The sequence below is a fragment of the Sphingomonas sp. genome (genome assembly GCF_019749955.1).
GTDB lineage: Bacteria > Pseudomonadota > Alphaproteobacteria > Sphingomonadales > Sphingomonadaceae > Sphingomonas.
In genome coordinates this window covers 1-56,351 of record NZ_JAIEPC010000023.1, presented here as the reverse complement: position 1 = coordinate 56,351, position 56,351 = coordinate 1, and the positions used below count along the sequence as shown (strand labels likewise).

The following is a 56,351-nucleotide window of genomic DNA, read 5'->3' as shown; positions in this document are numbered from 1 at the left end:
GCACAGAAGTGCGTCCATTCTGACTCGTGATCCGCGCTTTTACGTCACCTATTTCCCCGAACTCACCCTCATCACGCCCGAGACCGAAGCATGACCGAAGCCTCCACCTACACTCTCCGCGGCGAAACCGGCGATTGGGAGGTCGTTGTCGGCCTCGAAGTCCATGCGCAGGTGACCTCCAACGCCAAGCTCTTTTCGGGTGCTGCCACCGCCTTCGGGGCCGAGCCGAACACGCAAGTGTCGCTGGTCGATGCCGCTATGCCCGGCATGCTGCCGGTGCCCAACCGCGAGTGCATCCGCCAAGCGGTGCGCACCGGCATGGCGATCGAGGCGCAGATCAACAAATGGTCGCGGTTCGACCGCAAGAATTATTTCTACGCCGATCTGCCGCAGGGCTATCAGATCAGCCAGCTCTATCATCCGATCGTGGGCGAGGGCGCGATCATGATCAGCCTCGATGACAAGAACCCCGATGCCGCGACCAAGCGGATCGGCGTCGAGCGCATCCATGTCGAGCAGGATGCCGGCAAGCTGATGCACGATCAGCATCCGACGCGCTCGTACGTCGATCTCAACCGATCGGGCGTCGCGCTGATGGAGATCGTGTCAAAGCCGGACATGGCTTCACCCGCTGAAGCAGGCGCTTATCTGTCGAAGCTGCGATCGATCCTGCGCTATGTCGGCTCGTGCGACGGCAACATGGATCAGGGATCGATGCGCGCCGATGTCAATGTCAGCGTGCGCAAGCCCGGCGATCCGCTCGGCACGCGGACGGAGACCAAGAACGTCAATTCGGTCCGCTTCGTGATGGCGGTGGTCGAGCAGGAAGCCAAGCGCCAGATCGCGGTGCTGGAGGCCGGCGGGCGGATCGTCCAGGAAACGCGGCTCTACGATCCCGATCGCGGCGAAACGCGGTCGATGCGGTCGAAGGAAGACGCGCACGACTATCGCTACTTCCCCGATCCCGATCTGCTGCCGCTGGTGCTTGACGACGCGTTTCTAGAGGAATGCCGCGCGAGCTTGCCCGAGATGCCTGACACGAAGCGGGCGCGCTACGAAGCACTTGGCATCACGCCGTATAACGCCGCCGTGCTGACCGCCGATGTCGACGCGGCGCGCTGGTTCGACGCGCTGCTTGAAACGGGCGCCAAGCCGGTTGCGGCGGCCAATTGGGTGACGTCGGAGCTGTTCGGCGCGCTCAACCGGCTCAACAAGGATATTGCCGCTTCGCCCGTGACACCGGCACAGGCAGGCGAGCTGCTCGGCCTCGTCGCCGACGGCACGCTGTCGGGCAGCCTCGCCAAGCAGGTGTTCGAGATCATGCTCGAAACCGGGCAGGGCGCCCCCGCGATCGTCGAAGAGCGCGGGCTCAAGCAGACCAGCGACACTGGCGCGATCGAAGCGGTGATCGCCAAGGTGCTTACCGACAACGCCGACAAGGTTGCGCAGTATAAGGGCGGCAAGGAAGCGCTTTACGGCTTCTTCGTCGGCCAGACGATGAAGGCCATGGGCGGCAAGGCCAATCCGGGCGTGGTCAACGATCTGCTGAAGAAGGCGCTGGCCTAGGCGCCCGCGTCGCACGCCCCTTTGATCCCGGCAATCCATGCCTTGATCAGCGCCACGCCCTCGGCATGCGTCAGGCTGCGGCCGGTTTCGGGCATCATCTCGCCGGGGTCGTTGGTTTCGAGGCGATAGGCGAGGATCGAGCTTTCGGGGTGGCCGGGCACGATCCCATAGCGCCGGTCGCCAGTACCGCGCCCCGCCGCGATCGGCGGCTTGCACGCGCCGAGCTTGCGCAGGTCCATCGTCGGCGAATCGAGCCACAGGCCGGAGACGCGCGCGGGGCCGGTGGCGCTGTGGCAATGCGCGCAATTGGTGTCGAGATAGGCGCGCGCGCGGGCGTCGATCGGCGCACTTGCATCGTCGAAGCGGGCATCGCGTGGCGCGGCATTGGCGGCGGGCGCGCCGGTGAGATAGCCGATCTGCGTCAGCCGGGTGAGCTGGTTGATCGCGCCACCCTCGCCCGGAAAATCGCGGTTTAGGTGGCGTGCCTTCAGCCCGATCGGAAATAACTTCTTCGTCCGGTCGGTCGCGTGGCATCCGGCGCATTGGTTCACATTGGGGACGGTGTAGGTGAAGTGCCTCCGCCTGCCGCCGTCGTCGAAATCGAGCGGGATTTCGGCGCCCGTTCGTTGCAATGTCGCCTCGGTCTGCGCGGCATTCCAGACATAGGGCAGCGCGTCCCAGCCGTTTGCGCGCCGGACCAGCAGCCGGGTCTCGATCAGCCGCGTTTGGCCAAGGTCGAGCCCGGTCACGCCGGTCTGGTAGCTGGCGGGCGTCGCTTTCAGCACGTGCGCGCTGGTGCCGGGGGCAGCGCCCGCAGGCGTGGTGTAATAGAAGGTCTTGGCGATGATCGTGCCGACCGGAAAGTCGAAGGTCTTCGCCGGATCATAAATCGCGCTCATGCCCTTGGGCACGAACACCGCGCGCCATTTCTGCGCATAATCGCTGAACAAGGGCGCCGCGAGTTCATAGCTGACGAGTCCGGCGCGCGGGGCGATGCGACCATCCTTCACGTCGAACAGCCCCCAATCAGCGAGCGATTGCGGATTCTCGTCGGCGTGGAAGGTGACGACGGCAGGCGCGCGCGCGCAGCCCGCCAGCAGCAGCGCAGCGAGCAGCCCAAGCAGCAACCGGATCACGCAGGCGCCGTCACTTCGTCATCATGGCGGGCAGGCTGATCGCGGGCAGGCGCGTCGCGGGCGCGCAATTCAGCCCGGTATCGATATGCGGGCTCGCCGATTTGTTCGGGCCATCGACGTTGAGCACCTTGGCATCGCCGTTCTGGACGCAGATGCCGGGCTTGGCGATCTTGGGATTGGTGAACCCGTCCCACAGCACTGCCGGCAAAGCGCCGCCGCCCAGCGCCTTCAGTGGCGCATATTTCTCGCCGGGATCGGTACCACCGCCCGAAATACGGTTGCCGGTGACGAAGACATTTTCGGGGAAGGGATCATAGGCCGCCGCAACCCCCTTCGTCGCGGCAAAGCCCAGCGAATAGAAGCTCGAGATGATGACGTTGGCGGTCTTGTTATCCTTCAGGTCGTTATCGAAAATCTCGACCTCATCGTTCGAATTGACGATCACACCCGATCCTGACGGGACCGAGGCGACCGCAGTACCCTTCGCGCCGAAATTGACGTGGTTGTTGGCGGTCACCTGATTGCGGAACACGCGGGTCTTGCTGCCGGGGACGGGCAGGTCGGGCATGTTGAATACGAGGATGCCGCCCGCATTGCCGGTCGCGACATTGTCGTGGACGTCAGCACCGGTCGAATTCTCGATCTCGATGCCCGCGACGTTGTTTTCGGCGCGGTTGCGGCGGACGATGATGTTTTTGGACTGGCCGACATAGATGCCAGCATCCGACGCGCCCTTCACGACGCAATCCTCGATCAGGACGTTGGTGACCTGCACCGGGTAGAGGCCGTAAGCGCCGTTCGACGTCTTGGGCGCGCCCGACCAGCCGACCCGCACGCGGCGCATCACTGCATTGGTGGTGCCGTTGATCTTGAGCGCATCGCCCTTGCTGTCTTCGATCGCGACATCTTCGAGCGTGAAATCGTCGCCAGTCACCAGCAGTCCTTCGGCCCCCGAATTCTGCCGCGCGAACGAGAGCACCGATTTGTCCATGCCCGCGCCCTTGATCGTCACGCCATTCGCGGCAAGGCTGAGGCTCCGGGTCAGCGCATATTTGCCCGCCGGGATGGTGATGACACTCCCCGGCTTGGCATCGAGCAGCTGCGTCTGCAGCCGCTTTTCGAATTCGGGGTCGATGGTGAAGCCTTGCGCGTCGGTTTTTGGTGCGCCGGTACAGCCTGAAACAATCAGAATGGCGCCACAGATCGGGGCCCAGAACGGGGGGGTAAGGCGCATGGCGCATCCTCTTCGCTTGGCCAATCCAGATGTCGGCCCGTTCCGCGCAGTCTAGGGCGGCGGCAGGGCGTCTGGCAACGGCTAGCTAAAGGCTGGCTCCCTGAGTAGGATTCGAACCTACGGCCGCTCGATTAACAGTCGAGTGCTCTACCGCTGAGCTATCAGGGAATGCGGTGCGAAGGGCGCTCTATAACCGGCGATTGCGGCATTGCAATAGCTTTGGGGGCGCCGACGCGTCTCGGGTGCTCAAGCGATGAATTGCTCCATCGTGATCCGGTCGTCGAGCGCATGTTCGGGATCGAACAGCAGCGTGAGTTCGCGCGTGCGGTCGATCGCGATTTCGACACTGGCGACATCGCGGACTTCGCGTTGATCGGCGACGGCGCTGACCGGGCGCTTGTGCGGTTCGAGCACGCGCAATCTGATTCGCGCCTTGTCAGGCAGGATCGCCCCGCGCCAGCGTCGAGGGCGAAACGGGCTGATCGGGGTGAGCGCGATGAGCGCCGAGCCGAGCGGCAGGATCGGGCCTTGTGCGGAGAAATTATAGGCCGTCGAGCCGGCTGGCGTCGCCGCGAGAATACCGTCGCACGCCAGTTCGGGGATGACGACACGGTCGTTGAGCGTCACTTCGAGCTTGGCGGTCTCGCGGGTTTCACGCAGCAGCGACACTTCATTGATCGCGGGCAGCGACACCGTCTCGCCCGACATAGTGGTCGCCACCATCCGCAGCGGCGTCACCTTGAATGCCTTGCTTCCCGCGAGCCGCGCGTCGAGGCCATAGACCTGCCAGTCGTTCATCAGGAAGCCGACCGTGCCGAGGTTCATCCCGAAAACCGGCAGCGGATTAGCCGGGCGCTCGAGCTGGCGGTGGAGCGTTTGCAGCATGAAGCCATCGCCGCCGAGCGCGACGATCAGCTCGGCCTGATCCTCGCTCACCCACTCATAGCCGTCGGCGAGTGCCTGAGCGGCTTCCTGCGCTTGCGGCGTCGGCGAGACGGCGAGCGCGCGCCGGGGCTGGCCGGTCATCCGCCGGTGACGCTCATGTGGCGCGCAACCGCTGGCGCGCTGCCGGGGGCGATGGCGAAGTCGTGCCGTTCGGGCTTCCGGATCATCGCGCTGTCGAGCGCCGCGTCGAGCGCGAACAGGCCGCCCTCGCGGATCGCCGCCTTCAGATCGACCTGATCGTCATGGCCTAGGCACATGAACAGCTTGCCCTCGGTCGTCAGCCGCACGCGGTTGCAGGTCGCGCAGAAATTATTGGTCAGCGGCGAAATCAGCCCGAGCTTGGTGCCCCAGGGGCTGACGCGCCAGTAACGCGCCGGGCCGCCGCTATTGTGGTCGCTCGGGTCGAGTGTGAAGCGCGTGGCGAGATCGGCGAATACCGCCGTCAACGGCACGAAGCGATCGGCGCGGTCTTCATCGATCGCGCCGAGCGGCATTGTCTCGATCAGCGACAGGTCGAAGCCATTGGCGCCGCACCATGCCAGCATCTCGGGGATTTCATGGTCGTTGAGCCCTTTCAGCGCGACCAGATTGATCTTGACCTTCAGCCCCGCGTCGCGCGCGGCAAAAATGCCGCCGAGCACTTGGGTAACGTCGCCGTGGCGGGTGATGTGGCGAAAGGTCGCGGGATCGCGGCTGTCGAGGCTGACGTTGATCCGCCGCATGCCCGCTGCATAGAGCGCCTCGGCATGGTCAGCGAGCCGGGTGGCATTGGTCGTCATTGTCAGCTCGTCGAGCCCATGTCCCAGCGAGCGACCGAGCCGCGACACCAGCTCGGTGACATCGCGCCGCACCAGCGGCTCGCCGCCCGACAGCCGGATCTTGGTGACGCCGCGCGCGATGAACCGCTCGGCGATCAGTGCAATTTCTTCAAGGCTCAGCAACTGCGCCTTGGGCAGAAAGGTCATTTCCTCAGCCATGCAGTATCGGCAGCGCAAGTCGCAGCGATCGGTGACCGAGATCCGCAGATAGCTGATCGTGCGACCGTGGCGGTCGATAAGGGCGGGGCCGCAGGACATGGCCCAAGAGCTAGGGCTTCGTGCGAGTGGCGGCAAGGGTATCATCGTGTCACACCGGGGACAACGACTCGCGACGGGAGAGGCCGATGAGCGCGGCAATCGAAGCATTATTGGCGCAGGCGCGCGCCTTGCGCACCGCAGGACAGGCCGATGCCGCAGCCACGGCCTATCGCAATGCGGCCACGCTGGCGCGAACGGAAGACGCGCCGCTCGGGCTGGCGCACGCCTTGCGGCACGTCTCCGATCTGGCCCGCGAGGCCGGGCGCGACGACGAAGCGCTGGCGACCGGCAGCGAGGCGCTCGCGCTTTACCGCGCACAGGCGACACCGCTGCCGCTCGACCTCGCCAATGCGCTCCGCGTGACGGCGCTCGCGCTTGACCTCAATGATCAGCACGACGCTGCGGTGTCCTTGTGGCGCGAAGCGCGCGGCCTCTATGCTGGACTCGGCATTTCCGCCGGGGTTGCCGAATGCGAGCAACACCTGCCGCGACGCGCGACCTGACGGCAGTCAAACCGAAAGCACGAAAAAGCTGATCGACGCGGCCGCCATGACGGCCGTGGCGAGCCAGCCCGCGACGATCATCGGTACAGATAGCGTCAGCCGACCCATCGCGCGCTTGTTGGTCGCGATCAGCATCATCGCCGCCATCAGCGGCGCGGCAAGTACGCCATTGACGACCGCGCTCCAGTAAAGCGCCTTGATCGGATCGATCGGCGTGAAGTTAAGCGCGACCCCGGCCAGCGTCGTCAGCGCGATCACCGCGTAAAAGGCGCGCGCCTCCTTCAGCCCGCGGGCCAGGCCGGTCGTCCAGCCGAACATCTCGCTAACGCCGTAAGCTGCCGACCCCGCCAGCACCGGCACCGCGAGCATGCCCGTGGCGATGATGCCACTCGCGAACAGCGCAAAGGCGAAATCGCCGGCTATCGGGCGGAGCGCCTGCGCGGCCTGCGCCGATGTCTGGATGTCGGTGATGCCTTGCGCGTGGAGCGTCGCTGCGGTTGCGACAATGATCGACAGCGCGATCAGGTTGGAAAAGCCCATGCCGATGATCGTGTCGGTACGAATCCGTCCCAGTTCCGGTCCGGCCGTATCGGGCGCGATGCACAAAGGCTTGACGTGGCGGCGGTGTCCTTCCTCGACTTCCTGGCCGCTCTGCCAGAAGAACAGATAGGGCGAAATCGTCGTGCCCAGCACTGCTACCAGCGCCATCGCATGCGGCGCGTCGAACACCAGCGTCGGGATCAACGTACCGCTCATCGCCCGGTCGACCGGCACTCGCGCGGCAAAGGCGACGGCGACATAGGCAAAGAGCGACAGCGTCGCCCATTTGAGCGCGGCGGCATAGCGCGGATAGGCGACAAACACTTCGAGCGCGATGCAGACCACGCCGAACCCGATCGTGTAGAGATGCACCGACCCGCCCAGCAATTGATCGAGCGCCGCCCCCATCGCGCCGAGATCGGCGCCCAGATTGATGACATTGGCGATTACCAGCAGCCCGACGACGATCCGCACCACGATATGCGGATAATGGCGACGCAGATTTTGCGCGATGCCGGCGCCCGTGACGCTGCCGATGCGCGCGGCGATTTCCTGAATGACGACCATCAGCGGAAAGCTAAACAGCATCGTCCACGCAAGGCTAAAGCCGAACGCCGCGCCGACCTGGCTGTAGGTCGCGATGCCGCTGGGGTCGTCATCGGCGGCACCGGTGACCAGCCCGGGACCGAGCTTGCGCAGCAGCCCGACCGCCGGGCGCGACGGTGCGGGGTCGACGCCCGCTGGAATATCCGCCGCCATGGCCGAATGCCTAGGCTTTGCGACAGGGCTTACCAAGCGCGATATCGCTGTCCGAACGGGCTGGGGTCAGGCGGTAGCGAAGCCCGGCGGGCGCTGCTACGCTGGCGGCTGATGACGCAACCGCCGCTGCCCGATCCGAATTATGATACCGCCCCCGACCCGGCGCCCTTGTTCATCCTGTCGTTTCGCCAGCGCGATGAAATCGCCGCGCTCGCCGGGCGCAGCGGATGGCAGGCCATCGCCGCACGCCGCAGCGATGGCGCGGTCGAACGCTATAACGCCAGCGGCGCCGCCCTTGCGGTGGTCGATGCGCGCGGGGCGCTGAGCGAGGGGCTGGCGGCGACCGCGGCGCTGGGGGCTGCGGTGGCGCAGCGCGGCGGGGCACTGCTGGTGCTGGTGTCGCGCGGCGATGTCGGCGCCCTGGCATCGCTTTACGAAGCGGGCGCGACGCATTTCCTGTCGAGCCCACACAGCGAAGGCGAATTCGTCGAAGCGTTGCGCTTTGCCGCGCGTCATGTCGGGCGGCGTGGTGGCGAGCCGGTGGCGCCGCTCGGCTGGCGGATCGACGCCAGCGGCGCGGTGCGGCTGACGCCCGCGCTGGCCGATCTGCTCGATGCCCCTGCCGCGCCGACGCCGCGCTGGCTGCTTGGCCATGTCCACCCCGATGATCGCGCCACCGCGCTCGCGGCGTGGCGGCGGCTCCGCGCGAGCGGCACGCCGACGGCCTTTGCGCATGATCTGGCCGCGCTGGGGCGGGTGGTCGAACATCTCCAGCATGATCCCGCCACCGGCACCACCGAAGCGGTGGTCGAGCGGCTGGGCGCTGCACCCGAAGCCGCTGTCATCCTGCGCGATGCGCTGTCGGGGGTGCGCGATGCCGCCGGCGCGCGGCGCTGGCTCGACCGGCAATTGGGCGAGGGGCGGGGGATCCAGGCCGCGCTGATTGCGCTCAATCGCTTCGACATTGTGAACACGGCTTATGGCCGCACGGCGGGCGACGGCCTGCTCCGCGCGGCCCAGCGCCGGATCGAGGAAGTCGCCGCCGATCTGTTCGGTCGCGGCGCGGTGGTCGCGCGCATGGGCGGCTCGGAATTTCTGCTCGCGGTCGAAGACAGTCCGGCGCGGATAGAGCTTGCCGCCGGGCGTTGCGCCGAGGGGCTTGCGCGGCCCTTCGTCGCGGGCGGGGCGGTGGCGGTGCTGGGCTGCCGGATCGGCATCGCGCCCGCGCGCCTGCCCGACGAAACCGCTGCAAGCCTGCTGCGTCGCGCGGGCGAGGCACTGGCGATTGCGCGCGCGTCCGATAGCCTGACGATCCATGTCGCGCGCGAGGGTGAGGCGGGGCCGTCGCTCGATACGCTGGCGGTCGATCTGCGCAACGCCATCGATCGCGGCGAAATCGATATCGTTTTCCAGCCGCAAGTCGCGATCGGCAGTGGCGCGATTGTCGGCGTTGAAGCGCTGGCGCGTTGGGAGCATCCGGTGCTCGGGCCGCTCGGCGCCGAAACTTTGTTCGCTGCTGCCGACCGCGCCGATCTGTCGATTGGCCTGTCGGACCATATCCAGCGCACCGCGCTCGCCCGCGCGGCGGCTTGGCCCGCCGCGCTCGCCAAGCTCCGGCTGGCGATCAACCTGACGGCTGCCGATATCGCGCGGCCGGGGTTTGCGGATATCTTCCTCGACCGCGTCGACGCGAGCGGCTTTGCGCGCGGGCGGTTGACGGTCGAGATCACCGAGAGCGGGCTGATCGAGGATCTCGGGATTGCCGCTGCACTGCTGTCCGAGTTGCGCAGCGCTGGGTGCCGCGTGGCGATCGACGATTTCGGCACGGGTTATTCGAGTCTCGCTTATCTCAAAGCGCTGCCGCTCGATTACCTCAAAATCGACAAGAAGCTGGCGCAGGATATCGCCGGATCGACCCGCGACCGCATCGTCGTGCGCGGGGTGATCGATATGGCGCGCTCGCTGGGGCTGGCGGTGATCGCCGAGGGTGTGGAAACGCCCGAACAGCTCGATTTGCTCGCCAAGGAAGGCTGCCAATATTATCAGGGTTATCTCTGCGCCGAGCCGCTCGATGTGGCCGCGCTGGCCGCGCTGATCACCACGCGAAAGGAATGACGATGTCGAAACTGGCCTGGATCGGCTTGCCCGCTGCGATTGCGTTGGTCGCGCCTGCCGTCGCGCATCCGCCCGAAAAACATGCGGTCGAAGCGGCGATGACCGCGAGCGCTGCCGGGTGGAACAAGGGCGATGTGAATGCCTTCATGGCAGTCTATTCGGACGGTCCCCAGACGAGTTTCGTCACCAAAGAGGGGCTGCTGCGCGGCAAGGCCGCGATGATCACGCGGTACAAGGCGCGCTACAGCTTCGACGATCCGGCCAAGCGCGGGGTCCTGACCTTCAAGACGCTCGATTTTCGCCTGCTCGATGCGACCCATGCGCTTTACATCGGCCAGTATCTGCTGACCTATCCGAACGGCAAAACCGCGACCGGGCCGACCTCGCTCATCTTCGCGAAGGAAGCGGGCGGCTGGAAGATCATTGCCGACCACAGCAGCTAAGGGCAGCTAGGCTTTCGTGCTGTTGCGCGCGGCGAGATCGAGAATTTCGACCAGCGCGAAGGCCGCGCCCATGCCGCGCGCCAGCGCTTCGAACAGCACGAGCGCATCGGGGTCGATTGGCCGCGTTTCCTTCCAATAGGCGCAGATCGCATAGCTTGGCGGGTGGTCGCCGATCGGCACGGCGACGAGGCTGCGGATGAAGGTCGCGAGATAGACATTGAGCGGAATGTTCTCGACATGGGTGATGTCAGGCACGTTGATCGTCCGCTCTTCGGTCATCGCGCGACCGGCAAGGCATTTGTCGATCGGAAATTGCAGACCGGTCCAAAGCGGTTCGTCTGTGTCCTCGGCGAGATAGTCGGTCTCCTCGCCGATGCGCTTGACGATCGTGATACCGTCGGCGCGCGCAATCCGGCGGGCAGTGGCATGGGCGAGCGTCACTACGTCAGCCGCCGAACGCGCCTGCGCCATTTGCCGCACCGTTTCGGCGAGCAGCGTCCAGCGCGCGGTGATGTCCAAGTCGGCCATGCCGTCCTCCCCAGCGGGTGCGACATAGCATGAGGCGATATCAATGCGCCACTGGCGGGAACAGCGCGACGGGATTGGCTATTCGGTCGCCATTGCTTCGTTGCTCATTGTCTCGCTGGCATCCGAAATGCGCTTATGCTCGGTCAACGCGAGCGGGGCTTCAGGCGCGGGCTTGGCCCATGGTTGCATCTTTACGCAAAAGCCGCTGCGATTGCCGCATTCGCGCACTTCGCCGGTTTTGGTATCGGTGACGAAGACAACATAATCGTCGTCGTCCAGCGTTGCCGCTTTGTCGGACGTTGGCTTGGGCGCATCGGCAAGCTTGCGCCATTGATCGCCCGGCGTTGCGATGCCGACCCCTTCATAGCGCCCACTGTGGCGCTCTGACGAGGATCCGCCGACAGTTTCAATCTTGTGGCAGCCCGCAAACACGGGGACGACGACGAACAGCAACAAGGCGTGACGTTCCATCGACCGACTCCCTATATTCCTACTGTTCGAGTAGACTATTAACTGACCGCTTTTGCAAGCGACATTGGCCATCTGACTGCGCCCCGCTCCATGCGGTGACCAAAGTCGCACGAGTATCACTGACCTTTTGCCGCGAGCCTATTGCCGCTGGTCGTCGAGCCAGTGCTTGAACGGCCGCTCTGCCAGCGCGGCGTTCGCGCGCGCGACGGCATCGACCAGCATGCCGCCAACGGCGGTATCGAGCGCTTCGGTTGCGGCGCGGGCCGTTGCCCAATGGCATTCGAGGCGCGGCATTAGGGCAAGCGTGGCATCGCTCAAGTCAACGATCCGCTCGCGCGCATCGCGGCCTTTGGTCACGGTAACGAGCTGGCGCGCAGCCATTTGCGCGATCGTCTGGCTGACCGCCGAGTGCGAGACGCCAAGCTGATCGGCGAGGCCGCGCAGCGTGAGCGGGCCGTGGGCGAGGATGGCGCGCAGGATCGGCGTGTAGCGCGGTCGGAAATCGAGCCCGTCAGCGACATAAGCCGCTTCGAGCGCGCCATCGAGCTGATCGATCAAACGGCGAAGCGCGGCACCGAAACTGGCAGCGCCGGAGGTGTGGTTGTTCGACATCCCCGCATTTTAGCACTTCACAAGGCCGAGACAAGTTATATAAGCGCTTACAGTTACAACTGTAGTCATGAGGTGGATGATGGACTTGGCAGTGGAGCGGCGCGCATTTTTGGGGCTTTCAGCGGCGGGTATTGCAGCACTTGGTAGCGGTGCGGCGTTCGCGCAGGCGGGGTCGAACGAGCTTGCGGCAGCGGTGGCGAAGCTCGCCGACCTGCTCGAATCGGGCTATGTGATGCCTGACATCGGCAAGCGCTACGCCCAGATGCTGCGTACCAAGCTCGCAAGCGGGGGGTATGCGGCGATCACCGATCCGGCCCAATTGGGCGATCAACTGACCGCCGATCTGCAGGCGGTATCCGCCGACAATCATTTGCGCATCGCGCCTGCTGCGGCGTTGCCCGGCGGACCGCCACGCGCGCCAACCGGTGCGCCTCCATCCGCGCGCGTGCGCCGCCGGGCGTCGGTCGAGGACGCTGGCTGGCTGGCGAAGGGCGTCGCCTATATCCGCTTCATCGGGTTTACCGGAGAGCCGACTGCCCTCGCGACGGTCCGCGACTTCATGGCGGCGCATGCGAGCGCGAACGCCCTCATCATCGACTGCCGCTACAATGGCGGCGGCGGTATCGACGAAATGGGCGTGATGCTGCCCTATCTCTATCCGCGCGAAACGGTGCTCGCGCAGATGGAAATGGTCGAAGCGATTGCCAAGACGCGCGGCTCGCCGTTCGAGGGCGAGGTGGGGATCAGGGACGTTGCTGGGCCAGCAGGCATTGCCCGCAAAGAGCATTTTGTCCTGCCCCACGCGACGGAGAAGCGGCTGTTCGGCGCCAAGGCCTTTTACCTGGTTTCCAAGGGGACCGCGTCGGCGGGCGAGCATCTTGCGCTCGCGTTCAAGCATACGGGCCGCGCGAAGCTGATCGGCGAAACCACGGCGGGCGCCAATCATTTCGGCGGATTCGAGCCGCTCGGGGCCGGGCTCGCGGTGTTCCTGCCGGTGGGGCGGGCAATCGATCCGACGACAGGGAAGGATTGGGAAGGGACCGGCTTTGCGCCCGACATCGCCTGCGCGCCGACCGCTGCGGTCGAGGAAGCGTTGAAGCAGTGCGGCGTGGCGATCTGACGCGTCAGCCCACTGCCTTGGCAAGCCCCCGCGCGAGTTGCAGCGCACCGTTGAGCCGCGCTTTGGGATCGCCCCAGGCGCGGGTCAGCACGAGCTTCGAATCGGGCCGCAGCTTGGCAATGCCGCCGAGTCGCTCGACATAGGCCAGCAGCCCCGGAATGTTCGGCGGATTGTCGTCATGGAACGCGACCAGCGCCCCGCGCGGACCGACGTCGATCTTGGCGACGCACGCCTTTTTCGCATGCAGCTTGATCTCAATGAGGCGGATCAGATTCTCGGTCGCGTCGGGCAGCGGGCCGAAGCGGTCGATCAGTTCAGCGGCGAAGGATTCGATGCCCTGGGGCTCGTCAATGTCGTTGAGGCGGCGGTAGAGCCCCATGCGCAGATCGAGATCGGGGACATAATCGTCGGGGATCAAGATCGGCGCGTCGATCGTGATCTGGGGTGAGAAGTCGCGTGGACGCTTCGCCATGCCGCCGGCCTTGGCGTCCATGATCGCTTCCTCAAGCATCGACTGGTAGAGTTCATAGCCGACTTCGCGGATATGCCCCGATTGCTCGTCGCCAAGCAGATTGCCCGCACCCCGAATGTCGAGATCGTGGCTCGCGAGCTGGAACCCCGCGCCGAGTGATTCGAGATCGGAAAGGACTTTGAGCCGCTTCTCGGCGGTTTCGGTGACGATCCGGTCGGCTGGCGTCGTGAGGTAAGCGTAGGCTCGCGTCTTGGCGCGCCCGACGCGCCCGCGCAGTTGATAGAGCTGGGCGAGGCCGAAGCGATCGGCGCGGTGGATGATCATCGTGTTCGCGCTTGGGATGTCGAGGCCCGATTCGACAATCGTCGTCGACACGAGCACTTCGAATTTCTTGTCGTAGAAGGCGCTCATCCGCTCTTCGACTTGCGTCGGCGCCATCTGGCCGTGCGCGACGACGTAGCGGACTTCGGGGACGTGCTCGCGCAGAAATTCCTCGATCTCGGGCAGGTCGGCGATGCGCGGGGTGACGAAGAAGCTTTGCCCGCCGCGGTAATGCTCGCGCAGCAGCGCCTCGCGCAGCACCACCGGGTCCCACGGCATCACATAGGTGCGCACCGCGAGCCGGTCGACCGGCGGGGTCTGGATCACCGACAGTTCGCGCAGGCCGCTCATCGCCATCTGGAGCGTGCGCGGGATTGGCGTCGCGGTGAGGGTGAGGACATGGACATCGCTCTTGAGCGCCTTCAGCCGCTCCTTGTGCGTGACCCCGAACCGCTGTTCCTCATCCACCACGACAAGGCCTAGCCGCTTGAAGCCGACGCTCTTGGCGAGGATGGCATGAGTGCCGATGACGATGTCGATCGTGCCGGCCTCGAGCCCCTCGCGCGTCGTCTTGGCCTCGGCGGCGGTGACGAGGCGCGACAGGCGCCCGATCCTGAGCGGGAAGCCTTCGAAACGCGCGACGAAGTTGTTGTAATGCTGGCGCGCGAGCAACGTCGTCGGGCAGACCACTGCGACTTGCAGCCCCGCCATCGCCGCCACGAAGGCGGCGCGCAGCGCGATCTCGGTCTTGCCGAAGCCGACATCGCCGACGATCAGCCGGTCCATCGGCTTGCCCGCCGCCAGATCGTCGAGCACTTCGCCGATCGCGCGGTCCTGATCGTCGGTTTCCTGGTACGGAAAGCGATCGACAAAGCTCGGATAGCCACTCGCATCGGGTTCGGCGATTTCGCCGGGGCGCAGCGCGCGTTCGGCTGCGATCGCAATCAGTTCACCCGCAATCTCGCGGATGCGATCCTTCATCTTCGACTTGCGCCGCTGCCATGCCTCGCCGCCCAGCCGGTCGAGCGTCCCCGCCTCGTCGCTGCCATAGCGGCTGAGCACGTCGATGTTCTCAACGGGCACGTAGAGCTTGTCGCCGCCGGCATATTCGAGCGCGACGCAATCATGCGGACTCTGGCCGACCGGGATTTGCGTCAGCCCGATATAGCGGCCGATGCCGTGATCGACATGGACGACGAGATCGCCAGGAGTGAGCGTCGCCAGTTCGGCGAGGAAGGCGTCGGCCGACTTGCGGCGCTTGGTCCGGCGCACCAGCCGGTCGCCGAGCATGTCCTGCTCGGTCAGCACCGCGACATCGGGCGCGGTAAAGCCGTGGTCGAGCGGCAGGACGATCAGCGCGACATTGCCGCTGGCAGCAAGCCCCAGCGCGTCCTGCCAGCTATCCGCCTTCATCAGCCGCTTCAGGCCATGATCGGCGAGCAACCCCGACAGCCGGTCGCGCGCGCCGATCGAATAGCTGGCGAGCACGAGTTTGCGCTTTTTCATCACCTTGGCGGCGTGATCGGTCACGGCTTCGTAGATATTGGCGCCCGATGCGCGCTCGGGCGCGAAGTCGCGCGGGCCGTCGACGTCGAATTCGAGCACGCGCTCGCTTGCGGGTTCGTGGAACGGGGTGACGAGGTGGGCCTTCGCGCTCTCAAGCCGCGCCTGCCATTCGGTGGGGGCGAGATAGAGCTGGTCGGCGGGGAGCGGGCGATAGCTGCCGGGATCGTTCGACTGAGCGCGAACGCGGTTGGCGTGATAATCGCTGATCGCCTCGAACCGGCTTTCGACCGCGCTCGCGACCCCCGAATCGCACACGATCACGGTGTCGTCGCCAAGATGGTCGAACAGGGTTGCGAGCTTTTCCTCGAACAGCGGCAGCCAATGCTCCATCCCCGCCAGCCGCCGCCCCTCGCTGATCGCCTGATAAAGCGGATCGCCGGTCGCGGTCGCGCCGAAGCGGTCGCGGTAGCGGGTGCGGAAGCGCTTGACGCTGTCCTCGTCGAGCAACGCTTCGGACGCGGGCAACAGCGTGAAGCCATCGAGCCGCCCGGTCGTGCGCTGGTCGGCGGGGTCGAAAGTGCGGACCGATTCGATCTCGTCGCCGAAAAAATCGAGCCGCAGACTTGCCTCGGCTCCGCTGGGGAACAGATCGACCAGCCCGCCGCGCACCGCATATTCGCCCGAATCGGTCACCGTCTCTACGCGCATATAGCCATTGGCCTGGAGTAGCCCTGCAACTCGGTCGCGCCCGATCCGCTCGCCCGGCGCGAGTGTCGCGACGAGCTGGCGGATGCGGAATGGGGTGAGCGTGCGTTGCGCGGCGGCGTTGGCGGTCGTCAGGATCAACTGCGGGCGGGTGCGCTTGGCTTGCAGCTTGTGGAGCGCCGCCACCCGCTCGGCCATCACTCGCAGCGTGGGCGAGGCGCGGTCATAGGGCAGGCAATCCCACGCCGGATAGGCGATCGTCTCGATCTCGGGCGCGAAAAAGGGCGCCGCCGCCTCGATCGCGCGCATCGCCGCTTCGTCGGGGGCGATGAACACGGTGCGCCCAGCCGCGCGCGCGAGATCGGCGAGCAGCCAGGGCAGGAAGCCGTTCGGCACCCCCGCAAGGGTGAGCGGTGCGGGGGCGGTGAGGAGAGTGGCGAGGTTGGGCATTGGCGACTTAGTCGGCCACCGGCACGTAATTTAGCACCTTCAGCGCCGCGAGGATCGATCCCTCATAGCGCGCGGGCGCCACCTGCGTCGCCATCGCCCAGGCCATGATGTCGACGTCCTGCTCCTCGATCAGTTCCTCGAACAGCGCCATCTCGGCCTCCGACCAGCCGGCGCCATGCGCGTCGAAGAAGCCGCCGATCAGCAGATCGGCTTCCTTGGTGCCGCGGTGGTGCGCGCGGAAGTGCAGGCGTTTCAGGCGAGTCTCGCGGTCCATCAAACACTCCAACGGCGATTGGCCGGGTCACCGCTTGGAAGCAGGTGCCGGCTCGGGTTACAGAGGCGACATAGTCATGCGCCCGCAAATCCTCAATCCACTGTTCGCCGAGATCACCGCGCTGAAGGGCGTGGGGCCAGCACTCGCCAAACCGCTCGACCGGCTGGGGATCGCGCGCGTGATCGACGTGGCCTTTCATCTGCCGACCGGGTGGATCGACCGCGTCGCGCGCGACGAGCTCGACATGGCGGATGCCGGGCAGACGGTCGTGATCACGCTGACGGCGGTCGATTACAAGCAAGGCGGGCGCGGGCCGATGCGGGTGCATGCCACCGATGCCAAGGGCAATTACGTCAGCCTCGTCTATTTCGGCGGCAATGGCGGCTGGGTGAAGAAGCTGCTGCCCTTGGGCGAAGCGCGGCGCGTGTCGGGGCGGCTCGAAATGTACGGGCAGGAATTGCGGATCATCCACCCCGATCACGTCGTCCCGCTCGACGAGGCCGATGGGATTGGCGGGCGCGAGGCGATCTATCCGCTGTCCGATGGCATGACGTCAAAGCGGTTGGGCCTGCTCGCGGGCCAGGCGATCGAGCGCGCGCCCGATCTGCCCGAATGGGTCGAGCCGGGGCTGCTCGCGCAGCGCGGCTGGCCGGGATGGCGCGAAGCCCTCGTCCGCGTTCACGCCGATCCGCAGGACGGGCCTGCGCGGGCGAGGCTCGCCTATGACGAAGCGTTCGCCAACCAACTCGCGTTGACTTTGGTGCGCGCCTCCACCCGCGCACGCAAGGGTAGGGCGCTGGTCGGCGACGGACGGCTGCGCGCGATGCTTCAGCTACCCTACCAGCCGACCGGCGCGCAGACCCGGTCAGTGGCGGAGATCGAGGGCGATCTGCGCCAGACCCAGCCGATGCTGCGGCTGCTGCAAGGCGATGTCGGATCGGGCAAGACGCTGGTCGCGGCGATGGCGCTGCTGATCGCGGTGGAAGCGGGGACGCAAGGCGCGTTCCTTGCTCCCACCGAAATCCTCGCGCGCCAGCATTTCGACAGTCTCCAGCGGTTGCTCGCGGGGCTACCGGTCAACATCGCGGTGCTCACCGGGCGCGACAAGGGGCGCGTGCGCGAGGCGACCTTGATGGGCCTCGCCGATGGGTCGATCGATATCCTGATCGGCACCCACGCGATCTTCCAGGAGGCGGTCGGCTATAAAGACCTCGGCCTGATCGTGGTCGACGAGCAGCACCGCTTCGGCGTCGCCGAGCGGATGATGCTCACCGCCAAGGGCCAGCACCCGCATTTGCTCGCAATGACCGCAACGCCGATTCCGCGCACCCTGACGCTGGCCGTTTACGGCGAGATGGACGTCAGCAAGCTCGACGAAATGCCGCCGGGCCGCACGCCGATCGAGACGCGCGTGATCTCGGAGGACCGGCTCGCCGATGTCGTCGAGGGGCTGGGGCGGCATTTGGCGGCGGGGGGGCAGGCCTATTGGGTGTGCCCGCTGGTCGAGGAGTCCGAGAAGAGCGATCTCGCTGCTGCCGAGGCCCGCGCCGAAACACTGCGCGCGCGCTTCGGCGACAAGGTCGCGCTGGTGCATGGGCGGATGAAGGGGCCGGAAAAGGACGCGGTGATGGCCGCCTTCTCGGCGGGGCGCACCGGGGTGCTGGTCGCGACGACGGTGATCGAGGTCGGTGTCGATGTGCCGAATGCGACCCTCATCGTAATCGAAGCCGCCGATCGCTTTGGCCTCGCCCAGCTGCACCAGTTGCGCGGGCGGGTGGGGCGCGGGAGCGGGGCATCGAACTGTCTGCTGATCCGTGGGAGCCACCTCAGCGAAACAGCGCGCGCGCGGCTCGCGTTGATGCGCGAGACCAACGACGGCTTCCGCATCGCCGAGGAGGATTTGCGGTTGCGCGGCGCGGGTGAATTGCTCGGCACGCGCCAATCGGGCGAAGCGCAATTCCGGCTCGCCAGCCCGGAGATGCTGAGCGAGTTGCTGCCGATCGCGCACGACGACACAAGGCTGCTGATCGACCGCGACGGCGGGCTGGCGGGCGGGCGGGGCCAAGCGGCGCGGCTGGCGCTCTACCTGTTCGAACGCGACGCGGGGGTGGCGCTGCTCCGGTCGGGGTAGCCGACGCTCCCCCTAAATCGCTGGATCAGAGTTTGATGTCTCCCCATTCAACCGTTTGTTTCGAGCGAAGTCGAGAAACCGGCCACAAGCGACACCCCAGCGCGTCTCGACTATGCTCGACACGAACGGATTGAGGGTTCTCCGATTAGACCACAACCTCAGCGCGGCTTGAGCATGGCCGCGAGCAGATCATAATAATCCGCCAGCTCGATCATCCGGTCGAGCTCGCAGCCGATCCGTCCACCGAGCGACCAGCGGATCTGCGCAACCACAACCCCGATGACGGGCAAGGTGATGTGCAGCCGGTCGCCTTCGCGGAACTCGCCTTCGCACCGCGCCATCAGCCCCAGCGCCGAGATGTTGACGATCACCAGCGCCAGCGGGCGCGCATCGGGGCCGATGGCGCGGGCGCGATAATGCACTTCGTCGCGGCCGACGATCCGATCATCCCGATATGCGGCGGCCATGCTGCCTGCCATATTCGCCATCCTTGTTTGCTGCCCGTCTGGAAGCTCGCAGTTGCAGGTAAATGGCGCCGGTAGAAAAAGGCCTAACGCGGGATTGATTACAACTTATTGTGTAGAGGTCAGCAGGCCGTGGTTCTTCTTGCCGGCCGACAGCCGGACGGGTTCGGCACCGATCGCGATCACCAGCGCTTCGTCGGCCACCTTCTCGCCGTCGACCCGGGCGCCGCCGCCCTTGATCAGCCGCCGCGCTTCGCCCTTGGATGCCGCAAAGCCCAGCGCAACGAGGGCGTCGACCAACGCGATGCTGCCGCCCGCAACGGCAAAGGTCGGCAGCGCGCCGCCCGCGTCGCCTTCCTCGAACAGCCGCCGTGCGGTGTCGGCGGCTTCGCTGGCGGCTGCCTCGCCCCGGCACATCACCGTCGCGGCATTGGCGAGCGCGATCTTGGCGGCGTTGATCTCGGCGCCTTCGAGCGCCTCGAGCCGCGCGATCTCATCCAGCGGCACATCGGTGAACAAGCGCAGCCAGCGCCCGACATCGCGATCGTCAGTGTTGCGCCAGAATTGCCAGTAATCATAATGTGATAGCTGGTCTTCGTGCAGCCAAACCGCGCCCGACACCGATTTGCCCATCTTGCTGCCATCGGCCTTGGTCACCAGCGGTGCGGTGACGCCGAACACTTCGGTACCGTCGATCCGCCGCGCCAGTTCGATCCCGTTGACGATATTGCCCCATTGATCCGATCCACCCAGTTGCAGGCGGCAGCCGACGCGCCTCGAAAGCTCAAGAAAATCATAGGCCTGGAGGATCATGTAGTTGAATTCCAGGAAGGTCAGCGGCTGCTCGCGATCCAGCCGCAGCTTGACCGAATCAAACGCCAGCATCCGGTTGATCGTGAAATGGCGGCCGATGTCGCGCAGGAACGGGATATATTCAAGCGAGTCCAGCCAATCGGCATTGTTGACCATGATCGCGTCGGTCGGGCCGTCGCCAAAGGTCAAAAATCGTTCGAAAATCCGCTTGATCGAGGCGATATTGGCGTTGATGCCGTCATCGTCGAGCAGCTTGCGGACTTCATCCTTGCCCGATGGATCGCCGACCTTGGTCGTCCCGCCGCCCATCACGACGATCGGCTTGTGCCCCGCCTGTTGCAGGCGGCGCAGCAGCATGATCACCATCAGATTGCCGACGTGCAGCGACGGCGCGGTCGCATCGAAACCGATATAGCCCGGTACGATCTGCTTCGCCGCCAGCGCGTCGAGTCCTGCTGCGTCGGTCAGCTGGTGGATATAGCCGCGGCTGTCGAGCAGGCGGAGCAGATCGGAAGCATAGGTCATGCCGACCGCTTAGAGGAAAGTGCCGCGCTCGTGCAATCTCAGCGCGCAGGCAACTGCGTCAGCGGATCGACCGGGGTGCGGCCCTTGCGCAGTTCGAAATGGAGTTCGGGCCGGTCGGCCGTACCGCTTGCGCCTGAAAGCGCGATCGTCTGGCCCCGTTTGATCACTTGCCCGCGCTGGACGAGCAACTGGCTGTTGTGGCCGTACACACTGACCCAGCCGTCGCTGTGCTTGACCATCACCAGACTGCCGAGGCCCGGCACGCCATCGCCGACATAGAGGACCACGCCATCGGCTGTGGCGAGCACCGGTGTTCCAGCGCGCGCGGCAATCTTGATCCCGTCCATCCGCTCGCCGGTGCCGCCGGGGCCGAAGCGTCGCACGACATTGCCCGTGATCGGCCAGCCAAACCCGCCGGTGCGGCGCGGTGGCGCGGCGATGGCGGCTTCGGGCGGCAGGATGCGCGTCGGCGAGCTGGTCGGCGGGGCGGGGCGTGTGTTCGCGGCGAGCGCGGGCTCGCTGCCGGTGACGATATCGTCAATGTCGAGGTGGAAAGCGGCGGCACGTTCGGCGGCGCTCGGCGGGGTGCTGCTGCTGCGGGGGATGATAATCCGCCGCCCGGCACGGAGCACATAGGGTTCGAACAGATCATTGGCGGCGACGATCTGCGCCCAGGGCACGCCATAGGCGCGGGCAATGGCGATGCCGGTCTCGCCGGGTCGGACGAGGTGATAGCGCCCCGCCGGGATGTGCAACCGCTGGCCGACATAGACGGTATAGGGCGGGATCAAGCCATTGGCGTTGCCGATCGCTTCGGTCCCGGCGCCGGTGCGGTTGGCGATGGCGCGCAGCGTGTCGCCCGCCACCACGACATAGTCGCTCGCGGTGACATCGACCGCATCGGGGGTGACGGGGCGCGCTTCCCACGCCGGGCGCGGCGGCGGGCCGGGCAAGCGCGTGTCGGCCTCAACCTGCGGCGGCGGCAGCGTCGGGCGACGTTCGGGCGGGTAATCACCTGCGCGCTCGATCGGCGGCGGCACACAGCCAGCGACCAGCGCCAGCGCCGCCAGAGCCAGCATTTTCCCCCACCGCCGCATCTTCAAGCCACCTTCGTTAACGATACGCCGCCGCCAGCATATCGAGCGATTCGCGATGTGTCAGGTCGAGATGGAGCGGCGTCACCGAAATGTAACCATCGGCGACCGCTTCGACATCGGTCGACTGCGCGGGCGTCTCGATCGACGGCCCCAGACCGAACCAGTGATATTCATATCCGCGCGGATCGCGATTGGTGACGATCTGCAACCGGCCATAGTCGCGCAGGCCCTGACCGACGACACGCACGCCAAGCACGTCGGCGGCGGGCAGCGCGGGGAAATTGATGTTGACCAGCGTGCGTGGCGCGAGCGGCGCATCGAGCAGCGGGCGCAGCACGCGCTCACCCCAAGTGCTGGCCGCTTCGAACGGGACGACATCGCCCATGCCTTCGCGAGCATAGGCTTGGCTCAGCGCAATCGATCGGACCCCGGCAAGCGCCCCTTCCATCGCCGCCGAAACCGTGCCGGAGTAGGTGACATCCTCAGCGAGATTGGCGCCGCGATTGACGCCCGACAGGATCAGGTCGGGCGGCGTGTCCTTCATGATCTTGGCGAGCGCCATCATCACCGCATCGGTCGGCGTGCCCGCGACGGCGTAGCGCTTGTCGCCATGGTTGCGCACGCGGATCGGGCGGGAGAGGGTGAGCGAATGGCCTGCGCCTGACTGTTCATCGGCGGGGGCGACGATCCACACATCGTCAGAAATGGTCGCAGCAATTGCCTCCAACACCTTGAGACCAGGCGCATGATAACCGTCGTCATTGGTGAGCAGGATGCGCATCAGGCTTTGGGCTCCAGCCGGGTGACGCCGCCCATGTACGGCAGCAGGGCGTCGGGTACGGTAACGCTGCCGTCCGCATTCTGATAATTCTCGATCACCGCCACCAAGGTGCGCCCGACCGCAAGGCCCGAGCCGTTGAGCGTGTGGACGAACTCGGTCTTCTTCTGCTCGCCCCCACTGTCTTTGGCGACGCGGTACCGCGTGTTCATCCGCCGCGCCTGAAACTCGCCGGTGTTCGAGCAGGAGCTGATCTCGCGATACGCGTTCTGACCCGGCAGCCAGACTTCGAGGTCATAGGTCTTGCGCGCGCCGAAGCCCATGTCGCCGGTGCACAGCAACAGCTTGCGATAAGGCAGATTGAGCCGTTCGAGGATCGTCTCCGCGGCGCGTGTCATCCGCTCATGCTCGGCCTCGCTGTCTTCGGGGCGCACGATGCTGACCAGTTCGCACTTTTCGAACTGGTGCTGGCGAATGAACCCGCGCGTGTCGCGCCCCGCCGCCCCCGCTTCGGAGCGAAAGCACAGGGTGAGCGCAGTGAGGCGCATCGGGAGCACGCTTTCGTCGAGCAACTCGCCCATAACACTGGCGGTGAGGGAGACTTCGCTGGTGGGGATGAGCCAGCGATCGTCAGTAGTGCGAAAACTATCCTCGGCAAACTTCGGCAACTTATCAGTGCCATACATCGCCTCGTCCTTCACCAGAACGGGCGGGTTGCATTCCTCATAGCCGTGCTCGCGCGTCTGTATGTCGAGCATGAACTGGCCGAGCGCGCGGTGGAGGCGGGCCATGTCGCCGCGCAGAAATGTGAAGCGCGCGCCCGATAGCCGCGTGCCGGTTTCGAAATCCATCCCCAGCGCAGGCGCCAGGTCGGCATGTTCCTTCGGCGCAAAGTCGAACGCGCGCGGCGTGCCCCAGGTGGCGACCTCGACATTGCCTTCTTCGCCGGTGCCAAATGGCACATCATCGGCGGGCAAATTGGGGATGATCTCGAGCGCGGCCTTGAGCTGGGCCGCGACATCCTTTTCCTCCGCCTCCAGCGCAGGCAGGCGTTCCTTCAGGGCGGCGACCTCGGCCTTCAGCGCCTCGGCACTGTCCTTGTCACCCTTGGCCATGGCCGCGCCGATGAGCTTCGATGCATCGTTACGCCGCGCCTGAACGGCCTGCATTTCGGTCGCAAGCGCGCGGCGGCGTTCGTCGAGCGCGGCGAGGGCGGCCGCTTGTGACGCCAAGCCGCGCCGCGCGAGTTGCGCGTCGAAAGCGGCCTTGTTTTCGCGGATCAGTCTGATGTCGTGCATGGCCCCCGCGCTATGGCGAGGGCCTTGCCGGGACGCAAGCTTATGCGGCGGCGACCTCGACGTTGCGCTTGGCGAGCCGCTTGCGCGCGACCAGCGCCGCGGCGGCGGCGCCGAAGAGCAGCACCATCGGCGGGGCCGGGACCGGAGTCGGCGTGCCGCTCGATCCCGAGCTGCCGCTGCTGCCCGACGACGCGCTCGATGCCGACGAAGCCGAAGATGCCGAACCCGACGACCCCGAGCTGCCGCTGGCCGAGGTCGAGCCCGACGCGCTGGTGCTGAAGCCGACGCTCGACGAACCCATTGACGACGAGCCGCTGCTGCTCGCGCTCGATGCGCTGCTGGCGCTCGATGCGCTCGACGACGAGGTCGAGCTCGAAACATCGCCCGACGAAGCCGACGAGACATTGCCCGATGAGGACGATCCACCCGTCGAGGTGGACGAGCCACCGGTTGAAGTCGACGAACCGCCGGTCGAGGTCGACGAACCACCCGTCGATGAACCGCCCGTCGAGGTCGACGAACCGCCCGTCGATGAACCGCCGGTCGATGACGTGCTCGACACTTCGCCGCTCGACGACGTGCTGGAGACGCCGCCCGACGAGGTCGACGACGACGATCCGCCGGTCGACGAACCGCCAGTCGAAGAGCCGCCGGTTGACGACGTGCTCGAAACGTTACCCGACGACGTCGATGACCCGCCGCTGCCGCCCGATGAGGTCGACGACGAAGAGCCGCCCGAACCGCCCGTGCTCGACGTCGACGAAATGTTGATGACGATGCCGCTCGACGCGCCACTCGACGTCCCGCTGGATGTACCCGAACTTGTGCCGCTCGACGCGCCCGAGCTGGTGCTCGACGAGGTCGCGCCGCTGCTGGTGCTGCTCGACGTGCCACCACCGTTCGATGAGATCACGACGCCGCTGCTGCCACCACCGCCGCCAAAGAAGCCGCCTGCGAAAAAGCCACCAAAGCCGCCGCCAAAGCCGCCACTGCCGCCGATGATCACCGGCGCGACGCCGCCGCCACCGCCCGAAACCGGGAAGTCGCCGCTCGATGCGGCATAGGGCGGGGGCAGCGGGATCGGCTGGCTCGCGATCTGAACGGTCGCGGGCGGGCAGGTCGCCGTCGTCCGCGTCACCACCCGGCGAACGCGCGTGCCTTGCCGCGCAACCGTGGTCCGCACGATCTTCTTGCTATGCTTGACATAGGCCGGGCGCGGCTTGGCCGATTCGGTCACATGGACCGCACCACCGCCGACAACGGCGCCACCGCACGCGCAAGCACATAGTTTCGCCAGGGCCATCCGCACAGACATTGCGTCACTCTCTCAAAATTTGCCGGTCAGCCACATGATGGATCACATGGTCGACGGACTTGTCGCTCTTGTCCCAAAGTGCAGAACAAAGCGTTAAGTTCAACAACGTTAACCATGATTTGGCGTCCGATGGCGCTGATCAGCGCACGGTCGGGCAGCATTAATCGGTTAACGTATCTTATTGGTACGGAATTGGCGGGGGCGGGCGCCCGGACGCATCGGAATTGTTAATCAATGATGCGTTCTGCCTGCGATCTGCCGCGCTGTCGGCGCGCGACGCAGGCTGATCGCGCGCAAAGGGCCGAAAGGCCGTGCTTTTCGTCCATTGGCTCGCTTGTCGACCGGCAATGGTGTGGCTATAGGCGCGCTCAAGGGGCTTGGGGCTTAATGCCCGTGTATGCGTCAGGAGAGTGGGGATGGCATCGCTGGTGAACCGCGTCGACGAAACGGAAAAGCTCGGGCCGATTCCGGCCAATGACGGCGACGGCGGCTATCGGCCGAGTGCGTCCGAACCCTTTATGAACCCGCGCCAGCTCGAGTATTTTCGCGGCAAGCTGTTGCAATGGAAGGATGCGATCCTGCTCGAAGCGCAGGGCACGCTGTCGCAATTGCAGACCGAAAGCCTGCGCGAGGCTGATCTCACCGATCGCGCGTCTAGCGAGACTGACTGGTCGATTGAGCTGCGCACCCGCGACCGCCAGCGCAAGCTTATTTCGAAGATCGACGCCGCGCTGCGCCGGATCGAGGACGGCGAATATGGCTATTGCGAAGTGACCGGCGAGCCGATCTCGCTCGCCCGGCTCGAAGCGCGGCCAATCGCGACGATGACGGTCGAGGCGCAGGAACGCCACGAACGCCACGAAAAAGTTTCCCGCGAAGACTAATCACCGGGCGCCGCGCCGCCGATCTTAAGTAAATTGCTAAGCATTGCCTGCTAGCCCTTTTGCCAGACCCTCATAGGAAGTCAGGCAAGCAGGCATGGATCACGTCGGGCGCAATCCGGTGCAGGACTCATCGGCTGAAGACGGCGCGCACAAGCGAAACCAGAGCCGTGACAGCCTGTTTCTGGTCGCGCAATTCCGTCAGAGCGCGCAGCGCGACGTCGCGCGCCAGGTGCGGATCCGCAATCTTTCCTCAGGCGGGTTGATGGCTGAGATCACCGACCCGATTGCTCAAGGGGCTGCCGTCGAATTCGACGTGCGCGGCATTGGCTGGATTCCGGGCCGCGTCGCGTGGAGCGTGGCGGGGCGGATCGGCGTCGCCTTCGATCACCCGATCGATCCGGTGCTCGCGCGCAAGCCCGTCACCGGCGGTGCCAAGGCGCCGCTCATCGTCAAGCCGATTCTGCCAATCTTCTAGCGTGATGATGTGCCATCGTGCGGTCGCGCAACCCTTTGCGGGTTGCGCGCCCTCATTTCTGTCCGACCTGGGCCGTCCGATTTGGGTCGTCCGATTTGGGTCGCCCGGTGATCGCCGCGCTTATTGCGCCGCGAGTTCTTCCTTGATCTTCAGCTTCAGTTTCTTCAGGTGCGCAATCGTCATGGCATCGGGCAAGGGACGCTGCGATTCGCGCGCGATCCGTTGATCGAGCGTAGCGTGCTTGGCCGCGAGAGTTGCTTGATGACCGCTGTGCATGGAGAGGATTTCCTTTCCTGAATAGCCCGCCCGACAACAGGCGGGTTGATAAATACAGCATAGTTTTGCCGCCTTGTCGCGAGTCGAATCGCGACGCGCGCGGCAGACCCGATGATTTGTGCGATGAGCGGTTAAGGCTGCGTTTCTGCCCGTTTGGGGCTCGCCTCGGCGCGCAGTTTTGCTATGGCTCGTGGGGGACGGCATCGGCCAGTCGACAGAGGCAGGACCATGGACGATCGCCAGATCGCAAAGCGGATCGAGATTCTGAAGATCGAGCACCGCGATCTCGATGCGGCGATTGCCGCGCTGTTCGAACAGAATTCGACCGATCAGCTCCAGCTCGCTCGCCTCAAAAAGCGCAAGCTGCGGCTGCGTGACGAGATCAGCCTGCTCGAAGACCAACTTATCCCCGATATAATCGCCTGATCGCTTCGCTTTGGGACGATTGCGTTGAGTCGGCACATTCCCCCGGCGCCCGGTTTCTGGCAGCACGGAGTGATGGGGACGGAACAGGTCAGTTCACGGCTGCACCGAAGGTTGGTCGACGCGCTTTACGTCGAGGCGATGGTGCTCGCCGACGAGGCACGGGCCTATTTTGACGAAGGCGGGCGCGAAGATCGCGAAGCGCTCGAGCCAATGACGCGCGTCGCTTATTCGTGCGAATCGCTCAAGGTGACGACGCGGCTGATGCATGTGATTGCCTGGCTGCTCACCCAGCGCGCGGTCGATGCCGGCGAGATGAGCCGCTCCGACGCGCTCGATCCCTCGCGGCGATTGGGGACACCGCCGCATTCGGACCCCGAAGTGATCGCCACGATGCCGCCGCAGACGCGCGCGCTGGTGGCTGCGAGCATCGACCTGTTCCGCCGCACCGCGCGGCTCGATGCCGACCAGCTCGGCACGCCCATCGACAGCCCCGCGCGCGCGATTTTGGAGCGGCTGGCGGTGTCGATATAGGGTTTGGCGGATCTCCGCGCGGCTTTTGCCAAAATGGGGCAGCGCGACGTAGACACCTCGTTCCAGAAGCATTTGCAAAGGTTGCGAGAAAGGCGTCCGCGCTCTAGCTTGCTTATTCACGATGTCGAGGAAACGTCCCGGATGCTCACCATCCTCACTGCCTGCGCAAATATCCTGATCTACGGCCTCGCGGGATGGGGTGTCGTCGCGTCAACAGCGCATCGAAGCCATGCTCGTGCCGCAGGGCTATTTCTGGCAATCGGGTTTGCCCTCGGAAGCTTTGGAGGTCATGCGGGTGCCGAAGCGGAGAGTCTTTTGCTCCTTCGTGGCCTCGGTTCGGCGGTGGGCCTAGGTGCCCTCTCAATACTGATGCTCTTCCGGCTTCGTCGGGTCGCTCAATAGCTCACAGTGAACGGCAGCGCGGGGCAGGCGGCTATTCGAGCGCCGTTAGCCCACCGACCACCAGACTTAGATGCTTCGCCGATCCAGCAGAGCCTAAGCCGCAACCGCCTCCGCCACGCCAAGCCGTGCCTGCGCAGCCCGATACTCGCCTTCGATCCGCTCGACCATTTCGGCTACCGTCCCGACATGGTCGACCACGCCGATGCCCTGGCCCGATCCCCAGATGTCGCGCCACGCCTTGGCGCCCGCGTTGCCGCCGAAGTTCATCGTGCTCAGATCGCCTTCGGGCAGATTCTCCGGGTCGAGCCCGGCGGCTTCGATCGAGCTCTTCAGATAATTGCCGTGCACGCCGGTGAACAGGTTCGAATAGACGATGTCGGCGGCCTTCGACGCGACGATCGATTCCTTGTACGCGGGCTGGGCGTTCGCTTCTTCGGTCGCGATGAAGGCCGAGCCGATATAGGCGAGGTCGGCACCCATCGCTTGCGCCGCGAGGACCGCGCCGCCGTTAGCGATCGACCCCGACAGCGCGAGCGGGCCGTCGAACCACTGGCGGATTTCCTGGATCAGCGCGAAGGGTGAGAGCCGCCCGGCGTGGCCACCGGCACCCGCCGCGACCGCGATGAGCCCGTCGGCGCCCTTTTCAATCGCTTTGCGCGCAAACCGGTCGTCGATGATGTCGTGCAGCGTGATGCCGCCCCAGCCATGCACGGCGGTGTTCAGATCCTCACGCGCGCCGAGCGAGGTGATGATGATCGGTACCTGCCACTTGGCGCAGGTGGCCAGATCAGCCTCGAGCCGGTCGTTCGAGCGATGAACGATCTGGTTGACGGCGAAGGGCGCTGCCGGGCGACCGGGGTGTTCGCGGTTCCACGCCGACAGCTCTTCGGTGATCCGGTGAAGCCATTCGTCGAGCAGTGCTTGCGGCCGCGCATTGAGCGCCGGGAAGGAACCGACGATCCCCGCCTTGCACTGGGCAATGACGAGCTCCGGGCCCGAAATGATGAACAGCGGCGACCCGATCACGGGCAGGCGCAGGCGGTCGAACAAAGGTGGCAGGCTCATGTTGGTTTCATAGCGCAACCGAATCTTCTGTCCAGCGGGCGCCAATTGCATTGGCGCGTAAATCGCTTAAGGAACGGCGGAAATTAAATTGCGGAGTATTGCAAATGGGTTCGTTCCTGCAGCGCTTGGCTTTGACGGGTCTGATGGCGACGGTGTCCGCCCCCGCGCTGGCGGTGGGGCAATTGCCCGGCAATGTCACCCCGACCCGTTACGACATCACGATCGATCCCAATGCGCAGGCCAAGACCTTCACCGGGCGCGAAACGATCACGGTTTTGGTGAAACCCAAGACCAAGACGATCACGCTCAACGCCGCCGATCTGAAAATCACCCGCGCGACGATCGACGGCAAGCCCGCGCGCATCGCGTTCGATACCGCCAAGCAGCAGGTAACGCTGACCCCGGCGACGGCGCTCAAGCCCGGTGCACACACGCTCGGTTTCGTCTGGTCGGGCAAGATCAATGATACCGCCGCGGGATTCTTCGCGATCGATTACAAGAATCCAGACGGCACGGCGGAGCGGATGCTGGCGACGCAGTTTGAGGCGCCCGATGCGCGCCGCTTTGCGCCGATGTTCGATGAACCGGCGTTCAAGGCGAAGTTCAAGCTGTCGGCGGTGGCGCCGGCCAAGCAGCTTGCCTATTCCAACATGCCCGCGACTGTGTCGCGCCTCACCGATGGGCGCCAGCTCTTCAGCTTTGCCGAGACCCCCGTGATGTCGTCCTACCTGCTGTTCTTCGGCATGGGCGATGTCGAGCGCAAGACGGTGATGGCGGGCAAGACCGAGATCGGCATCATCACCCGGCGCGGTGTGGTCGATCAGGGCGATTATGCGCTCGCCTCGGCCAAGCGGTTGCTGACCTATTACAACGACTATTTCGGCCAGCCTTATCCATTGCCCAAGCTCGACATGATCGCCGGACCGGGCTCGTCGCAATTCTTCGGCGCGATGGAGAATTGGGGCGCGATTTTCTACTTCGAGCCGACCGTGCTCTATGACCCCAAGCGCGCGACGGTGAGCGGCAAGCAGGGCATTTTCATCACGGTTGCGCACGAAATGGCGCACCAATGGTTCGGCGATCTGGTGACGATGCGCTGGTGGGACGATCTCTGGCTCAACGAGGGCTTTGCCTCGTGGATGGAGAATAAGGCGAGCGGCGACCTGAACCCCGAATGGTTCGCGCGCGAAACTGCCATATCGCAGGACCGCGAAGGCGCGATGGGCGCCGATTCGACCGCCGCGACCCACCCGATCATCCGCAAGGTCGAGACGGTTGACCAGATCGGCGAAGCGTTCGATGGCATCACCTATCAAAAGGGTCAGGCGGTCATCGGCATGATCGAATCGACGCTCGGCGCCGACGCCTTTCGCGCGGGTATCCGCCGCTACATGGCGAAGTATAAGTACGGGAATACTGAGACCGACCAGCTCTGGACCGAGCTCGAAGCCACGTCGAGCATGCCGGTGAAGGGCTTCGCGCACGACTTCACCTTGCAGGGCGGCGTGCCGCTGATCGCGGTGTCGGGCGCGCAGTGCAGCGGTGGCAGCACGAGCGTGACGCTTACCCAATCACGCTTCGGCCTCGATGCGGCGTCGAAAGTCCCGCAGCGCTGGCAAGTGCCGCTGACGATCGCGACCTTGGGCGGCGCGCCGACCAAGACCTTGGTCAAGCAGGACGCGCCCTACACGGTCTCGATCGCGGGCTGCGGCCCGGTGATCGCCAATCTGGGCAAGGGCAGCTACGTGCGCGTGCAATATGATGACGCGGCGCATGCCGTGTTGGTGCGTGATTACGCCAAGCTGTCGGTCGCCGACCGGCTCGGCACGCTGGGCGACGACTTCGCGCTCGCGGCATCGGGCGATCAGAGCCTGGCGCGCTATTTCGATTTGGTCGGTGCGGTGACGCCCGACGCCAATCCGCTCGAATGGGACAGCGTCGCCGATGATATTGGCGGTCTGTCAGGCCTCTACGCGCAAACCGACCTTGAAGCGCCGCTCCGCGCGCGGACCATCAAGCTGCTCGCGCCGGTGATGGCGCGCGTCGGCTTTGCCGCCCAAGCCGATGAAGCGCCGATCGTCACCAATTTGCGCGAAACACTTGTGACCCGACTCGGCCTGGCAGGTGATCCTGACGTTGCGGCGCAGGCGCGGCGCTATGTCACCGCGCTCGCGACCGATCCGAACGCGATTCCGCCCGCGATCCGCCAGCCGATTCTGACAACCTATGCCGTCAATGCGACCCCTGCCGAATGGGATGCGCTTTTGTCGATCACCAAGGCGACCAACAATCCGGTCGCCAAGAACGGCTATATCCGCCTGCTCGGCACCGCGCGCGACGATGCACTCGCGACGCGCGCGCTCGATCTGGTCAAGGCGAGCGACTTCACCGCGCCGCAAAAGGCCGAACTGCTCGGCGCGATTTCCGGGCGGCATCCCGACATGGCGTTCGATTTTGCCGTCGCCAATCTCGACCTCGTCAACGGCCTGCTCGAAACCAGCACGCGCGCCGGCTTCATCGTCGCGCTCGGGAGCCGGTCGAACAATCCAGCGATGCCGGGCAAGATCCAGGCCTTTGCGGAAAAGAACTTGCCCGAAGCATCACGCGGCGGCGCCAAGCGCGCGCTGACGGCAATTGCGGTGCGCAAGGCGGCGGCGGACCGGCTGCGCGCGGCGACGGCGGCGTGGCTCGCGGGGAGCTAGGGGAGAGGTTGCGCTGAAGGGACTTACCCGTGAACCGGTCGTGCTGAGCTTGTCGAAGCACCGTCCTTCTTCTACCGGCGGCAGGAGAAAGAAGGACGGCCCTTCGACAAGCTCAGGGCAAGCGGTAGGGAGGGGGCGGCATGGTCCCGAGCCGCACTAGTCGATCCGTGTCAGCCCCACCGCACCGGCACGGCTCTTCTCGACATAATGCTGCGCCGACACGCGCAGCATCGCCGCCGACGCGTCGTCGAGCGTGCGGACAACCCGCGCCGGGCTGCCGATGATCAGGCTGTTGGGCGGAAAGCTCTTGCCCTCGGTCACCAGCGCGCCCGCGCCGACGATCGATCCTTCGCCAATCACCGCGCGATTGAGCACGATCGCGCCCATGCCGATCAGCACAAGATCGCCGATCGTGCAGCCGTGCAGGATGGCGTGGTGGCCGATCGTGCAATCGCTGCCGATCGTCAGCGGCGCGCCGGGGTCCGAATGGAGCATTGCGCCTTCCTGCACATTGCTGCGTGGCCCGACGATGATCGGCGTGTTGTCGCCGCGAATCACGGCGCCGAACCACACGCTCGCATCGGCCCCGAGCCGCACGTCGCCGATCAGATCGGCACTCGGTGCGACCCAGGCACCCGCAGGGTCGAGCACCGGGCGTTGCCCGTCGAGTTCGTAGAGCGGCATGACATCTCCCCCATCTGGCGCGCGCATCTTGCGTCGTGCCTGTTGCTGCGCCTAGCCTGCACCATGCGCGTCGGACCACTCAAATTGAAGGCCCAGATTTTCTGTGGCGACGAACCCGCGATGGGGCCGGGCAAGGCCGATCTGCTTGAGGCGATCGATCGCACGGGGTCGATCTCGGCGGCGGGCCGCGTGCTCGGGATGAGCTATCGCCGCACCTGGTTGCTGGTCGACAGCATGAACCGATGCTTCGTCGACAAGCTGGTGGAGGCACAGGCGGGGGGCGGGGCAGGGCGCGGTGCCCGCGTCTCGGCGACGGGCCATGCCGTGCTCGCGCGCTACCGGGCGATGGAAGCGCGGCTTGCGGCCGCTGCCACCGATGATCTGGCGGCGATGGCGGCACTATTGCGCGAGGCGCCGCGCGACTAGGCCCGCGCGGCTCGATTGGCCGTTTTCGGCGGGCGCGAGCGCATATCTGTCATCTTGAGCTGCTAGGGCACCGCTGCTTATCCGGGCAGGGGGTCGATCGTGGTGCAAGTGATCAAGTGCCTTTTCGGACAACATCGAATCAATCGTCGGCGCGTCTGGAACGATTCGGTCAGCATGCGCGGCGCCTGTCGCGGGTGCAGCAAGCCGTTGATCCGCGACCTCAATGGCTGGCGGCCGTTCGACCCCAGCGATCACAGCGATAAGCGCCTGCCGCATCCGAACGTCGACCTGGCACCGCGCACCACAGCGTGACCCAAGATGATAGTTTTTCTTTGTTACAGGCATTGATCTGTTTCTAGACCGAACGTTCGGACCACTCTATCTGCTGTCCGTCCGCACTGATGCGGCCCTCACGAAGGAATGTCTCATGGCACGTATCTCAATTCCCGCTACCGCCGCTGATGCCCCCGCCGCTGCCCAGCCGTTGCTCGCCACGGTTCAGGCCGCACTCGGCACCGTTCCCAATCTCCACCGTCTGGTCGCCAACAGCCCGGCGACACTCGACGGCCTTCTCTCGCTGGGCGGCGCGCTCGGCAAGGGCGCGTTGAAGCCCAAGACGCGCGAAGCAATTGCGCTCGCGGTCGCCAATGTGAACCACTGCACCTATTGCAACTCGGCGCACGGCTATATCGCCAAGAACCTGCTGAAGGTCGGCGACGATGAAATCGCTGCCAACCGCCAGGGCGGCTCGACCGACGCCTTCACCAATGCCGCGATCGTGTTCGCCAAGTCGATCACCGAAAAGCGCGGCGCTGTCGACGCGGCCGAAGTCGAAGCGGTGCGCGCCGCTGGTTACACCGACGCCCAGATCCTCGAGATCGTCGGCCATGTCGCGCTCAACACGCTGACCAACTATGTCAACGAAGTGTTCAAGACCGACCTCGACTTCCCCGTCGCCGAAATCGTCGGCTGAGTAGACATGCCGGGAGGGTGATCCGCGCCTTCCCGGCTTGCCGCCGTCCATATTCACCGTAAAACAGCCGCATGACCACGTCGCCCCGATCCGAAAACACCCGCGATGCCTTGATGGATGCGCTCTATGATCTGTTTCGGACGCGCGGATTTGAAGGCGTTTCGATCGGCGACATAACCCAGCGTACCGGGCTTGGCCGGTCGAGCCTTTATCATCACTTTCCCGGCGGCAAGGACGAAATGGCGCTCGCCGTTGCGCGCAGTGCGCGCGCGTGGCTGCAAGCCAATGTCGTCGCGCCGACGCTTGCCGAGGGCGACCGCGAGGCCCGCGTCGACCGGATGATTGCGGGCGTCGACCAGTTGTTCAGCGGGGGTGGCGCGCCTTGCCTGATTGCCGCCATGACGATGCCGGGCGCGCCCGATTCGGTTCGCACCGAACTGGGTTCCGCGCTGAGCGAATGGATCGATGCCGTCTGCGATGCCTTGATCGCGACCGGCGCGGAGCCAGCAACCGCCCACGCTGCCGCCTTGGCCGCCGTGAGCCGGATAGAAGGTGCGCTGATCATTGCGCGGGCAACTGGCGACGACGCGGCCTTTGCCGCCGGCTTAGCGGAAGCGCGTGCCGCCTTGGTCGCAGTGCCGATAACGGCCTGAGCATTGGCGGCGCCCCCCGCGCCGCCGCTGCATCAGATAAAATCGGCCACGGTGAGCGAGGCAGGCGGCGTCGACAGCAGGAACACATAATCGCTGTTCGCCTGATAGCCTGCAACGCCGTCCCCGTCGACGATCAGGAAGGTGCTGCCGGCAAAGGTGCCGCCGGTCGCCGTGAACAACACGGCCTGGCCAACGGCGAGCTGACCCGCACCGATCACGGCTGCCAGATCGGTATTGAAGCTTGCCGTCGACAGGTTACCAGCGCCCACCGTGGCGCCGATGCTGGTGATCGTGCTGGTGACATCGAAACGGTCTTGTCCGGACACAAAGCCGACGATCCGGTCGAACGTCGCGCCGGTTGATTCGCTGACGCCATTATAAAGGAACGTATCGGCACCTGCGCCACCGGTAAGCACATCGGCGCCGAGGCCGCCGAAAATGCGGTCATTGCCCGCGCCCGTGGTGATGGTGTCGTTCGCTTGGCCGCCCGTGATGATGTAATTGCCGTCCGTTTCGGCCGACGCATTGAGCGTGAGATTGGTCTCAACGGGCAGCGCGAACACGGTGAAGGTCTGGCCCGCGCCGACCACGGCATCGACAAAGGTCAGATTATAGTTGGCCAGATCGCCGGTAACACCGCGCAGCAGTGCGAGCACTTCGACGTTCTGGAAATTCACGCCAAATATCGTCGTGGTATAATTGCCGTCGAGCGCGACTTGGTCGTTGGTGCCAGCACCGCCGTTCACCGTATCGGTATTCGGATCGAAAGCGGCCGGGCCGAAATAGATGCCGTCATTGCCGGCGCCCGTGGCGATCGTGTCAGCGCCCCGGCCAGCATAGACTCGGTAGCTGCCGTCGGTTTCGGACGAGGCGTTGAGCTGAAAATTCTCGCCGACCGCGAGGCCGCCTGCAAAAACCACCAGCTCCTGACCGGCCGCGACGTTTCCGTCGTTCATGACAAGGCTGTAGTTGTACGGTGTGCCGCTGCCGCCGCCATAAGTGTTCACGGTGCTCGACAGCAGCGCGATCACTTCGACATTGGTCAGCTGATTGGCAGCAAAGTTGTAGCTATAATTGCCTTGCAGCCCGACTTGATCATTGGTGCCGGTGCCGCCATCGACGATGTCGCCCGCCGCAAAGGCAGCGCCGAAATAAAAGGCGTCGTTGCTCGCGCCGCCCGATACCGTATCGTTGCCGCCCTGCGACAGGTTGAAGAAGTCGACGCCGTTGGTGCCGGTCAGCGTGTTGTTGCCGGCATTGCCGCGCAGTTGATCCCCGGGACCGTCGACGCCATTCACAGTGACACTCACGGTCGCGCTGCCGCCACCGACGAGCGTATAGCCGAAGGTGTCGACCACGCTGCCATTCACCGCGCCCGTCGCGGCTGCTGTTGCCGCCGAGACGAGATAGTTGAACTGGCCGTTCGGATTATAGGTCAGCGTATTGTCGGCATTGCGCGTTACAATCGCGCCCGACGCGAGCGTGGTGCTCTGGCCTGCCGTCAACGTCACGCCGTTGATCTGGTTGATAGACGGCGCGCCCAACACTGGATCGGTGTCGTTGATGAGGATAGAGATAGCCGTTGTGGTGTTTTCCGAAACCGTGCCGAGATCTGGCCCGGCGACGCTCGGCGTAATGAAGCCAAAACCTAGCGTATTGTTGGTATCATTGCCGGTGCCGGCGGTCGGCTCGGTATTGTAAGCAAGCGTAATCGCTTGGCTCGTCACGGTATTCAGGGTGACCAGGCCGCCATTACTGTCATTTGCAATATTATTGTCGGGGTCGCCGCCGCTGATCGTTGACGCCCGGCCAACGAGCGCACCGCCAGCCGTCAGCGCGGAGCTCTCGACGCGCACGATGTAGTTGCCTGGTGCGAGTGAGCCGAAGCTATACACACCATTTGCGCCCGTTGCTGAGGTGGTGATAGAAGTGTCGATCCCCAAATCAAACACGTTATTGCCATTGGTATCGGCAAACAATGCTAGCGCGACGCCGCTCGGGCCGACTTCGCCATTATTCTGGATGCCATCGCGGTTGGTATCGATGAACACCGATCCGCCCAACGTCAGCGTATCGAGCGTCAGCGTCTGGGTGTTTGAATTGACCGTCGCGAAGTTTGTCCCGGAGATAACCGACGCTGAAGTCGGGTTGGTGATCACCTGGTTCGTCAGCGCATTGATCGTTGAGTCGAAAATGATCTCTACCGCACGCCCCGCTGCGAGCGTCCCGATCGCGGTCGCGCCGAGCGCAAAGGCTTCGCCCGTTACGCTGCCGGGTACCGCGCCATTGGCCTGGCCTGCGGCGGGCAGGCGGCGTTCGCCGGGGTTGATATAGCCATAGAGCAGATTGCTGCTGTTGGTCGACAGATAGGTGTCTTCGAGGCCGATCGCGTGGCCGAGTTCGTGCAGCACCACCGTCAGCAAATCGATCCGCGTCGCAGCGATGCCGTTCAGCCCGGTCAATGCGGTGCCGGTGCCGCCGAATTCGACATCGTCGCCCGGCGTCCCGTCGATGAACCAGCCAAAGCCTGCGCCATCGCTATCGAGTTGAATGCCATTGGCCGAAGATGAGCCCAGATAGATACCGGGCAGGTCGGCGATGTCGAACCGCACGGCTTGAAGTGCCGCAAGCTGCGCGTCGGTCACGCCAGCGGCGACCCAGCGTTCGATCGCGGCGGCGACGACTGCATCGAGCGCTGCCTGCGTCAGAATGCCGGTTTCGGTCGCAACGATCGGCGTCAGGTCGAACGAGGTCGGTGCGCTCGGCGCGGCCGCCTCGGGCGCCGCGACGGCGGCCGGATCGGCTGGCACGTCAAAGGCATTGGGGTCGAGCGTCTGGCCGATAATGTTGCCATTACCGTCGATCTGGACGCTGATATGATTATTGGTCGGCCCATCGCCGAACAGCCCGAAGCGATCGGCGATCGAGCCGCTCGCGATCTGGATCGGCCCAAAGGGCAGGGGGCTCGACGTGCTGCTAATACCAAAGTCACCCGCGCCCGGTTGCGGTAGCTGGACGACCGCCAGCAGCGGCGAGGCGGGCGTGCCCGGCAGCGTCGGCGCGGCACCGCCGGGGGTGTTGTTGAAGGACGCGGTGTTATTGGCGAGCGTCGCCGCCGATGCGGTTGTCCCGCCATTCTGGCCGCTGACATATGTGCCGACGGCGGCGGTATCGGTCGCGCCGCCGGTGTAGCCGCGCAGATTGAAGGTCGCGAGGCCACCCGCAGTCGTATTCGACAGCGCGCGCACGCGGATGTTGGTGCTCAACCCGGCGTTGATCGTGTTGCCAGAAATCTGCGCGTTCAGCGTCTCGCGGTCGCCGCCAGTCGAAACACCGGCCGTCACGTTGATGCCGTTGATCAGGCCTGCGGTCGCCGTCGCCGTGACGGTGTTGTTGGTGATCGTCGCGTTCAGCGTGCCGCCGGTGCCGGTCCCGGCGCGGGCGGTCGCGGCGATGCCGAAGTTGCCGCTGACTTCGCGCACGATGTTGTTGTTGATCAGCGTGGTGACGATGCCGTTGCCATTGACTTCGGCATTGATGCCAAAGGCGCCGCCCGAGGTGCCCGAATTGGCGACACCGGCGGTGCCGATCGTGTTGCCCTGGATCGTCGCCTGGATGTTGCCGCCGCTGACGGTCGACACGCCGACAAGGTTGATCGCTGCGCCCGATACCGTGCCGGTGATCGTGTTGTTGTTGATCGCCGCGACCAGATCGTCGCCGCCCGACGGACTGATCGTGACGCCACCGCCGAGGATGTTCGCCGCATTGCTGGTCGTCAGCGTGTTGCCGCTGAAGGTCAGGTTGTTCTGCGATCCGCCCGCGCCGCCGGTGCCGTTGGTTGCGAACTGGAAGTGATCGCCGCGGTTGTTGTCGAAGGTCGATCCGGTGATGCTCGCGGTCGTCGTGGCGGTACCGTTCGATTCGAGCAGCAGGCCGTCATTGCCGGTGGTCGCATTGTTCGAATTGCTGAAGGTCGAAGTCGTGACCGTCAGGTTCAGCGTGCCTGCGTTGTTGATCAGATTGACGTTATGATCGGCATTGCCGCTGAAGGTCGATCCGGTGATCGTCGCGGTGCCGTTCAGACCGTTGATGTAAACGCCGCGCTCACCTGCCGCGTTGCCATTGTTGAGAACGCGCACGCCAGAGAGCGTCAGGCCGTTGACGGTCGTGCCGTTGATCCCGTCGGCGCCGCTGCCGGTTACCACCATATTGGTCAGACTTACCGGGCCCGTATTGTTCAGCGAGATTCCGTTGCTCGTTGAATTCAGGATAGTTCCACCGCTAGCGACCGATCCCGTTCCGCTCACGGTAAAGACACCAGAGCCAGTATTGTTCAGGATTATCCCGCTCGATGCCCCGGTAGTGGCTACTGAGTCGAAACGAACGCCGCTGCCGCCAATTGTGGTATTCGCCAAATTCACGCCGGTACCGGACAAACTTGCGACTGTGTTACCCGCACCGGTAACATTGACGGTGCCTCCGCCGGTGGCGACGAATCCCTGGCCGCCACTCGTCACGATATCCAGGCCGTTACCCGATGTGTTGAAGTTTATGGTCGCGCCGGTGTTGTTCGTCAGGTTTACCGCTGCTGCCGATGTCGTCTGAAGGTTAAGCGAGTTGCTAAAGGTCACCGACCCGCCGGTGTTGCCATTGACGATGATCTGACTGGTGGTGCCACCGGCGCTGTCAATGATGCTGCCGGAAAAAGTGATCGCATTGGCCGTATGGTTCTGCACCTCGACTGCCGCGCCCGTCGCATTGGCGATCGTACCGCCATAAGTCACCGCGACGCTGCCACCTGAGCCAGCTGCCCCGGATGTCCCGATCTGGAAGCCGCTTCCGGTCGCATTGCCGATCGTGCCGCCGGTCGCGCTCAGCGTGCCGGTTGCGCCTCCGGTGATGATCACGCCCTGAGTGCTCGATCCGTTTGAACTAAGCGCATCGAATGCCGCGTTGAGCGCGCCGCCATTCTGGATCGCCAGCGCGCGGCCGGTGCCCGAAATGGTCGTGCCGCTGATGTTCAAAGTGCCGACGCTCGCGCCGCTGTCGGTAATGCCGGTGCCGCCTGCTGCCGTACCGTTCAGACTGATGCCGCTGATCGTGTTGTTGCTGGCGAGCGTAATGCCATTGCCGCTGAAATTGATCGTCGAATTGCTTCCGCTCACCCCGAGTGCGGTCCCGTTCGCGCTCACCGATGCACCGTCGCCGAACAGCCGCTGCCCGGCTTCGAGCGTGATCCCGGCCGCGTAATTGGTGCCGCGATTGTTGATGAAGATCGCTTCGTTCGCCGCATCAACGTCGTCGTTGGTGGTGCCGTCGCCGGTGACGCCGTTGAGTTCGGTCAGCGAGGTGAACGGCCGCAAGAACGACCCGTCCGAAACGCCATTGGCACCCGCATAGGCACTGTCGACATGCCAGACGACGTCGGTGATGTTGAGCGTGACGACACCGTTGAAGCCGGTGACGTTGGTCAGCCCTTCGGCATCGGTGATCGTATACTGGAAGCTCGCGCTCTGACCGACGTCGAGCCCGGTCGTGGGCGTGAAGGTGAACGTGCCGTTGCCGTTGTTGACGATCGACCCGTTGGTCGCCCCGCTGACTGCCGTCACCTGAAGCGTGGCGGTATTGCCCAGTGGATCGAGATCATTGCCGAGCAATTGCGCGGCGGTGAACGTGATCGGCACGTTGCCGGTGATGTTGAAGGCGTCGTTTACCGCGATCGGGGTGATCCGCACCGTGCCCGGGTTCAGCACCGTGCCGTTGAAGGGGTCGCTCGCGCTGACGCCGGTCGCATCGGTCGTGCCGCTGTTGACGATGCGCAGGATAACGCGGACGAGTTCGCCGGGATCGAAGACGCCATCGCCATCGGTATCGCCACCCGGTGCAAACTGCTGCGTGCGCGTGCCGGTGATCGTGACTGCCATGGCGAAGCTTCCCCCTCGATTTCATCCTGCTTGGTCGGTCGCTGGACTCAAGCGTTAATTAATGATGATAATCGCATATTTGGCGAAGACAACCTAGTCTGAAAAGCTGCCACGATCGGCGCGAGGCGGGTGCCAACCATCCCGAGTTGAAACGATTTTGTTGGTCAGGCGTAGCGCGCCTTCAGCACCTGCCACACCGCGCGCAGCCCCAGCGCCTCGCCACCCTTGGGCCGCGCGGGCTTGGCGACGGGGCGCCACGCAAAGGTGTCAAGATGCGCCCAGGGTACGCCTGCGGGCACGAAGCGGCGCAGGAAAAGCGCCGCCGTGATCGCGCCGGCAAAGCCGCCATCGGGGGCATTCACCATGTCGGCAATGTCGGACTTGAGCATCTCGTCATAGCCATCCCATAGCGGCAGCCGCCACATGGGGTCGTGGACCGCCGTGCCGGCCGCGAGCAAATCGGCGGCGAGCGCTTCGTCATTGGCAAAGGTCGCGGGCAAATCGGCCCCAAGCGCCACCCGCGCGGCACCCGTCAGCGTTGCGAAATCGAGGATCAGGCTCGGGTTGCCCTCGGCCGCCTTGGTCAGCGCATCGCCGAGGATCAGCCGCCCCTCGGCATCGGTATTGGTGTTCTCGACCGTCATGCCGTGCCGGGTGCGCAGCACGTCGCCGGGGCGAAAGGCATTGCCCGCAATCGCATTCTCCACCGCCGGGATCAGCAGGTGGAGCCGCAGCTTCAGCCCCGCCGCCATCACCAGCCCGGCCAGCGCCAGCGCATGCGCTGCCCCGCCCATGTCCTTTTTCATCAGCCGCATGCCCGATGACGGCTTGATGTCGAGCCCGCCCGAATCAAAGCACACGCCCTTGCCGATGATCGCGACGCGCGGGTGATCAGGGCTCCCCCATTCGAGCTCGATCAAACGCGGCGCGCGCTCACGGCTCGCGGCCTGGCCGACGGTATGGATCATCGGATAGCCGGTCGCGAGTGCATCGCCGCGCGTAACGGTGAGCGTCGCTGCGAAACGATCTGCGAGCATCGCCGCTTCGGCTTCCAGTTCAGCGGGGCCAAGGTCCGACGCGCCGATATTGACGAGATCGCGCACCTTGGCGGTGGCTTCGGCCAGTCGCACTGTTTCGTCGATCCGCGCAGGGTCGCTCGACAGCAACACGCGCGCCCCCGCAGGTTCGCTGGCCCGGTAGCGGTCGAAGCGGTGCTGGGCGAGCAGCCAGCCGAGGCCCGCCGCCCCAACGTTGCCGTCGCGCAACCGATAGGTCCCCTCGGGCAGAATCTCCCCCTGCGACGCGATCCGCCACGGTGAGCTTTCGGGTTCGTCGCATACCAGCAATGCCGACCAGTCATCGGGCGCGTCGCCGGGCAGGATTGCGCGATTGCCCGCCTTGCCGTTGATTTTCTGCGCCGCGAGCAGCGTGCGGACGCGCGGCGGCTGGGCGCTCAGCCAGTCGGCAAAGCGATCGGGATGGACGACATCGATCGCGCGTGCAGGCTGGCCGCGATCGGGCTGGAGGAGGGCGGCAAAGTCGGTCATTCGGCGGGCATCACCAGAAATTGCTCGAACCGCTCCGGTGCGTCGGGCTCGCTATAAGTGATGATGTCGAGCGTCCGGGTCGCATAGGTGACCTTGTAATTGCGATTGACGAAGCCACCGCGCAGCCGGGGTTTGCGCACCAATTCGAACGATTTGGGCGCACCGAGTGGGGCGAGGCTGGCTTTGTAATCGCCGAGCGCGGTGGCCGTGAAATAATAATTGGCATTGTCAGTCAATAACTTGCGGTCGAGCGCGCCGGTGCGGAGCTGGTCGTACAGCTTGCGCGCCGCCACCGTCGTCGCGGCATCAACGCTCGGGGCCTGTGGGGGCACCACGAGCTTGGTGATCTGTTGCGCGATGTTGGTGAAGGCATCGGAGAAGTCAGCGTTGACGAACACGACCACCGCTGCCTTCTGATCGGGGAAGACGATGTTTTCGGACAGGAAACCGACCGCTTCGCCCGAATGCTCGACATAGCGCAGGCCGTTGGCATTGCCGGTGCCGACGCCCAGGCCATAGCCGTTGGTGCTGCCGTCGGTGAGCTTGACCGGCGTTTCCTGCGCCGCCCAATCATCGGCGGGCAGCAGGCTGCGGTTCATCCGCGCAATATCCCATTTCGCCAGATCGCGCGCAGTCATCGACAATTCGCCCGCCGCATAAAGCCAGCCGGGTGCGGCTGGCTTCTCGACGCGCACCGGGCCAAGCGCGAACCGCTGATAGCCTTGTGGATAATTCGGCCCGATCGCCTTGTCCTGATCGATTGCTTTCATCCCCAGCGGCTTGAAAATGCGTGCATCGAGGAAGTCGATCAGCGGCATGCCCGCGACTTTTTCGATGATCATGCCTGCCACGACATAGCCGGTGTTCGAATATTGCCACTGCGTGCCGGGTTCGAAATCGAGCGGCTTTTTCGCCCAGCGATCGACAATGCCCTGCGGTGTCGTCGGCTTGGCCATGTCGGCGAAGCTGTAATCCTGCGGCCAATAATCCTGCAGTCCTGACGTGTGGCTCAGCAACTGGCGCAGCGCGATCTTGTCGCCGCCCGAAATGCCGGGGAGATATTTCGACACCTTGTCGTCAAGACTGAGCTTGCCGTCATCCTCGAGCAGCAACAGCGCCGCCGCCGTGAATTGCTTCGAAACCGACGCGATCTGATAGGGCAGGTCGGCACTGGCGACCTTGCGCGTCTCCGATTGCTTGCCCCACGCCTTGGTGAACACGATCTCCCCGCCGCGCACGATCGCGACCGACGCGGAAGGCACGCCGGTGCGCGCAAGGCTGGTGGTGACGATCTTGTCGATCTGCGCGGCTTCGTCCGGCGTGATCGCTTGCGCGTGGAGCGCGGCTGGGGCGAGCATGAGAGCAAGGGTCGAGACGATGGTCAGGAGGCGCTTCATCAATATCCTCGAAAATCGGAGACCAGGCGGCGAGCATAGCCGCTCGCGCGGCGCGCGCCAGTGGGGCGTGAATTTGCTTTACCCGCCGGGTCGGCCTTGCCCATAAACCGCACGAGGCAAGGGGATGGCATGACCGATACGACAAGCGTTACCGCACCGATGATCGGTCCCGCCGCGCCGCGCGACCTGTGCACCGATTGCGGCATTTCGCGCAGCAGCGAGCCCAAGCGCTGCGGCACCGCCTGCCAGTTCATCAAGCCGGACTATCCGGCAATGGAAGCACGCGTCCATGGCCGCGCGCGCGATCCGGACAAGGGCGACGAGCTGTTCTTCGGACCCTTCCGCCGAATGGTGAAAGCTCGGCTCCCGAGCCCACGCAAAGGCGCGCAATGGACCGGCATCACCAGTCGCCTCGGCGAGCGGCTGCTGGAGACGGGTGCGGTCGATGCGGTGCTGACGATGGCGCCCGACCCTGAGGACAAGTGGCGCCCCATGCCGGTGCTGGTTACCAAGGCCGAGGGGATGGCGGGCGTGCGCGGCATGCGGATGGGCTATGCGCCGCTGCTCGCGCTGCTCGAACCCGCGCGCGCGGCGGGGCACAAGCGGATCGCGGTGATCGGCATTCCTTGCCAAGTCTACGCGCTGCGCCGGATCGAAGCCGAGCTGGGGTTCGATCGGCTCTACGTCATCGGCACGCCCTGCTCGGACAACACGACAACCGCGCATTTCCACGAATTCCTCGCGCTGCTGTCCGACGCGCCCGAGACGATCACGTACCTCGAATTCCGTGCCGATTATCATGTCGAGCTGCGCTTCGCCGATGGACGGCAAAAGGCGATTCCGTTCCTGCAATTGCCGCTTGCTGATCTCCGCCCCGATTTCTTCCCGATGACGTGCAAGACCTGCGTCGATTACACCAATGTCCTCGCCGATGTGACGGTCGGTTATATGGCGGGACAGGGGCAGCAATGGTTGGTCGTCCGCAATGAGCGCGGCGAGGAGCTGGTCGGCTTGCTCGGCGATGAGCTTGAGACCGCGCCGCTCGAAAGCCATGGCAAGCGGGCCGGACCGGTCAAGGGATTCATCACCAATACCGAACTCGCGGCAGGCGGTCTGCCACTGCGGCGGATGCCCAAGCCGATGCGCCGCATCTTCGGCTGGCTAATGCCGCGCGTCGGCCCCCGCGGCCTCGAATTCGCGCGCGCGCGGCTGGAGATGAAAGCGGTCGAAACCGTACTTCACTTGCGCCGCAGCCATCCACGCCGGATGAAGTCGATGATCCCCGACCATGTGTGGAAGCTGGTCGAACGCTATGGGATCAAGCCAGAGCCGGGGGAACGAGGGCCTCAGGAATAATCGCGCACCGATTGCGGATCGAGTCTAGGCGACAAAAAAGGGGGCGGATCAGTGCCGGAAGTTTCTGTGCGGCATATGCTGACCGCCGCAATGCTGACGATCATCGCGGGTGCCGTGGTGCTGGCCGCGCTCGCGCTGCTCGGTCCTGACTGGCAAGCGTATCCGCAGGCGACCTGCACGGCAACGCATTGTTTTTGCGAACTTCCCCGCGTCGGTGCGCTGGTCGTCCAGCCAGCGAACAGCTGGTCGTCGATGGGCTTTGCGCTGGTCGGCTTCCTGATCATTGCGATGGCGCGCGATCGGCGCTGGCAATCGGCAATGCCCGGCGTCGCGGCGCAGGCGTTTGGCGTAACCGCGATCCTTGTCGGGCTGGGATCGCTCTTGCTGCACGCGACGCTGACGTTGTGGGGCCAGTTTTTCGACGTGATGGGGATGTACCTCATCGGCACTTTCATGTTGGTCAGCGCGATCGCGCGCTGGCAGCGGCTGGCCGATCGGCCCGCGATCACGCTGTATCTTTTGCTCTGCGCAGGCTTGATCAGCGTCTTGGTCGCGCTGCCTGAGGTTCGTCGTTGGCTGTTCGCGGTCGTGTTGCTCGCTGCGATCATCGTCGAACTTGGCTTCGCCCGGCGCCAGCGCCCGGGCGTCGTGCTTGGCTATTACGTGATGGGGATGATCGTTCAGGCGGCTGGCTTTGGGCTGTGGGTCCTCGATCAGACCGGCACGCTTTGCGCGCCGCAAAGCCTGATTCAGGGCCATGCGGCCTGGCACCTGCTGGGTGCTGTCGCGCTGGGGATGAGCTTTCTTTACTACCGGAGCGAACGGCGCGCCTGATCGCACCTGCACGTCAGTCTGCGACCGGCACCCCGAACAGATCGTGCTCATCGGCATCCTCGACGACCACATCGACAATGTCGCCCTGCGCGAGGTGCCCCGCGTCGCGCAGATGGACTTCGCCGTCGATCTCGGGCGCGTCGGCCTCGCTGCGCCCCGTCGCGCCGCCGGTCTCTTCATCGACCAGATCGATGATCACCGGCAGCGTCCGCCCGATCTTGGCGGCGAGCTTATCGGCCGAGATGCGCGCGGTGAGCGCCATCAGCCGGGCGTAGCGTTCTTCCTTCACTTCCTCGGGCACCGGATCGGGCAGCGCATTCGCCGCCGCGCCTTCGACCGGCTCGAAGCGGAACGCGCCGACGCGGTCGAGCTGGGCTTCCTCCAGCCAGTCCATCAGATAGGCGAAATCATCCTCGGTCTCGCCGGGGAAGCCGACGACGAAGGTCGACCGGATCGTGATGTCGGGGGCAATGCTGCGCCAGTTGCGGATACGCTCGAGCACCTTGGCCTCGTTCGCCGGGCGCTTCATCAGCTTCAGCACCTTGGCGCTCGCATGCTGGAACGGAATGTCGAGATAGGGCGTGATCAACCCCTCGGCCATCAGCGGGATCACCTGATCGACATGCGGATAGGGATAGACATAGTGCAGCCGCACCCACGCGCCGAGCGACCCCAGTTCGCGCGCCAGATCGGTCATGTGCGCGCGTACTTCGCGCCCGTGCCATTCGCGGGGCTGATGCCGGATATCGACACCATAGGCCGAGGTGTCCTGGCTGATCACCAGCAGCTCGCGCGTGCCCGCCGCGACCAGCTTCTCCGCCTCGCGCAGAATCGCATCGGGGCGGCGGCTGGCGAGATCGCCGCGCAAGCTCGGGATGATGCAAAAGGCGCAGCGGTGGTTGCAGCCTTCGGAGATCTTCAAATAGCTATAGTGGCGCGGCGTCAGCTTCAGCCCGCTTTCGGGGACGAGATTGAGGAACGCGCTCGGTGGCATTGGCGCAGCTTCGTGGACCGCGCCGACGACTTCCTCATACTGATGCGCGCCGGTCACCGCGAGCACGTTGGGGAATTTCGCGCGGATCATCTCCGCTTCCTTGCCCATGCAGCCGGTGACGATGACGCGGCCATTTTCGGCCAGCGCTTCGCCGATCGCCTCCAGCGACTCCTCCTTCGCCGAATCGAGAAAGCCGCAGGTGTTGACCAGCACGACGTCGGCGCCGGCATAATCGCCCGACAAGGCATAGCCATCGCTGCGCAGCTTTGTCAGGATGCGTTCGCTGTCGACGAGATTCTTGGGACAGCCAAGCGAGACCATGCCGATCTTCGGCGGGGAGGGGAGAATAGTTGCCATGGGATGCCGCGCACATAGCGATCTGGCGCGCGATTTCCTAGAGTGACGCAAGCCCACTCATTTCGGCTGCGGCCGCATCCCAGCAATCCGGGCGATGCGATCGATCAGATCATGGCGCTGGTGCGCCGCCACGACGATATTCTCTCGATCAGTTTCCGCACGCTTGGCCGCCGCGAAGAGGTGCGCTGGCCGATTTCGCTACCGCCCGGATTCAGCGATGGCCTCTGGCAGCATAGTTGCGTCGAAGCCTTTGTCGGGGTGGCGGGCGATCCTGCTTATGTCGAGCTCAACATGGCGTCGTCGAAGCGCTGGGCTGCCTATCGCTTCGACGATTATCGTGCCGGGATGCGCCGGGCTGAAGCTGCACCGCTCCGACCGTTCATCTGGTTCGGCTTCGACACCACGCTGATGACGCGCTGGCGCGTGCCCGATTTGCCCGTGGATGCGGCCTGGCAATTGGGGTTGAGCGCGGTGATCGAAACGCTCGACGGCGCGAAGAATTATTTCGCGCTCAGCCATGGGCTGGGCAACCCCGATTTCCATAACCGGGATTGCTTTATCGCGACCCTCCCGGCACCTGACGCCATATGAACTTCGGTATCGATCGCCTGCTCGCCGACCCCGCCTTGCGTAAGCCGCTCGAAGGCAAACGCGTCGCCCTCCTCGCGCATCCCGCTTCGGTGACCGAGAACCTGACGCATTCGCTCGACGCGCTCGTCGCCTGTGGTCTCAACGTCTCGGCGATGTTCGGGCCGCAGCATGGCGTGCGCGGCGACTTGCAGGATAACATGATGGAGTCGCCCGACTTCACCGATCCGCGCTACAATATTCCCGTCTTCAGCCTCTACGGCGAAGTCCGCCGCCCGACGGGCCAGTCGATGCACACGTTCGACGTGATCCTCGTCGACCTGCAAGACCTCGGCACGCGCATCTACACCTTCATCACGACCTTGCTCTACGTGCTCGAAGCCGCTGCCGCGCATGGCAAGTCGGTGTGGGTGCTCGACCGCCCCAATCCTGCCGGCCGCCCGATCGAAGGGCTGACCTTGCTGCGCGGCTGGGAGAGCTTCGTCGGTGCAGGGCCGATGCCGATGCGCCATGGGATGACGCTCGGCGAGATCGGCCACTGGTTCATCGATCACTACAAGCTCGACGTCGACTACCGCGTGATCGAGATGGAGGGCTGGGCGCCCGATGCCGCGCCCGGCTTCGGCTGGCCCGCCGACCGCGTCTGGATCAACCCCAGCCCCAATGCCCCCAACGTCAACATGGCGCGCGCCTATCCCGGCACGGTGATGCTCGAAGGCACGACCTTGTCCGAAGGGCGCGGGACGACCCGCCCGCTCGAAATCTTCGGCGCCCCCGATCTCGATGCAGCGGCGATCATCGCCGAGATGCAGCGATTGGCGCCCGAGTGGCTCGCGGGCTGCACGCTGCGCGACATCTGGTTCCAGCCGACCTTCCACAAGCATGTCGGCCAGCTGTGCAACGGCGTCCATATCCACGCCGAGGGGCCGGGATACGACCACGCGGCGTTCCGGCCTTGGCGCGTGCAGGCGCTCGCCTTCAAGGCGATCCGCCGCCTGCGGCCCGATTACGACCTGTGGCGCGATTTCCCTTACGAATATGAATTCGGCAAGCTGGCGATCGACGTCATCAACGGCGGCACGGGCTTGCGCGAGTGGGTCGATGACGGGGCAATGACGCCGGTCGATCTGGACGCGATGGCCAGCCCCGGCGAAGCCGCTTGGGCGCAGGTCCGACGCCGCTTCCTGCGCTATCCGGAGGCGTGAGCGCTGGTCACACCGCCGCGTTGGCGAGCAGCCGGTCGATCGTCGTCTGCACACTCGCGAGATCATCGCGCAGCATCCGCAGCTGGTCGACCGGCGGCAGCGCCTCAATCGGGCGGCGGCGGAAGGGTCCGCGAAACAGTCGGTCGAGAATGATCATCGTCCGACTGCGCGGCTTGGCGAGCGCCATGTGGCGCGGCAGCGGCGTCATCGCGGGATCGGGCGCAGCCTGCTCGGCGCGTTCGGCGATGGGCGCAGCAAGCGGGGCGATGGCGTCGGCCACCGGCGCGACGGCCGCAACCACTGCCGTTTCGGTCGGCACGAGCGCCGCCAACGACACCGGCGCCCCCCGCCGACGCGCGGCCTTGGCCTGTGCCCGACGCTCCTGACGGCGGCTCTGGCGGCTGAGCGGCCCGCATTCGACCAGCGGTTCATCGACATCGGGCAGCGGTATTGCACTGCGTTCAGTCGATCGCGGCGGGGTCACCGGCGGGCGTTGCGGCGCATGACCGACGTCCGAGGCGTTCCGATCACGATGCGAATGGCGTTGACGCGTGCGTGCCTGCTTCATGCTGTCCCCCGATGTTGCTGCGGTGCCGACGTCTCCCAAATCCGTGGCCCGGCCTATCGCACAAGGCACGACTCCCGGAAATCGTAAGGGAAGCGTGTTTGCGGCAAAGCGAATCGGGCGTGCGACGAAGCGAGGTCGCGGCTAAGCGATCGTGCCGTCACGCTCAACCGGATCGCGGTCGGTCAGGCTGACATAGCCAAGCACGAGCGCAAAGGTCGTCATCGCCAGCAGCGCAAGCGCGAGAAAGGGTTCGTCGAACAACAGGGTCATGGCGTTTCTCCGATCAACAGGATCGAAGCGACCATCGCCCCTTCAGCGGCGGGCGGCATTGACGTCGATCAAACTGTCGGCGCCCGCATCACCGTTTCCGCGTCAGCTCCCGCATCCCCTCGTCGAGGCCCGCCAGCGTCAGCGGGTACATGCGGTCGTTCACCAACTCGCGGATGATGCGGATCGACTGCGAATAGCCCCATTGCTCGCTCGGGATCGGGTTGAGCCACACCGTCGCCGGATAGGTCGTCGCCAACCGGTGCAGCCAGACCGCGCCCGATTCCTCGTTGAAATGCTCGACCGAGCCGCCGGGGTGGGTGATTTCATAGGGACTCATCGACGCATCGCCGACGATCACCAGCTTGTAATCATGGCCATATTTATGGAGCACATCCCACATCGGCGTGCGTTCGGAAAAGCGCCGCCGATTGTCCTTCCACACGCCTTCATAAGGGCAATTGTGGAAGTAGAAGAATTCGAGGTTCTTGAACTCGGTCGTCGCCGCCGAAAACAGCTCCTCGCACAGCTTGACCCAAGGGTCCATCGAACCGCCGACGTCGAGGAACAGCAGCAGCTTTACCGCATTGTGCCGCTCGGGCCGCATCACGACGTCGAGCCAGCCCTGCCGCGCGGTACCGTCGATCGTCGCGTCAATGTCGAGCTCGTCGGCAGCGCCTTCGCGCGCGAACCGGCGCAAGCGGCGCAGCGCGATCTTGATGTTGCGCGTCCCAAGCTCGCGAGTGTTGTCGAGATTGCGGAACTCGCGCTGGTCCCACACTTTCAGCGCGCGCTTGTGCTTGCTTTCGCCGCCGATGCGCACGCCTTCGGGATTATAGCCCGAATTGCCATAGGGCGAGGTGCCCTTGGTGCCGACCCATTTATTGCCGCCTTCGTGGCGACCCTTTTGCTCGGCGAGCCGCTCCTTCAGCGTCGCCATGATCTCGTCCCACGAGCCAAGCGACTTGATCGCTTCCATTTCCTCGGCGCTCAGATATTTCTCGGCGACCGCGCGCAGCCAGTCCTCGGGGATTTCGGCGCCTTCGGTCGCATAGGTCGTGGCGATGCCGCGAAACACCTTGGCAAAGACCTGGTCGAATTTATCGAGCAGCCCCTCGTCCTTCACATAGACCGCGCGCGAGAGGTAATAAAAATCCTCGGGCGTGCGATCGATCACTTCGGCGTCGAGCGCTTCGAGCAGCAGCAGATGCTCCTTCAGGCTCGCGGGGATGCCGGCGCTGCGCAGCTCGTCGAGGAAGTTGAGAAACATGTCGCAATCATGCCCGCGCGCACGCCGCGACGCAATGGCGCTGGCGCCCACCCAGTGTGGGTCCCCCCGCCACACCGCCTTAAAGGTGCATTTACCTTGTCGGATTATTGCTCGGACTCGGGGAAATCGGGGCGGATGGATCAGACAGCAAAGATCGAAGCCATCATCGTCGATGTCGCACGCCAGTGCGGCACGCTGGTGATGGAATGCGCCGACGTTGGCGGCCATGTCACGCTTGCGTCTGACCAGATTGACCGCACAATAGCCGATCTCGACGGGTTCGACGCCGTCGCCGACGCGCTCGCCAATGATCAGGCAAGCGTTGCCGCTGCCATTGCCGAGGCGCGCGCGCTGACCGATCGGGCCAAGACGCAGTTGACGCAGGGGACGGCGGCGATCGTCGACTCGATTGGCAATTTCAGCGAGGTTTCCGACCGGATTGTCCAGCTCAGCACGCGCGTGGCGCGGATGGCGGAGGCGCTCGATCAGGTGCAGCAAGTGTCGCAGCTGATCGGCGGGATCGCGCAGCAAACCAACATGCTTGCGCTCAACGCCGCGATCGAGGCAGCGCGTGCGGGCGGGCAGGGTAGCGCGTTCGCCGTGGTCGCGACCGAAGTCAAACGCTTGGCGCAGCACACACGCGATGCGACCCAGCGGATTGACCGGACGGTCGCTGCCCTGGCCGAAGAAGCCAATGCTTTTACCCGCGAAGTGACCGATGGCGCCGCGAAGGGGCGCGCGGCGGCCGAGCGCTTCGGCGCGATCAAGGCCACCGTCGCTGATCTCGGCACGATCGTCGCCCGCGTCGACGTGCAGACCGATGACATCGCTGTGAGCAGCGCGCAGATGCAGCGCAGCATCGCCGCTGCCCAGCATGGCTTGGCAGTATCGGCACAGGCCACGCGCAAAAACGGTGCCGCGCTGCGCAAAGCGCGCGGTCGGCTGGAGGGGTTGGAGACCGCGTGCAACCTGATGCTCGATCAACTCGCGCATTCGGGCATCACGATCGACGACAGCCCGCTGATCGAACGCGCCAAAGGGGTCGCACGCGAGATCATGGACGTCGTCGAGGCGGGAATCCGTCGCGGCGAGATCGGCATGGCCGAGGTGTTTGACACCGATTACTGTCCGGTTCCCGGCACCAATCCGCTACAACACAATGTCGGCTTCTGCGATTTTGCCGACCGGCATATCCGGCCCATCCTCGACCGGGTCACGCGCGAGATCGACAAGTCAATTGGCTCGGTGATCAGCAATGTCGACGGCTACCTGCCCACCCATTTGACGCTGCGCTCGCAGCCGCAGGGGCGCGATGCCGAGTGGAACAACACCTGGTCACGCAATCGTCGCCAAATGGGGCTCGACGATTCCACCGGCCGCGCCGTTGCCAGCGAAGCGCCCGCGATGCTGAGCTGCTATTGCATGGCGCTGGGACATGACGCGTTTCTGCCGCTCAAGACTGTGTTCGTGCCGCTGTGGTTCAACGGGCGGCGCTGGGGCAATTACGAGCTCGCTTACGTCGACACGCTAACCGCGACCGCGCAATCAATCTCGCAGGACGCGCTCGAGGCCAGCCTTGCCATGATGCGCGGCCCGGCCGTCCAGGCCGCCTGAGCGCGCGTCAGCGATAGGCGTCGATCAACGCACCGACATAATCGGGCTTGGCGCCGGTCAGTTCACGCGCCGGGCGCGCCGGGGCAAGCTGTGCCGTGACGGGTTTGCCATAGATGAAACCATAGACCGGATAGATGGTGGTCCCGAGCCCCGTCGTGTCGCGGAACCAGACCTTCACTTCGCTCCAGTCATTGTCGGGCGACACATCGGTGAGCGTCACATCCTGTTCGACATGCCCGCGCGCGCCATTCTGGCGCGACCAATTGGCGTGCGTGATCATCAGCACGCGCCGGTCAACGATACGGCTGACGACCGCGACATGGCCGCGCTGAAGCCGCGATGACCGCGCAAAGACAATGACGCTGCCGAGGTTTGGCCTGGTGCCACGGGCATAGCGCCCTTGGGCCTGGTTCCACCACGTCCACGCATCGCCGTAGATCTGGATGCCCGACGCGGCGCGCGCAAAGGGGACGCATTCGCCGACATAATCGAGCAGCGACGCCGATCCGGGTGCTGCCATCAGCAGCGCACACAGAGCAAGAATCGGCACAGGAAAACGCATCAGTGCTACCTGCACTCGATCCCGTCGCCGAAGCGTTGGCCGATGTGGTTAACGGCGATTTTTATTTGCGCGCGGCGGGAGCGGGCAGCCCTTGCCAGCGCACCGCCGCTGGCCGATGTCCTGAGGTGAGGGCCAAAATAGGGGCATGCGATGCAAGGGCGATCAACTTTACCGTGGCGGCTTGGCTTTGCGCTGCTCGCCGCGACGATGCTCGCGGGGACGGCAACGGGCCGCGACTTCAAGGCCACGCAGCCGATCGCCCGGATGGATTATTGGCAGGAGCGCCAGATCGCGATTGCCAAAGCGCTCGAAGACCAAGCGGCACTGCCCAGCTACCGGCTCGTGTTCATCGGCGATTCGATCACCGATTTCTGGCTGCTCGGCGACAATCCGTGGGTGGCGGGCCAGCGCAATGGTCGCGCGGTGTGGGACGAAAGCTTCAGCGGTGCCGATCCCGCCTATAAGGCGCTCAACATCGGCATTTCGGGCGATCGCACCGAACATATCCTCCACCGGCTGCTGCCCAAAGTATCGGGCGGGCTGGGCGAGCTCGACGCACCCGCACTCGATCCTGATTATGTGATCATCATGGCCGGCATCAACAACAGCTATGGCGCCGAGCAGCCCGCCGCCGACAGCATCTTTGCCGGCGTGATGGCGATTGTCGACGCGGTCCACGCGCGCAAGCCCGGTGCGCGGATCGTGCTGCAATCGCTGCTGCCGAGCAACGAAGAGGCGCGCAACCGCGATATTGTGCGGCCGATCAACGAACGCCTCGCCGACATTATCGCGCGCCCGCCCTATGCGGGCTTTGTCCGTTTCCTCGATCTCTATCCCGCCTTTGTCGACGCCAAGGGCGCGCAGATCCAGAGCTATTTCAACGACGCCCTGCACCCGAACGAGGCGGGCTATCGCCGCTGGCGCGACCGGCTGATGCGCGCGCTGTCGCAGGACCGGGCGCTGCATCCGCGCAAGCCGGGGTAGGGGATCACGCGGCGAGCAGCCACCCATGGGCGTCGTCGTCGTTCCCGGGCTTGCGCGCGGTCGGGCGGCGGCGGGCTCGGGGGCGGCTGGTGCGGATCGGTCGCCACGGCGCAAGCAGGTTCCAGCCACGCGTGATGCGCGCACTGGCGGCGAGTGTCGTCACCGCAACCGCCACATCGATGAACGCCGACACGTCCCACAGCAGGATCAGCGACATATCGAGCGGGCCAAGCGCCGCGAGCATTTCCCCGCCGGTGATGACGATCACCAGCATCAGCGTGGCAAAGATCAGATGCCTGCGGGTGAGGGTGTTGAGCCACGCGGCGGGCTTGTCGATCAGCAGGCGTCGCAGTGGCCGGACCGCAGGCAGGTCGCGCCACCGCTCGAGCATCGCCATCACCGCCAGCACCGTTACCACCAAGGTCAGCATCGCTTTCTCCTCAAGCATCGCAGCATAGCTCGGCTATCGCGCCGCGCCATCGCTTTCGTCGCGACCGTGGAGCGCGGCGACGAGCACGAACGATATGATCATCAGCAGATACCAGGCGCCGAGCTTTTCGGGCGACACCAAGGTCCAGCCATCGCGCTGCGCCGGGTAAAGCCATGCGTGCGACAGCGTGCCCAAATTCTCGGCAAACCAGATGAACATTGCCACCAGGAACCAGCCGAGCAACAGCGGCATCCAGCGCGGCGTCCGGAATGGCGTGAAATAGACCCGCGTGCGCCAGAACAGCAGCCCGGTCGCGACGAACAGCGCAAGCCGGATATCGGGCAGCCAATGATGCGCGAAGAAATTGACGTAGATCGCAACCGCCAGCGCATAACTCACCCAACGCGGCGGGTAGCGCGTGTAGCGGAAGCGGAAAATCCGCCACACCCGCGCGATATAGCTGCCGACGGCGGCGTACATGAAGCCTGAGAAGAGCGGCACCGCGCCGATCTTGAGCAGCCCCGGCTCGGGGTAGATCCACGACCCCGCGCTGGTCTTGAACAATTCCATCACCGTGCCGATCACGTGGAAGGCTAGGATCACCTTGGCTTCGCCGATCGATTCGAGCCGCAACCAGAGCATGCCGATTTGGATCGCGAGCGCGGCAAGCGTCAGGAAATCATAACGCGCGAGCGGCATGTCCTTCGGGTAAAACAGGAAGGTACCCATCAGCAGCGCGAGCATCAACCCGCCGAACAAGCACGCCCAACCCTGTTTGAATCCGAACAGGCATAATTCGTAGAGCGCCCCTTGCCAACCGCGCGTCGGCTGCGCTGCTTCGAGCCGGGCGCGAACGCGGGCGAACCGCGTCGCGCCACGCGAAGGCTCGCTCACCCCTTATTCTGTTGCCGCTTGGCCATGAAGGCGAGCCGTTCGAACAGCATGACGTCCTGTTCGTTCTTCAGCAGCGCACCGTGCAGCGGCGGAATCGCCTTGGTGGGGTCGCGGTTCTGCAGGACTTCCAAAGGCATGTCCTCGTGCAGCAGCAGCTTGAGCCAGTCGAGCAGCTCGCTCGTGCTCGGCTTTTTCTTCAGCCCCGGCACGTCGCGCACGTCATAGAAAATGTCCATCGCGCGGTTGACCAGGATCTTCTGGATGCCGGGAAAGTGGACGTCGATGATCGCCTGCATCGTGTCGCGATCGGGGAATTTGATATAGTGGAAGAAACACCGGCGCAGGAACGCGTCGGGCAGTTCCTTTTCGTTGTTTGACGTGATGACGACGATCGGCCGCTCGACCGCGCGTACCGTCTCCTTGGTTTCATAGACATGGAATTCCATGCGATCGAGCTCCTGGAGCAGATCGTTGGGGAATTCGATGTCGGCCTTGTCGATTTCGTCGATCAGCAGGACCGGGGGCTTGGGCCGCGTGAAGGCTTCCCACAGCTTGCCCTTGCGAATGTAGTTGGCGATGTCGTGCACCCGCTCGTCGCCGAGCTGACCGTCGCGCAGGCGGGCGACCGCGTCATATTCATACAGGCCTTGCTGCGCCTTGGTGGTCGATTTGATGTTCCATTCGATCAGCTCGGCATCGACCGCCTTGGCGATTTCGTAAGCGAGCACGGTCTTGCCGGTGCCGGGTTCGCCCTTCACCAGCAGCGGACGGCGCAGCGTGACGGCGGCGTTGACCGCGACTTTCAGATCGTCGGTCGCGACATAGCTGGCGGTACCTTCAAAGCGCTTCATGGCCATCCCCGTTTT

General features: G+C 64.9%; 52 protein-coding genes and 1 tRNA gene (1 of these 53 running past the window's edge). 23 read left to right on the top strand and 30 right to left on the bottom strand.

Going from position 1 to position 56,351, the window contains the following annotated elements; translation table 11 throughout:
• Together K2W81_RS07210 and gatB are read left to right on the top strand one after the other, a co-directional pair.
• Positions 1-94 carry the end of a type II toxin-antitoxin system VapC family toxin gene (locus K2W81_RS07210; protein WP_294102700.1) on the top strand. 323 nt of this gene lie to the left of the window's left edge, so only the last 94 of its 417 coding nucleotides appear in the window; its start codon lies beyond the left edge, outside the window; it ends in the stop codon at positions 92-94.
• Positions 91-1,566, top strand: coding sequence for an Asp-tRNA(Asn)/Glu-tRNA(Gln) amidotransferase subunit GatB (gene gatB / locus K2W81_RS07205; protein ID WP_294102698.1), 1,476 nt, complete (start codon positions 91-93; stop codon positions 1,564-1,566). Before K2W81_RS07210 ends, gatB begins: the two co-directional genes overlap by 4 nt.
• Here gatB and K2W81_RS07200 read toward each other — a convergent pair.
• From K2W81_RS07200 to moaA, 5 genes are all read right to left on the bottom strand, one after another.
• Positions 1,563-2,702 (bottom strand): SO2930 family diheme c-type cytochrome, encoded by a 1,140-nt coding sequence (locus K2W81_RS07200; protein WP_294102697.1) that lies wholly within the window; start codon positions 2,700-2,702, stop codon positions 1,563-1,565. The two genes, gatB and K2W81_RS07200, sit on opposite strands and share 4 nt — an antisense overlap.
• Positions 2,703-2,712: 10 nt before the next feature.
• Positions 2,713-3,936, bottom strand: coding sequence for a parallel beta-helix domain-containing protein (locus K2W81_RS07195; protein ID WP_294102695.1), 1,224 nt, complete (start codon positions 3,934-3,936; stop codon positions 2,713-2,715).
• Positions 3,937-4,029: 93 nt separating this feature from the next.
• Positions 4,030-4,104, bottom strand: a tRNA-Asn gene (locus K2W81_RS07190).
• A 78-nt stretch (positions 4,105-4,182) separates the two neighbouring features.
• Positions 4,183-4,962, bottom strand: a complete 780-nt coding sequence (locus K2W81_RS07185) for an NAD kinase (protein WP_294102692.1) — start codon at positions 4,960-4,962, stop codon at positions 4,183-4,185.
• Complete coding sequence (moaA, locus tag K2W81_RS07180) at positions 4,959-5,957, bottom strand: GTP 3',8-cyclase MoaA (RefSeq protein WP_294102690.1); 999 nt, start codon at positions 5,955-5,957, stop codon at positions 4,959-4,961. The genes K2W81_RS07185 and moaA overlap by 4 nt, the downstream gene beginning before the upstream one ends.
• Before the next feature lie 86 nt (positions 5,958-6,043).
• Between moaA and K2W81_RS07175 the strand changes: the two genes are divergently transcribed.
• Positions 6,044-6,460: a hypothetical protein gene (locus tag K2W81_RS07175; protein WP_294102688.1), complete on the top strand. Its 417-nt coding sequence runs from the start codon at positions 6,044-6,046 to the stop codon at positions 6,458-6,460.
• 6 nt (positions 6,461-6,466) lie between these two features.
• Here the strand turns inward: K2W81_RS07175 and K2W81_RS07170 are convergent, their stop codons facing one another.
• Positions 6,467-7,759, bottom strand: coding sequence for an NRAMP family divalent metal transporter (locus K2W81_RS07170; RefSeq protein ID WP_294102686.1), 1,293 nt, complete (start codon positions 7,757-7,759; stop codon positions 6,467-6,469).
• A 111-nt stretch (positions 7,760-7,870) separates the two neighbouring features.
• On the opposite strand from K2W81_RS07170, the gene K2W81_RS07165 reads away from it, so the two are divergent.
• Both K2W81_RS07165 and K2W81_RS07160 read left to right on the top strand, forming a co-directional pair.
• Entirely contained in the window at positions 7,871-9,874 is a 2,004-nt protein-coding gene (locus K2W81_RS07165) for a bifunctional diguanylate cyclase/phosphodiesterase (RefSeq protein ID WP_294102684.1), read from the top strand.
• Between the two features lie 2 nt (positions 9,875-9,876).
• On the top strand, positions 9,877-10,317 hold the full coding sequence (locus K2W81_RS07160) for a DUF4440 domain-containing protein (RefSeq protein WP_294102682.1): 441 nt from the start codon (positions 9,877-9,879) through the stop codon (positions 10,315-10,317).
• 6 nt (positions 10,318-10,323) lie between these two features.
• On the opposite strand, the gene K2W81_RS07155 is transcribed toward K2W81_RS07160, so the two are convergent.
• The 3 genes from K2W81_RS07155 to K2W81_RS07145 all read right to left on the bottom strand — a co-directional run bounded on the left by K2W81_RS07155 (position 10,324) and on the right by K2W81_RS07145 (position 11,928).
• Positions 10,324-10,845 (bottom strand): GAF domain-containing protein, encoded by a 522-nt coding sequence (locus K2W81_RS07155; protein ID WP_294102680.1) that lies wholly within the window; start codon positions 10,843-10,845, stop codon positions 10,324-10,326.
• A gap of 78 nt (positions 10,846-10,923) precedes the next feature.
• Complete coding sequence (locus tag K2W81_RS07150; RefSeq protein WP_294102679.1) at positions 10,924-11,316, bottom strand: hypothetical protein; 393 nt, start codon at positions 11,314-11,316, stop codon at positions 10,924-10,926.
• A 138-nt stretch (positions 11,317-11,454) separates the two neighbouring features.
• Positions 11,455-11,928 carry a helix-turn-helix domain-containing protein gene (locus tag K2W81_RS07145; RefSeq protein WP_294102677.1) on the bottom strand — a complete coding sequence of 158 codons (474 nt, stop codon included), beginning with the start codon at positions 11,926-11,928 and terminating at the stop codon, positions 11,455-11,457.
• 79 nt (positions 11,929-12,007) lie between these two features.
• Here K2W81_RS07145 and K2W81_RS07140 point away from each other — a divergent pair, with 79 nt between their 5' ends.
• Entirely contained in the window at positions 12,008-13,048 is a 1,041-nt protein-coding gene (locus K2W81_RS07140) for a S41 family peptidase (RefSeq protein ID WP_294102675.1), read from the top strand.
• A gap of 4 nt (positions 13,049-13,052) precedes the next feature.
• Here the strand turns inward: K2W81_RS07140 and mfd are convergent, their stop codons facing one another.
• Together mfd and K2W81_RS07130 are read right to left on the bottom strand one after the other, a co-directional pair.
• Complete coding sequence (gene mfd, locus K2W81_RS07135) at positions 13,053-16,502, bottom strand: transcription-repair coupling factor (RefSeq protein WP_294102673.1); 3,450 nt, start codon at positions 16,500-16,502, stop codon at positions 13,053-13,055.
• Positions 16,503-16,509: 7 nt separating this feature from the next.
• Positions 16,510-16,776: a succinate dehydrogenase assembly factor 2 gene (locus K2W81_RS07130; RefSeq protein WP_294102672.1), complete on the bottom strand. Its 267-nt coding sequence runs from the start codon at positions 16,774-16,776 to the stop codon at positions 16,510-16,512.
• A gap of 76 nt (positions 16,777-16,852) precedes the next feature.
• Between K2W81_RS07130 and recG the strand changes: the two genes are divergently transcribed.
• Complete coding sequence (gene recG / locus K2W81_RS07125; RefSeq protein ID WP_294102671.1) at positions 16,853-18,907, top strand: ATP-dependent DNA helicase RecG; 2,055 nt, start codon at positions 16,853-16,855, stop codon at positions 18,905-18,907.
• Positions 18,908-19,065: 158 nt separating this feature from the next.
• Here recG and K2W81_RS07120 read toward each other — a convergent pair whose 3' ends face one another.
• From K2W81_RS07120 to serS, 5 genes are all read right to left on the bottom strand, one after another.
• Positions 19,066-19,386 carry a PilZ domain-containing protein gene (locus K2W81_RS07120; protein ID WP_294102669.1) on the bottom strand — a complete coding sequence of 107 codons (321 nt, stop codon included), beginning with the start codon at positions 19,384-19,386 and terminating at the stop codon, positions 19,066-19,068.
• A gap of 93 nt (positions 19,387-19,479) precedes the next feature.
• Complete coding sequence (gene tyrS, locus K2W81_RS07115; RefSeq protein ID WP_294102667.1) at positions 19,480-20,709, bottom strand: tyrosine--tRNA ligase; 1,230 nt, start codon at positions 20,707-20,709, stop codon at positions 19,480-19,482.
• A 38-nt stretch (positions 20,710-20,747) separates the two neighbouring features.
• Positions 20,748-21,788 carry a peptidoglycan DD-metalloendopeptidase family protein gene (locus K2W81_RS07110; protein ID WP_294102665.1) on the bottom strand — a complete coding sequence of 347 codons (1,041 nt, stop codon included), beginning with the start codon at positions 21,786-21,788 and terminating at the stop codon, positions 20,748-20,750.
• Between the two features lie 34 nt (positions 21,789-21,822).
• A complete protein-coding gene (gene surE, locus K2W81_RS07105; protein WP_294102663.1) occupies positions 21,823-22,587 on the bottom strand; it encodes a 5'/3'-nucleotidase SurE in 765 nt (254 codons plus the stop codon).
• Entirely contained in the window at positions 22,587-23,882 is a 1,296-nt protein-coding gene (gene serS, locus K2W81_RS07100; protein ID WP_294102660.1) for a serine--tRNA ligase, read from the bottom strand. Before serS ends, surE begins: the two co-directional genes overlap by 1 nt.
• A gap of 68 nt (positions 23,883-23,950) precedes the next feature.
• Here serS and K2W81_RS07095 point away from each other — a divergent pair, with 68 nt between their 5' ends.
• The 3 genes from K2W81_RS07095 to K2W81_RS07085 all read left to right on the top strand — a co-directional run bounded on the left by K2W81_RS07095 (position 23,951) and on the right by K2W81_RS07085 (position 26,556).
• A complete protein-coding gene (locus K2W81_RS07095) occupies positions 23,951-24,946 on the top strand; it encodes a hypothetical protein (RefSeq protein WP_294102658.1) in 996 nt (331 codons plus the stop codon).
• Between the two features lie 667 nt (positions 24,947-25,613).
• A complete protein-coding gene (dksA, locus tag K2W81_RS07090; protein ID WP_294102656.1) occupies positions 25,614-26,081 on the top strand; it encodes an RNA polymerase-binding protein DksA in 468 nt (155 codons plus the stop codon).
• A gap of 94 nt (positions 26,082-26,175) precedes the next feature.
• Positions 26,176-26,556: a PilZ domain-containing protein gene (locus K2W81_RS07085; RefSeq protein ID WP_294102654.1), complete on the top strand. Its 381-nt coding sequence runs from the start codon at positions 26,176-26,178 to the stop codon at positions 26,554-26,556.
• 120 nt (positions 26,557-26,676) lie between these two features.
• Here the strand turns inward: K2W81_RS07085 and K2W81_RS07080 are convergent, their stop codons facing one another.
• Positions 26,677-26,832: a DUF465 domain-containing protein gene (locus K2W81_RS07080; RefSeq protein ID WP_294102652.1), complete on the bottom strand. Its 156-nt coding sequence runs from the start codon at positions 26,830-26,832 to the stop codon at positions 26,677-26,679.
• Positions 26,833-27,060: 228 nt separating this feature from the next.
• Here K2W81_RS07080 and K2W81_RS07075 point away from each other — a divergent pair, with 228 nt between their 5' ends.
• Together K2W81_RS07075 and K2W81_RS07070 are read left to right on the top strand one after the other, a co-directional pair.
• Positions 27,061-27,258: a DUF465 domain-containing protein gene (locus K2W81_RS07075; RefSeq protein WP_066648915.1), complete on the top strand. Its 198-nt coding sequence runs from the start codon at positions 27,061-27,063 to the stop codon at positions 27,256-27,258.
• A 72-nt stretch (positions 27,259-27,330) separates the two neighbouring features.
• Entirely contained in the window at positions 27,331-27,789 is a 459-nt protein-coding gene (locus K2W81_RS07070) for a DUF1465 family protein (RefSeq protein WP_294102638.1), read from the top strand.
• Positions 27,790-28,284: 495 nt separating this feature from the next.
• Here the strand turns inward: K2W81_RS07070 and K2W81_RS07065 are convergent, their stop codons facing one another.
• Positions 28,285-29,256, bottom strand: coding sequence for a nitronate monooxygenase family protein (locus K2W81_RS07065; RefSeq protein WP_294102636.1), 972 nt, complete (start codon positions 29,254-29,256; stop codon positions 28,285-28,287).
• Between the two features lie 125 nt (positions 29,257-29,381).
• Between K2W81_RS07065 and K2W81_RS07060 the strand changes: the two genes are divergently transcribed.
• Positions 29,382-31,958 carry a M1 family metallopeptidase gene (locus K2W81_RS07060; protein WP_366932219.1) on the top strand — a complete coding sequence of 859 codons (2,577 nt, stop codon included), beginning with the start codon at positions 29,382-29,384 and terminating at the stop codon, positions 31,956-31,958.
• A gap of 156 nt (positions 31,959-32,114) precedes the next feature.
• Here the strand turns inward: K2W81_RS07060 and K2W81_RS07055 are convergent, their stop codons facing one another.
• Positions 32,115-32,642, bottom strand: coding sequence for a gamma carbonic anhydrase family protein (locus K2W81_RS07055; protein ID WP_294102630.1), 528 nt, complete (start codon positions 32,640-32,642; stop codon positions 32,115-32,117).
• Between the two features lie 63 nt (positions 32,643-32,705).
• On the opposite strand from K2W81_RS07055, the gene K2W81_RS07050 reads away from it, so the two are divergent.
• The 4 genes from K2W81_RS07050 to K2W81_RS07035 all read left to right on the top strand — a co-directional run bounded on the left by K2W81_RS07050 (position 32,706) and on the right by K2W81_RS07035 (position 34,694).
• On the top strand, positions 32,706-33,068 hold the full coding sequence (locus K2W81_RS07050) for a LysR family transcriptional regulator (protein ID WP_294102628.1): 363 nt from the start codon (positions 32,706-32,708) through the stop codon (positions 33,066-33,068).
• Positions 33,069-33,167: 99 nt separating this feature from the next.
• The gene (locus K2W81_RS07045; RefSeq protein WP_294102624.1) at positions 33,168-33,380 is read left to right on the top strand and encodes a hypothetical protein; all 213 of its coding nucleotides are present in this window, start codon (positions 33,168-33,170) and stop codon (positions 33,378-33,380) included.
• A 115-nt stretch (positions 33,381-33,495) separates the two neighbouring features.
• A complete protein-coding gene (locus K2W81_RS07040) occupies positions 33,496-34,041 on the top strand; it encodes a carboxymuconolactone decarboxylase family protein (RefSeq protein ID WP_294102621.1) in 546 nt (181 codons plus the stop codon).
• Positions 34,042-34,112: 71 nt separating this feature from the next.
• A complete protein-coding gene (locus K2W81_RS07035; RefSeq protein ID WP_294102620.1) occupies positions 34,113-34,694 on the top strand; it encodes a TetR/AcrR family transcriptional regulator in 582 nt (193 codons plus the stop codon).
• A 32-nt stretch (positions 34,695-34,726) separates the two neighbouring features.
• Here the strand turns inward: K2W81_RS07035 and K2W81_RS07030 are convergent, their stop codons facing one another.
• From K2W81_RS07030 to K2W81_RS07020, 3 genes are all read right to left on the bottom strand, one after another.
• Entirely contained in the window at positions 34,727-40,618 is a 5,892-nt protein-coding gene (locus tag K2W81_RS07030) for a cadherin-like domain-containing protein (protein WP_294102618.1), read from the bottom strand.
• 164 nt (positions 40,619-40,782) lie between these two features.
• Complete coding sequence (locus tag K2W81_RS07025; RefSeq protein ID WP_294102615.1) at positions 40,783-42,165, bottom strand: M17 family metallopeptidase; 1,383 nt, start codon at positions 42,163-42,165, stop codon at positions 40,783-40,785.
• Complete coding sequence (locus tag K2W81_RS07020; protein WP_294102613.1) at positions 42,162-43,562, bottom strand: serine hydrolase; 1,401 nt, start codon at positions 43,560-43,562, stop codon at positions 42,162-42,164. The genes K2W81_RS07025 and K2W81_RS07020 overlap by 4 nt, the downstream gene beginning before the upstream one ends.
• Positions 43,563-43,691: 129 nt before the next feature.
• Here K2W81_RS07020 and K2W81_RS07015 point away from each other — a divergent pair, with 129 nt between their 5' ends.
• Complete coding sequence (locus K2W81_RS07015) at positions 43,692-44,918, top strand: Coenzyme F420 hydrogenase/dehydrogenase, beta subunit C-terminal domain (RefSeq protein WP_294102611.1); 1,227 nt, start codon at positions 43,692-43,694, stop codon at positions 44,916-44,918.
• Between the two features lie 51 nt (positions 44,919-44,969).
• The gene (locus K2W81_RS07010) at positions 44,970-45,752 is read left to right on the top strand and encodes a ceramidase domain-containing protein (RefSeq protein WP_294102609.1); all 783 of its coding nucleotides are present in this window, start codon (positions 44,970-44,972) and stop codon (positions 45,750-45,752) included.
• Positions 45,753-45,765: 13 nt separating this feature from the next.
• On the opposite strand, the gene rimO is transcribed toward K2W81_RS07010, so the two are convergent.
• Positions 45,766-47,103, bottom strand: a complete 1,338-nt coding sequence (gene rimO, locus K2W81_RS07005) for a 30S ribosomal protein S12 methylthiotransferase RimO (protein ID WP_294102606.1) — start codon at positions 47,101-47,103, stop codon at positions 45,766-45,768.
• 42 nt (positions 47,104-47,145) lie between these two features.
• Here rimO and K2W81_RS07000 point away from each other — a divergent pair, with 42 nt between their 5' ends.
• Positions 47,146-47,694 carry a DOMON-like domain-containing protein gene (locus K2W81_RS07000; protein WP_294102604.1) on the top strand — a complete coding sequence of 183 codons (549 nt, stop codon included), beginning with the start codon at positions 47,146-47,148 and terminating at the stop codon, positions 47,692-47,694.
• Entirely contained in the window at positions 47,691-48,896 is a 1,206-nt protein-coding gene (locus K2W81_RS06995; protein ID WP_294102602.1) for a DUF1343 domain-containing protein, read from the top strand. The genes K2W81_RS07000 and K2W81_RS06995 overlap by 4 nt, the downstream gene beginning before the upstream one ends.
• 7 nt (positions 48,897-48,903) lie before the next feature.
• Here the strand turns inward: K2W81_RS06995 and K2W81_RS06990 are convergent, their stop codons facing one another.
• The 3 genes from K2W81_RS06990 to K2W81_RS06980 all read right to left on the bottom strand — a co-directional run bounded on the left by K2W81_RS06990 (position 48,904) and on the right by K2W81_RS06980 (position 51,001).
• Positions 48,904-49,380, bottom strand: coding sequence for a hypothetical protein (locus K2W81_RS06990; RefSeq protein WP_294102599.1), 477 nt, complete (start codon positions 49,378-49,380; stop codon positions 48,904-48,906).
• Positions 49,381-49,605: 225 nt separating this feature from the next.
• Positions 49,606-49,734, bottom strand: coding sequence for a hypothetical protein (locus K2W81_RS06985; RefSeq protein WP_294102593.1), 129 nt, complete (start codon positions 49,732-49,734; stop codon positions 49,606-49,608).
• Between the two features lie 88 nt (positions 49,735-49,822).
• The gene (locus K2W81_RS06980; protein ID WP_294102589.1) at positions 49,823-51,001 is read right to left on the bottom strand and encodes a VWA domain-containing protein; all 1,179 of its coding nucleotides are present in this window, start codon (positions 50,999-51,001) and stop codon (positions 49,823-49,825) included.
• A gap of 135 nt (positions 51,002-51,136) precedes the next feature.
• Here K2W81_RS06980 and K2W81_RS06975 point away from each other — a divergent pair, with 135 nt between their 5' ends.
• Complete coding sequence (locus K2W81_RS06975) at positions 51,137-52,615, top strand: methyl-accepting chemotaxis protein (protein ID WP_294102587.1); 1,479 nt, start codon at positions 51,137-51,139, stop codon at positions 52,613-52,615.
• Positions 52,616-52,622: 7 nt separating this feature from the next.
• On the opposite strand, the gene K2W81_RS06970 is transcribed toward K2W81_RS06975, so the two are convergent.
• Positions 52,623-53,177, bottom strand: coding sequence for a CHAP domain-containing protein (locus K2W81_RS06970; protein ID WP_294102584.1), 555 nt, complete (start codon positions 53,175-53,177; stop codon positions 52,623-52,625).
• Between the two features lie 150 nt (positions 53,178-53,327).
• Between K2W81_RS06970 and K2W81_RS06965 the strand changes: the two genes are divergently transcribed.
• Positions 53,328-54,161: a GDSL-type esterase/lipase family protein gene (locus K2W81_RS06965; RefSeq protein WP_294102580.1), complete on the top strand. Its 834-nt coding sequence runs from the start codon at positions 53,328-53,330 to the stop codon at positions 54,159-54,161.
• A gap of 4 nt (positions 54,162-54,165) precedes the next feature.
• Here K2W81_RS06965 and K2W81_RS06960 read toward each other — a convergent pair whose 3' ends face one another.
• From K2W81_RS06960 to K2W81_RS06950, 3 genes are read right to left on the bottom strand one after another with little or no spacing between them, the layout of a single operon-like run.
• Positions 54,166-54,591 carry a hypothetical protein gene (locus tag K2W81_RS06960; RefSeq protein ID WP_294102579.1) on the bottom strand — a complete coding sequence of 142 codons (426 nt, stop codon included), beginning with the start codon at positions 54,589-54,591 and terminating at the stop codon, positions 54,166-54,168.
• 33 nt (positions 54,592-54,624) lie between these two features.
• Positions 54,625-55,485 carry a DUF817 domain-containing protein gene (locus tag K2W81_RS06955; RefSeq protein WP_294102576.1) on the bottom strand — a complete coding sequence of 287 codons (861 nt, stop codon included), beginning with the start codon at positions 55,483-55,485 and terminating at the stop codon, positions 54,625-54,627.
• Positions 55,482-56,336, bottom strand: a complete 855-nt coding sequence (locus K2W81_RS06950; RefSeq protein WP_294102929.1) for a MoxR family ATPase — start codon at positions 56,334-56,336, stop codon at positions 55,482-55,484. Before K2W81_RS06950 ends, K2W81_RS06955 begins: the two co-directional genes overlap by 4 nt.
• Between the last annotated feature and the right edge of the window lie 15 nt (positions 56,337-56,351).

Excerpts from the sequence above, each read along its gene's own strand:
- gatB (WP_294102698.1), top strand. The coding sequence starts at position 91 with ATGACCGAAGCCTCCACCTACACTCTCCGCGGCGAAACCGGCGATTGG.
- K2W81_RS07195 (WP_294102695.1), bottom strand. The coding sequence starts at position 3,936 with ATGCGCCTTACCCCCCCGTTCTGGGCCCCGATCTGTGGCGCCATTCTG.
- K2W81_RS07185 (WP_294102692.1), bottom strand. The coding sequence starts at position 4,962 with ATGACCGGCCAGCCCCGGCGCGCGCTCGCCGTCTCGCCGACGCCGCAA.
- moaA (WP_294102690.1), bottom strand. The coding sequence starts at position 5,957 with ATGTCCTGCGGCCCCGCCCTTATCGACCGCCACGGTCGCACGATCAGC.
- K2W81_RS07175 (WP_294102688.1), top strand. The coding sequence starts at position 6,044 with ATGAGCGCGGCAATCGAAGCATTATTGGCGCAGGCGCGCGCCTTGCGC.
- K2W81_RS07170 (WP_294102686.1), bottom strand. The coding sequence starts at position 7,759 with ATGGCGGCGGATATTCCAGCGGGCGTCGACCCCGCACCGTCGCGCCCG.
- K2W81_RS07165 (WP_294102684.1), top strand. The coding sequence starts at position 7,871 with ATGACGCAACCGCCGCTGCCCGATCCGAATTATGATACCGCCCCCGAC.
- K2W81_RS07160 (WP_294102682.1), top strand. The coding sequence starts at position 9,877 with ATGTCGAAACTGGCCTGGATCGGCTTGCCCGCTGCGATTGCGTTGGTC.
- K2W81_RS07155 (WP_294102680.1), bottom strand. The coding sequence starts at position 10,845 with ATGGCCGACTTGGACATCACCGCGCGCTGGACGCTGCTCGCCGAAACG.
- K2W81_RS07150 (WP_294102679.1), bottom strand. The coding sequence starts at position 11,316 with ATGGAACGTCACGCCTTGTTGCTGTTCGTCGTCGTCCCCGTGTTTGCG.
- K2W81_RS07145 (WP_294102677.1), bottom strand. The coding sequence starts at position 11,928 with ATGTCGAACAACCACACCTCCGGCGCTGCCAGTTTCGGTGCCGCGCTT.
- K2W81_RS07140 (WP_294102675.1), top strand. The coding sequence starts at position 12,008 with ATGGACTTGGCAGTGGAGCGGCGCGCATTTTTGGGGCTTTCAGCGGCG.
- mfd (WP_294102673.1), bottom strand. The coding sequence starts at position 16,502 with ATGCCCAACCTCGCCACTCTCCTCACCGCCCCCGCACCGCTCACCCTT.
- K2W81_RS07130 (WP_294102672.1), bottom strand. The coding sequence starts at position 16,776 with ATGGACCGCGAGACTCGCCTGAAACGCCTGCACTTCCGCGCGCACCAC.
- recG (WP_294102671.1), top strand. The coding sequence starts at position 16,853 with ATGCGCCCGCAAATCCTCAATCCACTGTTCGCCGAGATCACCGCGCTG.
- K2W81_RS07120 (WP_294102669.1), bottom strand. The coding sequence starts at position 19,386 with ATGGCAGGCAGCATGGCCGCCGCATATCGGGATGATCGGATCGTCGGC.
- tyrS (WP_294102667.1), bottom strand. The coding sequence starts at position 20,709 with ATGACCTATGCTTCCGATCTGCTCCGCCTGCTCGACAGCCGCGGCTAT.
- K2W81_RS07110 (WP_294102665.1), bottom strand. The coding sequence starts at position 21,788 with ATGCTGGCTCTGGCGGCGCTGGCGCTGGTCGCTGGCTGTGTGCCGCCG.
- surE (WP_294102663.1), bottom strand. The coding sequence starts at position 22,587 with ATGCGCATCCTGCTCACCAATGACGACGGTTATCATGCGCCTGGTCTC.
- serS (WP_294102660.1), bottom strand. The coding sequence starts at position 23,882 with ATGCACGACATCAGACTGATCCGCGAAAACAAGGCCGCTTTCGACGCG.
- dksA (WP_294102656.1), top strand. The coding sequence starts at position 25,614 with ATGGCATCGCTGGTGAACCGCGTCGACGAAACGGAAAAGCTCGGGCCG.
- K2W81_RS07085 (WP_294102654.1), top strand. The coding sequence starts at position 26,176 with ATGGATCACGTCGGGCGCAATCCGGTGCAGGACTCATCGGCTGAAGAC.
- K2W81_RS07080 (WP_294102652.1), bottom strand. The coding sequence starts at position 26,832 with ATGCACAGCGGTCATCAAGCAACTCTCGCGGCCAAGCACGCTACGCTC.
- K2W81_RS07075 (WP_066648915.1), top strand. The coding sequence starts at position 27,061 with ATGGACGATCGCCAGATCGCAAAGCGGATCGAGATTCTGAAGATCGAG.
- K2W81_RS07070 (WP_294102638.1), top strand. The coding sequence starts at position 27,331 with ATGGGGACGGAACAGGTCAGTTCACGGCTGCACCGAAGGTTGGTCGAC.
- K2W81_RS07065 (WP_294102636.1), bottom strand. The coding sequence starts at position 29,256 with ATGAGCCTGCCACCTTTGTTCGACCGCCTGCGCCTGCCCGTGATCGGG.
- K2W81_RS07055 (WP_294102630.1), bottom strand. The coding sequence starts at position 32,642 with ATGCCGCTCTACGAACTCGACGGGCAACGCCCGGTGCTCGACCCTGCG.
- K2W81_RS07050 (WP_294102628.1), top strand. The coding sequence starts at position 32,706 with ATGCGCGTCGGACCACTCAAATTGAAGGCCCAGATTTTCTGTGGCGAC.
- K2W81_RS07040 (WP_294102621.1), top strand. The coding sequence starts at position 33,496 with ATGGCACGTATCTCAATTCCCGCTACCGCCGCTGATGCCCCCGCCGCT.
- K2W81_RS07035 (WP_294102620.1), top strand. The coding sequence starts at position 34,113 with ATGACCACGTCGCCCCGATCCGAAAACACCCGCGATGCCTTGATGGAT.
- K2W81_RS07030 (WP_294102618.1), bottom strand. The coding sequence starts at position 40,618 with ATGGCAGTCACGATCACCGGCACGCGCACGCAGCAGTTTGCACCGGGT.
- K2W81_RS07025 (WP_294102615.1), bottom strand. The coding sequence starts at position 42,165 with ATGACCGACTTTGCCGCCCTCCTCCAGCCCGATCGCGGCCAGCCTGCA.
- K2W81_RS07020 (WP_294102613.1), bottom strand. The coding sequence starts at position 43,562 with ATGAAGCGCCTCCTGACCATCGTCTCGACCCTTGCTCTCATGCTCGCC.
- K2W81_RS07015 (WP_294102611.1), top strand. The coding sequence starts at position 43,692 with ATGACCGATACGACAAGCGTTACCGCACCGATGATCGGTCCCGCCGCG.
- rimO (WP_294102606.1), bottom strand. The coding sequence starts at position 47,103 with ATGGCAACTATTCTCCCCTCCCCGCCGAAGATCGGCATGGTCTCGCTT.
- K2W81_RS06995 (WP_294102602.1), top strand. The coding sequence starts at position 47,691 with ATGAACTTCGGTATCGATCGCCTGCTCGCCGACCCCGCCTTGCGTAAG.
- K2W81_RS06985 (WP_294102593.1), bottom strand. The coding sequence starts at position 49,734 with ATGACCCTGTTGTTCGACGAACCCTTTCTCGCGCTTGCGCTGCTGGCG.
- K2W81_RS06980 (WP_294102589.1), bottom strand. The coding sequence starts at position 51,001 with ATGTTTCTCAACTTCCTCGACGAGCTGCGCAGCGCCGGCATCCCCGCG.
- K2W81_RS06975 (WP_294102587.1), top strand. The coding sequence starts at position 51,137 with ATGGATCAGACAGCAAAGATCGAAGCCATCATCGTCGATGTCGCACGC.
- K2W81_RS06970 (WP_294102584.1), bottom strand. The coding sequence starts at position 53,177 with ATGCGTTTTCCTGTGCCGATTCTTGCTCTGTGTGCGCTGCTGATGGCA.
- K2W81_RS06965 (WP_294102580.1), top strand. The coding sequence starts at position 53,328 with ATGCAAGGGCGATCAACTTTACCGTGGCGGCTTGGCTTTGCGCTGCTC.
- K2W81_RS06960 (WP_294102579.1), bottom strand. The coding sequence starts at position 54,591 with ATGCTGACCTTGGTGGTAACGGTGCTGGCGGTGATGGCGATGCTCGAG.
- K2W81_RS06950 (WP_294102929.1), bottom strand. The coding sequence starts at position 56,336 with ATGAAGCGCTTTGAAGGTACCGCCAGCTATGTCGCGACCGACGATCTG.